The 56210-nt window shown below is 43.6% G+C and carries 64 protein-coding genes (1 of these 64 only partly in view); 14 read left to right on the top strand and 50 right to left on the bottom strand.

Annotation, left to right across the window (positions count from 1 at the left end; all coding sequences use genetic code 11):
* Nucleotides 1–81: 81 nt before the first annotated feature.
* From BA724_RS17385 to BA724_RS17345, 9 genes are all read right to left on the bottom strand, one after another.
* The gene (locus tag BA724_RS17385; RefSeq protein ID WP_050183275.1) at nt 82–282 is read right to left on the bottom strand and encodes a cold-shock protein; all 201 of its coding nucleotides are present in this window, start codon (nt 280–282) and stop codon (nt 82–84) included.
* Nucleotides 283–451: 169 nt separating this feature from the next.
* Nucleotides 452–1324 (bottom strand): DMT family transporter, encoded by an 873-nt coding sequence (locus BA724_RS17380; RefSeq protein ID WP_211272248.1) that lies wholly within the window; start codon nt 1322–1324, stop codon nt 452–454.
* A gap of 195 nt (nt 1325–1519) precedes the next feature.
* Nucleotides 1520–1756, bottom strand: a complete 237-nt coding sequence (locus BA724_RS17375) for a ferredoxin (protein ID WP_069939922.1) — start codon at nt 1754–1756, stop codon at nt 1520–1522.
* A gap of 51 nt (nt 1757–1807) precedes the next feature.
* Nucleotides 1808–3196 carry a UbiD family decarboxylase gene (locus tag BA724_RS17370; RefSeq protein ID WP_069939921.1) on the bottom strand — a complete coding sequence of 463 codons (1389 nt, stop codon included), beginning with the start codon at nt 3194–3196 and terminating at the stop codon, nt 1808–1810.
* Nucleotides 3197–3213: 17 nt separating this feature from the next.
* Nucleotides 3214–4065 (bottom strand): R2-like ligand-binding oxidase, encoded by an 852-nt coding sequence (locus tag BA724_RS17365; RefSeq protein WP_069939920.1) that lies wholly within the window; start codon nt 4063–4065, stop codon nt 3214–3216.
* A 56-nt stretch (nt 4066–4121) separates the two neighbouring features.
* Nucleotides 4122–5273 carry an iron-containing alcohol dehydrogenase gene (locus tag BA724_RS17360; RefSeq protein ID WP_069939919.1) on the bottom strand — a complete coding sequence of 384 codons (1152 nt, stop codon included), beginning with the start codon at nt 5271–5273 and terminating at the stop codon, nt 4122–4124.
* A gap of 20 nt (nt 5274–5293) precedes the next feature.
* Entirely contained in the window at nt 5294–6751 is a 1458-nt protein-coding gene (locus BA724_RS17355; protein WP_141719974.1) for an aldehyde dehydrogenase family protein, read from the bottom strand.
* A 16-nt stretch (nt 6752–6767) separates the two neighbouring features.
* Nucleotides 6768–8117, bottom strand: coding sequence for an MFS transporter (locus tag BA724_RS17350; RefSeq protein WP_083256288.1), 1350 nt, complete (start codon nt 8115–8117; stop codon nt 6768–6770).
* A gap of 106 nt (nt 8118–8223) precedes the next feature.
* Nucleotides 8224–8811 (bottom strand): UbiX family flavin prenyltransferase, encoded by a 588-nt coding sequence (locus BA724_RS17345; protein WP_069939918.1) that lies wholly within the window; start codon nt 8809–8811, stop codon nt 8224–8226.
* Between the two features lie 438 nt (nt 8812–9249).
* On the opposite strand from BA724_RS17345, the gene BA724_RS17340 reads away from it, so the two are divergent.
* The 3 genes from BA724_RS17340 (at nt 9250) to BA724_RS17330 (ending at nt 12652) form a co-directional block, all read left to right on the top strand.
* Complete coding sequence (locus tag BA724_RS17340; protein WP_083256287.1) at nt 9250–10692, top strand: sigma 54-interacting transcriptional regulator; 1443 nt, start codon at nt 9250–9252, stop codon at nt 10690–10692.
* Nucleotides 10693–10769: 77 nt separating this feature from the next.
* The gene (locus BA724_RS17335) at nt 10770–12194 is read left to right on the top strand and encodes a sigma-54 interaction domain-containing protein (protein ID WP_069939916.1); all 1425 of its coding nucleotides are present in this window, start codon (nt 10770–10772) and stop codon (nt 12192–12194) included.
* Nucleotides 12191–12652: a hypothetical protein gene (locus tag BA724_RS17330; RefSeq protein WP_069939915.1), complete on the top strand. Its 462-nt coding sequence runs from the start codon at nt 12191–12193 to the stop codon at nt 12650–12652. Before BA724_RS17335 ends, BA724_RS17330 begins: the two co-directional genes overlap by 4 nt.
* Before the next feature lie 112 nt (nt 12653–12764).
* Here BA724_RS17330 and BA724_RS17325 read toward each other — a convergent pair whose 3' ends face one another.
* The 5 genes from BA724_RS17325 to BA724_RS17305 form a co-directional block, all read right to left on the bottom strand.
* On the bottom strand, nt 12765–13592 hold the full coding sequence (locus tag BA724_RS17325) for an STAS domain-containing protein (RefSeq protein WP_069939914.1): 828 nt from the start codon (nt 13590–13592) through the stop codon (nt 12765–12767).
* A 118-nt stretch (nt 13593–13710) separates the two neighbouring features.
* A complete protein-coding gene (locus tag BA724_RS17320) occupies nt 13711–14337 on the bottom strand; it encodes an FMN-dependent NADH-azoreductase (protein ID WP_069939913.1) in 627 nt (208 codons plus the stop codon).
* Nucleotides 14338–14429: 92 nt separating this feature from the next.
* The gene (locus BA724_RS17315; protein WP_069939912.1) at nt 14430–14855 is read right to left on the bottom strand and encodes a MarR family winged helix-turn-helix transcriptional regulator; all 426 of its coding nucleotides are present in this window, start codon (nt 14853–14855) and stop codon (nt 14430–14432) included.
* A gap of 20 nt (nt 14856–14875) precedes the next feature.
* The gene (locus BA724_RS17310; protein ID WP_069939911.1) at nt 14876–16714 is read right to left on the bottom strand and encodes an adenylate/guanylate cyclase domain-containing protein; all 1839 of its coding nucleotides are present in this window, start codon (nt 16712–16714) and stop codon (nt 14876–14878) included.
* Between the two features lie 26 nt (nt 16715–16740).
* On the bottom strand, nt 16741–17865 hold the full coding sequence (locus BA724_RS17305; protein WP_069939910.1) for an HD domain-containing phosphohydrolase: 1125 nt from the start codon (nt 17863–17865) through the stop codon (nt 16741–16743).
* A 116-nt stretch (nt 17866–17981) separates the two neighbouring features.
* Here BA724_RS17305 and BA724_RS17300 point away from each other — a divergent pair, with 116 nt between their 5' ends.
* Entirely contained in the window at nt 17982–18326 is a 345-nt protein-coding gene (locus BA724_RS17300; protein ID WP_069939909.1) for a DUF3307 domain-containing protein, read from the top strand.
* 14 nt (nt 18327–18340) lie between these two features.
* Here BA724_RS17300 and BA724_RS17295 read toward each other — a convergent pair whose 3' ends face one another.
* The 21 genes from BA724_RS17295 to BA724_RS17205 form a co-directional block, all read right to left on the bottom strand.
* Complete coding sequence (locus BA724_RS17295) at nt 18341–18883, bottom strand: MFS transporter (protein WP_069939908.1); 543 nt, start codon at nt 18881–18883, stop codon at nt 18341–18343.
* Complete coding sequence (locus BA724_RS17290) at nt 18880–20310, bottom strand: FAD-binding oxidoreductase (RefSeq protein WP_069939907.1); 1431 nt, start codon at nt 20308–20310, stop codon at nt 18880–18882. Before BA724_RS17290 ends, BA724_RS17295 begins: the two co-directional genes overlap by 4 nt.
* 101 nt (nt 20311–20411) lie before the next feature.
* On the bottom strand, nt 20412–20732 hold the full coding sequence (locus BA724_RS17285; protein ID WP_069939906.1) for an MGMT family protein: 321 nt from the start codon (nt 20730–20732) through the stop codon (nt 20412–20414).
* Entirely contained in the window at nt 20729–22453 is a 1725-nt protein-coding gene (gene ade, locus BA724_RS17280) for an adenine deaminase (RefSeq protein WP_245676259.1), read from the bottom strand. The genes BA724_RS17285 and ade overlap by 4 nt, the downstream gene beginning before the upstream one ends.
* A gap of 164 nt (nt 22454–22617) precedes the next feature.
* A complete protein-coding gene (locus BA724_RS17275) occupies nt 22618–22920 on the bottom strand; it encodes a DUF2325 domain-containing protein (protein WP_342670014.1) in 303 nt (100 codons plus the stop codon).
* 73 nt (nt 22921–22993) lie between these two features.
* A complete protein-coding gene (locus BA724_RS17270; RefSeq protein ID WP_069939905.1) occupies nt 22994–24040 on the bottom strand; it encodes a sulfate/molybdate ABC transporter ATP-binding protein in 1047 nt (348 codons plus the stop codon).
* A 14-nt stretch (nt 24041–24054) separates the two neighbouring features.
* On the bottom strand, nt 24055–24918 hold the full coding sequence (cysW, locus tag BA724_RS17265) for a sulfate ABC transporter permease subunit CysW (RefSeq protein ID WP_069939904.1): 864 nt from the start codon (nt 24916–24918) through the stop codon (nt 24055–24057).
* Between the two features lie 12 nt (nt 24919–24930).
* On the bottom strand, nt 24931–25761 hold the full coding sequence (gene cysT / locus BA724_RS17260; protein ID WP_069939903.1) for a sulfate ABC transporter permease subunit CysT: 831 nt from the start codon (nt 25759–25761) through the stop codon (nt 24931–24933).
* Between the two features lie 60 nt (nt 25762–25821).
* Nucleotides 25822–26880, bottom strand: a complete 1059-nt coding sequence (locus BA724_RS17255) for a sulfate ABC transporter substrate-binding protein (protein WP_069939902.1) — start codon at nt 26878–26880, stop codon at nt 25822–25824.
* Between the two features lie 104 nt (nt 26881–26984).
* Entirely contained in the window at nt 26985–27176 is a 192-nt protein-coding gene (locus tag BA724_RS17250) for a YezD family protein (RefSeq protein WP_069939901.1), read from the bottom strand.
* A 572-nt stretch (nt 27177–27748) separates the two neighbouring features.
* Nucleotides 27749–28291 carry an NADPH-dependent FMN reductase gene (gene ssuE, locus BA724_RS17245; protein WP_069939900.1) on the bottom strand — a complete coding sequence of 181 codons (543 nt, stop codon included), beginning with the start codon at nt 28289–28291 and terminating at the stop codon, nt 27749–27751.
* Nucleotides 28288–28428: a riboflavin kinase gene (locus BA724_RS19270; RefSeq protein WP_083256285.1), complete on the bottom strand. Its 141-nt coding sequence runs from the start codon at nt 28426–28428 to the stop codon at nt 28288–28290. Before BA724_RS19270 ends, ssuE begins: the two co-directional genes overlap by 4 nt.
* On the bottom strand, nt 28425–28658 hold the full coding sequence (locus BA724_RS18160; RefSeq protein WP_083256284.1) for a riboflavin kinase: 234 nt from the start codon (nt 28656–28658) through the stop codon (nt 28425–28427). The genes BA724_RS19270 and BA724_RS18160 overlap by 4 nt, the downstream gene beginning before the upstream one ends.
* 130 nt (nt 28659–28788) lie before the next feature.
* Complete coding sequence (ssuD, locus tag BA724_RS17240) at nt 28789–29949, bottom strand: FMNH2-dependent alkanesulfonate monooxygenase (protein WP_069939899.1); 1161 nt, start codon at nt 29947–29949, stop codon at nt 28789–28791.
* A gap of 16 nt (nt 29950–29965) precedes the next feature.
* The gene (locus tag BA724_RS17235; RefSeq protein ID WP_069939898.1) at nt 29966–30796 is read right to left on the bottom strand and encodes an ABC transporter permease; all 831 of its coding nucleotides are present in this window, start codon (nt 30794–30796) and stop codon (nt 29966–29968) included.
* Nucleotides 30793–31773, bottom strand: a complete 981-nt coding sequence (locus BA724_RS17230) for an aliphatic sulfonate ABC transporter substrate-binding protein (RefSeq protein WP_069939897.1) — start codon at nt 31771–31773, stop codon at nt 30793–30795. Before BA724_RS17230 ends, BA724_RS17235 begins: the two co-directional genes overlap by 4 nt.
* A gap of 11 nt (nt 31774–31784) precedes the next feature.
* Entirely contained in the window at nt 31785–32540 is a 756-nt protein-coding gene (locus tag BA724_RS17225) for an ABC transporter ATP-binding protein (protein WP_069939896.1), read from the bottom strand.
* 339 nt (nt 32541–32879) lie between these two features.
* A complete protein-coding gene (locus BA724_RS17220; protein ID WP_069939895.1) occupies nt 32880–33419 on the bottom strand; it encodes an SDR family NAD(P)-dependent oxidoreductase in 540 nt (179 codons plus the stop codon).
* Nucleotides 33419–33721, bottom strand: coding sequence for an FAD-dependent oxidoreductase (locus BA724_RS18940; protein WP_245676257.1), 303 nt, complete (start codon nt 33719–33721; stop codon nt 33419–33421). Before BA724_RS18940 ends, BA724_RS17220 begins: the two co-directional genes overlap by 1 nt.
* Before the next feature lie 124 nt (nt 33722–33845).
* Nucleotides 33846–34100 (bottom strand): ribosomal protein L7/L12, encoded by a 255-nt coding sequence (locus BA724_RS17210; protein ID WP_069939893.1) that lies wholly within the window; start codon nt 34098–34100, stop codon nt 33846–33848.
* Nucleotides 34101–34196: 96 nt separating this feature from the next.
* Nucleotides 34197–34586 (bottom strand): tautomerase family protein, encoded by a 390-nt coding sequence (locus BA724_RS17205; protein ID WP_069939892.1) that lies wholly within the window; start codon nt 34584–34586, stop codon nt 34197–34199.
* 212 nt (nt 34587–34798) lie between these two features.
* On the opposite strand from BA724_RS17205, the gene BA724_RS17200 reads away from it, so the two are divergent.
* The 3 genes from BA724_RS17200 to BA724_RS17190 are packed head-to-tail and all read left to right on the top strand — an operon-like array spanning nt 34799 to nt 36232.
* On the top strand, nt 34799–35641 hold the full coding sequence (locus tag BA724_RS17200) for a manganese catalase (protein ID WP_069939891.1): 843 nt from the start codon (nt 34799–34801) through the stop codon (nt 35639–35641).
* Nucleotides 35642–35661: 20 nt separating this feature from the next.
* Entirely contained in the window at nt 35662–35910 is a 249-nt protein-coding gene (locus BA724_RS17195; protein WP_069939890.1) for a spore coat protein, read from the top strand.
* Nucleotides 35888–36232 (top strand): spore coat protein, encoded by a 345-nt coding sequence (locus BA724_RS17190; RefSeq protein ID WP_069939889.1) that lies wholly within the window; start codon nt 35888–35890, stop codon nt 36230–36232. The genes BA724_RS17195 and BA724_RS17190 overlap by 23 nt, the downstream gene beginning before the upstream one ends.
* 414 nt (nt 36233–36646) lie before the next feature.
* Here the strand turns inward: BA724_RS17190 and BA724_RS17180 are convergent, their stop codons facing one another.
* Both BA724_RS17180 and BA724_RS19095 read right to left on the bottom strand, forming a co-directional pair.
* On the bottom strand, nt 36647–37207 hold the full coding sequence (locus BA724_RS17180; RefSeq protein WP_069939887.1) for a maltose acetyltransferase domain-containing protein: 561 nt from the start codon (nt 37205–37207) through the stop codon (nt 36647–36649).
* 46 nt (nt 37208–37253) lie between these two features.
* Nucleotides 37254–37382 (bottom strand): hypothetical protein, encoded by a 129-nt coding sequence (locus tag BA724_RS19095; RefSeq protein WP_281182026.1) that lies wholly within the window; start codon nt 37380–37382, stop codon nt 37254–37256.
* 116 nt (nt 37383–37498) lie between these two features.
* Here BA724_RS19095 and BA724_RS17170 point away from each other — a divergent pair, with 116 nt between their 5' ends.
* Nucleotides 37499–38641, top strand: a complete 1143-nt coding sequence (locus BA724_RS17170; protein WP_069939885.1) for an MFS transporter — start codon at nt 37499–37501, stop codon at nt 38639–38641.
* An 18-nt stretch (nt 38642–38659) separates the two neighbouring features.
* Here the strand turns inward: BA724_RS17170 and BA724_RS17165 are convergent, their stop codons facing one another.
* Nucleotides 38660–39625 (bottom strand): EAL domain-containing protein, encoded by a 966-nt coding sequence (locus BA724_RS17165; protein ID WP_069939950.1) that lies wholly within the window; start codon nt 39623–39625, stop codon nt 38660–38662.
* 217 nt (nt 39626–39842) lie between these two features.
* Here BA724_RS17165 and BA724_RS17160 point away from each other — a divergent pair, with 217 nt between their 5' ends.
* Nucleotides 39843–40235: a thiol-disulfide oxidoreductase DCC family protein gene (locus tag BA724_RS17160; protein ID WP_069939884.1), complete on the top strand. Its 393-nt coding sequence runs from the start codon at nt 39843–39845 to the stop codon at nt 40233–40235.
* 219 nt (nt 40236–40454) lie between these two features.
* Entirely contained in the window at nt 40455–40931 is a 477-nt protein-coding gene (chrS, locus tag BA724_RS17155; RefSeq protein ID WP_069939883.1) for a chromate efflux transcriptional regulator ChrS, read from the top strand.
* A 48-nt stretch (nt 40932–40979) separates the two neighbouring features.
* Here chrS and ggt read toward each other — a convergent pair whose 3' ends face one another.
* Entirely contained in the window at nt 40980–42560 is a 1581-nt protein-coding gene (ggt, locus tag BA724_RS17150; RefSeq protein ID WP_069939882.1) for a gamma-glutamyltransferase, read from the bottom strand.
* Complete coding sequence (locus BA724_RS17145) at nt 42557–43786, bottom strand: MFS transporter (RefSeq protein ID WP_069939881.1); 1230 nt, start codon at nt 43784–43786, stop codon at nt 42557–42559. The genes ggt and BA724_RS17145 overlap by 4 nt, the downstream gene beginning before the upstream one ends.
* A gap of 236 nt (nt 43787–44022) precedes the next feature.
* Here BA724_RS17145 and BA724_RS17140 point away from each other — a divergent pair, with 236 nt between their 5' ends.
* On the top strand, nt 44023–44592 hold the full coding sequence (locus BA724_RS17140) for a chromate transporter (RefSeq protein WP_069939880.1): 570 nt from the start codon (nt 44023–44025) through the stop codon (nt 44590–44592).
* Nucleotides 44589–45119: a chromate transporter gene (locus BA724_RS17135; RefSeq protein WP_069939879.1), complete on the top strand. Its 531-nt coding sequence runs from the start codon at nt 44589–44591 to the stop codon at nt 45117–45119. The genes BA724_RS17140 and BA724_RS17135 overlap by 4 nt, the downstream gene beginning before the upstream one ends.
* A 223-nt stretch (nt 45120–45342) precedes the next feature.
* Here the strand turns inward: BA724_RS17135 and BA724_RS17130 are convergent, their stop codons facing one another.
* From BA724_RS17130 to BA724_RS17085, 10 genes are all read right to left on the bottom strand, one after another.
* Nucleotides 45343–46590: an MFS transporter gene (locus BA724_RS17130; protein ID WP_069939878.1), complete on the bottom strand. Its 1248-nt coding sequence runs from the start codon at nt 46588–46590 to the stop codon at nt 45343–45345.
* A gap of 93 nt (nt 46591–46683) precedes the next feature.
* Entirely contained in the window at nt 46684–47106 is a 423-nt protein-coding gene (locus BA724_RS17125; RefSeq protein ID WP_069939877.1) for a DUF1801 domain-containing protein, read from the bottom strand.
* A gap of 61 nt (nt 47107–47167) precedes the next feature.
* Nucleotides 47168–47704, bottom strand: a complete 537-nt coding sequence (locus BA724_RS17120; RefSeq protein WP_069939876.1) for a methylated-DNA--[protein]-cysteine S-methyltransferase — start codon at nt 47702–47704, stop codon at nt 47168–47170.
* Entirely contained in the window at nt 47701–48276 is a 576-nt protein-coding gene (locus BA724_RS17115) for a bifunctional transcriptional activator/DNA repair enzyme AdaA (RefSeq protein ID WP_069939875.1), read from the bottom strand. The genes BA724_RS17120 and BA724_RS17115 overlap by 4 nt, the downstream gene beginning before the upstream one ends.
* Nucleotides 48277–48423: 147 nt before the next feature.
* Nucleotides 48424–49269, bottom strand: a complete 846-nt coding sequence (locus BA724_RS17110) for an HAD family hydrolase (RefSeq protein ID WP_069939874.1) — start codon at nt 49267–49269, stop codon at nt 48424–48426.
* 171 nt (nt 49270–49440) lie between these two features.
* Complete coding sequence (locus BA724_RS17105; RefSeq protein WP_069939873.1) at nt 49441–50733, bottom strand: ABC transporter substrate-binding protein; 1293 nt, start codon at nt 50731–50733, stop codon at nt 49441–49443.
* Nucleotides 50734–50748: 15 nt separating this feature from the next.
* Nucleotides 50749–52425 carry an alpha-glucosidase gene (locus BA724_RS17100; RefSeq protein WP_069939872.1) on the bottom strand — a complete coding sequence of 559 codons (1677 nt, stop codon included), beginning with the start codon at nt 52423–52425 and terminating at the stop codon, nt 50749–50751.
* Nucleotides 52426–52605: 180 nt separating this feature from the next.
* Nucleotides 52606–53598 carry a LacI family DNA-binding transcriptional regulator gene (locus BA724_RS17095; RefSeq protein WP_069939871.1) on the bottom strand — a complete coding sequence of 331 codons (993 nt, stop codon included), beginning with the start codon at nt 53596–53598 and terminating at the stop codon, nt 52606–52608.
* 125 nt (nt 53599–53723) lie between these two features.
* The gene (locus BA724_RS17090; protein WP_069939870.1) at nt 53724–54095 is read right to left on the bottom strand and encodes a hypothetical protein; all 372 of its coding nucleotides are present in this window, start codon (nt 54093–54095) and stop codon (nt 53724–53726) included.
* Nucleotides 54096–54112: 17 nt separating this feature from the next.
* Nucleotides 54113–54883 carry an alpha/beta hydrolase gene (locus tag BA724_RS17085; protein ID WP_069939869.1) on the bottom strand — a complete coding sequence of 257 codons (771 nt, stop codon included), beginning with the start codon at nt 54881–54883 and terminating at the stop codon, nt 54113–54115.
* A gap of 195 nt (nt 54884–55078) precedes the next feature.
* Between BA724_RS17085 and BA724_RS17080 the strand changes: the two genes are divergently transcribed.
* Both BA724_RS17080 and BA724_RS17075 read left to right on the top strand, forming a co-directional pair.
* Nucleotides 55079–55555 (top strand): DUF2243 domain-containing protein, encoded by a 477-nt coding sequence (locus tag BA724_RS17080; RefSeq protein ID WP_069939868.1) that lies wholly within the window; start codon nt 55079–55081, stop codon nt 55553–55555.
* Nucleotides 55548–56210, top strand: the 5' portion of a protein-coding gene (locus BA724_RS17075; RefSeq protein WP_069939867.1) for a cytochrome c oxidase assembly protein. 108 nt of this gene lie beyond the right edge of the window; only the first 663 of its 771 coding nucleotides appear in the window; it begins with the start codon at nt 55548–55550; the stop codon falls past the right edge of the window. The genes BA724_RS17080 and BA724_RS17075 overlap by 8 nt, the downstream gene beginning before the upstream one ends.

The following is a 56210-nucleotide window of genomic DNA, read 5'->3' as shown; positions in this document are numbered from 1 at the left end:
AAATTACCCACACTCGGCGCTGTATATTCATGCAAAAAAGGCAGTCTCAGTGAGACTGCCTTTTTACGATGTTATATAGGATTATGCTTTTTGTACGTTAGTTGCTTGTGGACCACGTTGGCCTTGTTCAACTTCAAATGTTACTTCTTGACCTTCGTCAAGAGTTTTGTAGCCTTCGCCTTGAATTGCTGAGAAATGAACGAATACGTCGTCTCCAGCTTCGCGCTCGATGAAACCGAAACCTTTTTCTGCGTTAAACCATTTTACTTTACCTTGTTCCATGTTATGTTGCCTCCCGTTGTGCAATTGCACAATATAATACTATTCCTGCTCAAAGCAATATCAAGACAATAAGCTTTTACAGCACTTGTACTTTTCGAACAAAAATAATTCTTTCTTATCATAACAGCTTTTATCAAAATAAGCAAGCTGCTCAAAAAAGAAAATGTTTTCATTTCCTTTTTCCAGGAGAATTACTTCGCCAATTCACCAGAAAGATACCGGTAAAAATAAGGGCACCGCCAGTTAAAACATACAGGTGAAGCTGCTCATCTAATAAAATCCAGCCGCTTAATACCCCAAAAAACGGTGCTAAAAATAAAAACGCACTTGTTTTCCCCGGGTCACCTGTTTGAAGCAAATAAAACCAGCCGGCAAACTGGACGATCGACGCCATGACAGCAAGCCATAATAAGATACCAAGCGAAACTGTATTGACTTCGAAAAAAGGATCTTCGAATAAAAAGCTGGCCGCAAATAAAAACAAACCGCCGAATAACATTTGATATGCGGTTAAGACCCATGTATCAAGCCGGTGCCCCCATGATTTGATCAACAGTGTGGCAATCGCCCACGAGACCGCTGAAATAAATCCTAAAAACGTACCGGTTTCGATATTGAGCTGGCCGCCCATCGTAATAAACACGCCGGCCATTCCAAGCAGCACACCCCCCCATTGAACAATCCGGTATCGAATCCGCAAAAAGATCGTCCCGAACACAACGACAAGAAGCGGATTCGTAAAGGTTAAAATCGCAGACTCCCCCGATGTAATGGTCCGCAAGCTTAAAAAGATGCAGCCCATCACAGCCGCAGTTTGAAAAAAGCCGACGGCCGCCATCTGAAGCCACTGTTTTACTTTTTGCGGGTGCGGGCGTTTCAAGGCTTTCACGATAACCGCCATAACGACACCTGCGATTGTGAAGCGAAGAGCAACGAGCAGCAGCGGGGAAAAATAAGCCAGTCCTATTTTCCCAATAGCAAATGCCGATCCCATTAACCCCGTCGTCAGCACAACAAGCAGACTGAAAACAATTTTATCCATTATGTATTTATCCCCTTATGCCATCATTCTAAAAACATTCATCCCCTTCCTATTATACAAAATAACGCACCAACATCCGTATAAAAAGACAAATTGTGGACTGAGCGGCAAAAAAGTCCCAGTAAAAACAATAACACTGCCTGTTCCTAAGGAATAAAAGGAACAGGCAGTCTATAACACTTATTTATTCACATCCTAATTCAATACATGAAAAGGGGTATCCCCTATTTTAATCGAATCTGTCGGACAGCCGTCACATGCATCGGCCAGGTCATCGTGAAGTTCTTCCGGGATTTGGCTAGTACCTTGATTATTGTCAGATATTACGTATGAAATGCCTTCATCATCATAATCGAATATTTCTGGAGCAGCAGAACCACATGCACCGCAGGCTATACAGGTTTCTTTGTCGACTATCGTGTACTTTGACATTTTCCACCATCCTAACTGTTTGTTTTACGGACTTAGGTAATGCGCAGGCATTTAAAATTTTTCCAGATGAAGAGATTGAATAGACTTATCGGGATTTATATATTCATCCAGGCTGCATTCATCATATCCGGGAATTTGAATTCGCAAGTATTGCATTGGCTCACTATTTAAAGGAACCGTACAATCAAACCCCATTTTAGATCCAACTCCATCACGGGTGGACGGATCAAGCTTTGAACCCTGGGCTTCATGAATGACAACCAAATCTTTATCCGCCTGATAGCGGGTAGCGATCGCCCATTCAACCTCCTCCATATTGAAAATGTCCACATCTTCGTCTGTTACAACAACATGTTTAATATCGAAGCTGTTGGCAAGAGCGGCTAAAATCACATTTTTCGCTTCACCATCATTTCGCTTTTTTATTGAAACAATGGCATGGTAGCGGCAAGTGCCTCCGGGACTCATATGCACCGCTTTAACTGATGGAACCGTCTGCAGAATGCTTTGAAACAGACTTGCTTCACGGGGAATGCCCCCCAATAAAAGGTGCTCATATCCTGCTGCGACAATCGTATAAAAAATGGGGTTGTTCCGGTGATTGACCGCTGTAATCTCAATGACCTCTTTGTCAGTACGCGGTCCATAGTACTTCGGAAACTCGCCGAACGGTCCTTCTGGTTCACGGATATGCGGAAGGATCTTTCCTTCCAACACAATTTCTGCACATGCTGGCACATCAATATCAACGGTTTCACATCGAACCAATTCCAGCGGTTCATCGCGAAGCGCACTGGCGATTTCAAGTTCATCCACCCCAAATGGTGTGCTTGCTTGCGAAGCAAGAAGTGTCACTGGATCAACGCCAATTGCAATGGCACATTCAAGCGGCCTGCCTGCCTCTTCAGCCTGTTTGTATAAATGAAATGTATGACGAGGCAACAGTAAAACCCCGATCTTGTTTTTCCCGGAAATTTGAAGTCGATGAATCGAAACGTTCTGCTTACGGGTGACTGGATCACGAACAATAAATAATCCGGCGGTAATGTAATTGCCTGAGTCTTTGTCATGATGGACCGGAATGGGAAACATCTTCATCAAATCAATATCCTCTAAAATAATATTTTCCTTAACTGGTGCTTCCTGTTTCGTCAGCAGCCGGCAAGGAGCCGGTGCAGCCACAGCCTCGGAAAATTTCGAAATAACCCCATACTGATCCGTGCCCAATGCTTCTGCAAAATCTTCACGCGTCGAGCAAATGCCGGAAACAACCGGCACATCGTATTCTTCCACATTTGTAAAATAGGATGCTTTTTTTCCATCTAATTTTTTTGCCACCATAGCGACTTCATATTGCAAACTAACTTTCCGGTCAATGACTGCGAGACGATCTGTCTTCTGAAGATGCTCAAGCCACGTGCGAAATGTCCTTGCCTTCATCACAAAAATCCTCCCCCTTAAACAGCGGCCGTTGCACCTAATATATCTTTTAGTCTGCGCTCAAACATTTTCGTTACCCGCTCACGTCCCCGCACTTCAGGCGGCGTTGGATATTCCTTGCCATCGACAATAACCGGCTGATCGTAACGAACTAAAATGAGAGGAAGATACTCTTCGTATAGCGCGCGAATTCTTTTCGCGTGTTCAGGATTACGCGCATAAAGCTTAAGCATTCGAAGTCCAAACCCGACATGGCGCCCTTCGTCTTCTTTAATGCGGGCATAACCTTCGCCTAATCCCGGAAACAGCCCTTTACTTCCGTATACCGCTTCAAACACATCATATCCAGTCATCGCCTGAACGCCTTCAATAATTCCCTGGTAATGAGTAAGCCCTTCCACAAGTGCCGATTCACGTTCCTCCTCCGATTGTTCAAGAGCCGCCAGCATTGTTTTCACACGATCATCGAGTTTTTGCTGCACCATATTTTTTACCGAAGGAATTCGCTCTCGTCCAATGACTTCTTTGAAATAGCGCATAAAAAATTCTGTATGTTTAAACTCTTCGAGCAGCTGCGTACTAAGAAATGCTTGCTGCTCTGTAGAAGAGCCCAACATAATCCATGGACAAAACTTTAATGCGACATTTTCTTCAGCGTCGAGAAATCCGGTACAAAAATGAATCAGGTATCCTTTTAGGTCCTCGTCAAGCGCTTCAAAATCTTTTTTATCTTGACTAAGATCGATCGCAGCAGGATCCCATGTTCCAAAGCGAATTGCTTTACGATATAAATCCCAAGCTACTTCGTCAGTCGTCTTATCTACACTCGGCATTAATTCTTCATTCTTGCTTGTATTATTTTCCGTCATCACGATTCCCTCCTAATGGTTAAATGTGTATAATCGTCACACGACTTTTAATCTTATTAAAAAAGGTCCTTGAGCATATTTAAAATCTCCTCTTCTGATGCCTGCCTCGGATTAAATTTCCACATTCCGCTTTTAATAGAATCAGCTGCAATCGCCTTAAGCTGATCTTCTTCCACTCCTACTTGCTGCAATCTTTGCGGCAAACCTACATCGTTACGCAGTCGGGTTACATCTTCGATTAATTGGTCTATGCTTTTCCATTCTGGCATTGACAGGTCAACCTCACGAAAAACCCGGGCCATTTCCACATGCTTATCCAGCTGTGAGATCGAATTGTAACGTATCACCGCCGGCAGCAGAAGACCAATTGCGACACCGTGACTAACATGGGCATGTCCACTTAACGCACTCCCAATCGCATGCGTTAAGCCAAGATAAGACTGATTAAATGCCATCCCCGCCAGTAAGCTGGCTTCCGCCATTTTAACCCGCGCCTCTACATCCCCCCCATTGTAAACGGCACGACGAAGGTATTTATGCACCGTACGCATAGCTGAAAGGGCAAGAGCATCACTGGCAGGCTGAGATGCACGCGAAACAAATGTCTCAGCAGCATGTGCGTAAGCATCAAAGCCGGATGCAGCTGTAATTCTCGGAGGTGCAGTCATCGTCATTTTCGGGTCAACGATACTTATATCCGGCGCAAGAGCCGGGCTTGTTACCGTCACTTTTCGATTTTCTTCCCAATCTGAAAAAACAGCAAAAATGGTTACTTCACTTCCGGTACCCGACGTGGTAGGTATTGCAATAAGCGGGATGCTGGATGATTTTTTGACGAGATTCACCCCTGCATAATCTCGTATACTCCCTCCATTGTCGGCGATAACACGAACACCTTTTGCCGTATCGATCGGACTCCCGCCGCCAATCGCAATTAAAGCGTCTCCTTCCTCCTGCTGAAACACCCCGGCCACTTTGTCAACCGTTTCAACACTCGGGTCTGGTTCCACTTCATCATAAATAACATAGGCTGTCGCATTCTTTTCCAATATCTTTGTCACGTGTTCAACCAGACCGGAATTCAATACTCCTTTATCAGTTACAATAAAGGCACGATTAACGTTTGAAAGCTGCTGGTCAAGCTGCTCAATTTTATTTAAGCCAAAATGTATTTTTGTTGGAAGATGAAATTCAAATGAAGAATACATAATAACCTTCCTCCTTTCCTTTACTCCTCAATCTCAATGTTGATATGTTTTGTCTCGGTATATTCTAGTAATCCTTCGATGCCTCTTGTGCGCCCAATCCCGCTCTCTTTATAACCTCCAAATTCAGTTTGCGGGTAATTTTTGTTATACGTGTTGATCCAAACCGTTCCAGCTTGCACTCTTTTCGCTACACGCATCGCTCTGTTCACATCTTTTGTCCAGACTCCGGCAGCTAATCCAAAAATCGTCCCATTAGCAAGTTCGACTGCCTCTTCTTCATCCTTAAAAACTTGAACAACGAGGACAGGTCCAAAAATTTCTTCCTGTGCAATTTTTGATTCGATGGGAACCTGGTCAAAAATCGTCGGCTCAATAAAAAAGCCATTATCATACATTTCACCGGTCAGCCTATTTCCCCCGGTTACCAGCTTCGCATCCCGCCGGCCGATTTCACAATATTCCAAAATAGTATTAAGCTGGTCTTCTGAAATGACCGGCCCCATATCGGTCGATTCATCCATTCCATTGCCTACTTTCAATTTTTCAGCTTCTTTCCGCAGCTCTTCTACCACCTGTTCGTGTATGGATTCATGAATAAGTACTCTAGAACCCGCAAAACACATCTGCCCGGCCGTAATAAAGGCTGACTTTGCTACTGCTGGAATCGCTTTCTCTAAATTCGCGTCAGGAAATAAGATGTTTGGAGATTTCCCACCAAGTTCCAGAGCCAGCTTCTTCACCTTTTCTGCCGCTTTTTTCATTAAATTTTTTCCAGTACTTGTATCACCAGTAAAACTGATTGCATGAACATCCGGGTTTGTTGTCATTTCATCCCCGATCAATCTGCCGGGACCTGTTACAATATTGACGATTCCGGGCGGAAAATACTCGTTATCTTCTATCAGCTTCACAATAGCGGTGCTTACGATCGGTGTACGGCTTGCTGGTTTTAGCACGACTGCATTTCCAGCAGCTAGTGCAGGGGCAGCTTCCCGAATCATCAGCATCGCCGGCCAGTTCCATGGCGAAATAATGCCTACAACGCCGATGGGTTCTTTATCAATAATTCCGTATGAAGTGGCTGACAGGTTTATCGACCTTCCAAATACACTGCGTGCCATACCACCAAAGTATTTTAGAGTATCTATACAAGCGTTCAATTCGATCCGTGATTCTTTCAGCGGCTTTCCATTTTCAAGTGTAAGAATTTTGGCGATGTCTTCCTTGTTTTCTTCCAGCTTATAGGCCCATTGCATTAAAGCATCGGAACGCCGCGTTGAATTGGAACGCCAGTCGGATTTTTCAAAGGCTGTTTTTGCATGTCCAATAGCCAGTTTGATATCTTCCACACCTGATTTTTGGGATTCTCCTATTGTTTCAGAAGTAGCGGGATTAACAGATTCCATCGTATCTCCCGTTTTCGCTTCTTGCCATTCACCATTAATATAGTTTCCAGTAAGATTCATTTTTGTCACCATTTTTTTACCCTCCTGTTTATTTCAGATTCCCTTTTGTCTCAGGGACGATGAGTGCACCAATGAGATAAACTGCGAAAATGGCAATTGAAAAATACATAAGCGTGTGAGGTATGTTTTCAATTGTGCCGCTCGTCAATGTAACAAACGTTGGCATCATGCCGCCAATGGCAAATCCTATATTCCACGACAGCCCGGTACCTGTAGAGCGGATGGACGTTGGGAAACGCTCATTCAGAAAAATAAGCGCAGGCGCATATGCGGCATTACCAAGAAAGACAAGACCCATCGTGTTCATATAAATGGAAAGGGTTGTAACTGACTCTCCGAGAGCCAGGTAAAAGTATGGAAGCCCAATAATATTTAATGCTCCCACGAGAATAAAAGTTTTCTTTCTCCCGATTACTTCACTAAGATGGCCAAACAATAAAGCTGAAATGATCGTAACAATACTTGATGCAATCAATACACCAGAAACAACTTGCGGAGCAGCTTCATTTACTACTTTTAGGAACGTAGGAATAAAACCAGATGTCAGGTAATAAGCTGAACCGCCTCCTGCAATGATCATGACATTTATCAGCAATACACGCGGATAACTGGTGAAGAGCGTCTTGACAGGGGATTTCTGCACGACGACAGTCTCTTGGTCCGATTCTTTCTTTTCTTCACGCAATTGTGCCCATAGCGGGGACTCGCTAAGAGATCGAAAGACAAAAAGCCCTGCTACAGCACCAAAAATCCCTGTAAAAAACATGACACGCCAGCCCCATTCGTTAAAGGACTCACCGGGAAACAAAGCTGAAACAACAGCAAAGGTGATCGAAGCGAACAGAGCTCCTAAGCCAGCTCCTCCACCGCCAATAAGGCCGGACATTAAACCGCGATATTTAGGCGGGGCTGATTCTGTTCCGATTGTGTGTGTAGACGCCACAACGCCGCCGACAAAAACACCCTGGACAAGTCGCAAAATAAGGAAAATGACCGCGGCCATAAACCCGATTTGTGGCACCGTCGGCAACAGGCCAAAAGCGGCTGTACTCACTCCAACCCCTACGACAGAAACAATCATCGCTTTCTTTCTTCCATTTTTATCTGCATAAGAGCCAAATATGGCAGATCCGAGCGGCCTCATCAGAAGTGTCACGGCAAACGAAGCATATACTGCAGCGAGAGAAAGCGTCGGACTGCTTGTTGGAAAAAACAGCAAGCTAATGGTTGGCGCCACAAAAAGAAGAAGGAAAAGATCATAAAGATCAAACGACCACCCTAATAACGACGCAAGCATTGCAGATCGAAACTGCTTTTTTGTTACTCCCATAGTTCCTTGTTCAACAGGCTCTACATGAGTTATCGCATCATTTGACATTCGATTTCCCCCTATTGTTTATATTTTTATATTGATTTGCTTCAATGAAATAAAACAAAAGATGATTACTGAAAACCAGCTTTAAGAAACATATTTAACGAATCATTTATGAATGCTTTACCGCTTCATTTGCAGGAAGCCCTTCCCAGCGATCAAAGAGCTGCGCATCAATTCCAAATTGATCAAGCGCCTTTCCAACACTTTGATTGACAATATCATCGATAGAAGCTGGTTTATGATAAAAGCTGGGCACCGGCGGCAGGATCACAGCCCCCATTTCAGCGGCAGACTGCATAAGCCGTAAATGCCCCAAATGAAAAGGGGTTTCTCGAACCATTACTACCAACTTCCTTCTTTCCTTTAACGTGACATCAGCCGCTCTGCTGATTAAATTATCATTAAAGCTATTAGCAATGGACGACAGTGTTTTAATCGAACAAGGGGCTACGATCATTCCATCTACTCGGAAGGACCCACTTGCAATGCTTGCCCCGATGTCTTTCAAGTCATATAGGTACGTACATAAAGATTTAACTTGTTCCAGAGTGTAATCTGTTTCATATTCGATCGTTTTTTCCGCCGCAGTACTGATAGCTACGTGACTCTCAATTCCCAGCTTATTTAATGTTTCAAGACAACGGATTCCATAAATCGCTCCACTGGCACCTGATATACCGACCACAATTTTTTTCATTTCTACCTCCTTTTTTGAAAGCGTTATCAATTGTAAGTGGTTTTGCAAAATTTTAAGGAAGCAGCCTTCTTCCTCTACGCTTAGAACAACTGAATTTTGGCTGTTTTTACTCCTCCTCTCATGCCCGCAAACCTCAATGGCTGTCCTCACATTAGTTATTGCAAAATTCGTGCCAATTAAAAATTCCTTTTAAATTCAATCATTTCCGGTATATCACGTATTAAAATGGAACGACTGGCGTTACAGCTGGAACGCATGCAGTTCCAAAAAAATTTTTAAAAACAAATAGATCAGCTTCTATATATATTAAAAAACCTATAAAATTTTATTGGATAAATAATATTTTAAATATATACTTTTGCTTCGTATGGTATATTTCATTAATGATAGCGCTTACTTTTATGTCACTTTGTTTTTGTTTATTTCACTGATTTGGACATGAAAATTAATAAAGAAGGTGACGCGTTTATGAAATGGCTCGATCATGTAGAAAAAACAGTGCCTGTTATTCAGATAACCGAGCTTGTATGGAAAGCCGTTAACTGTATGAAATCAGCCAGTTTGAATGAACTCCCTGTTTTGTCTGGACAGACATTTTCAGGCATTCTTCACGCAAAGGATTTACTGAATAGCGATCCGAATAATAGCATTAAAGAGTACATCGACAAAGATTGCTGTACGATCAATGGCACAGAAGAACTTTACTTTCTGCCATTCTACAATCATCAGCTGCTTCCCGTTATAAATGACGGAATTTATCACGGCTGTATCAGTCGGAATACACTCCACAGGCTTTTTTATAATGAGTTAAGCCAGGTGATACTTTCCGGCGGTTCTTCCCGAGATGGATTGACTGCCCCCCAAAAAACGAACAACACAAAAAGAAGCAGCAAAGTCATTGGTCATAGCCAGAAAATGAAGGAAATATTTGACATCGTCCACTATGTGGCACCGTCAGACTCGACTGTGCTTTTATTAGGGGCATCCGGTGTTGGAAAAGAAGTCATTGCCAAAATGCTTCACGAAAACAGCTGCCGAAAAAAAGAATTGTTCATGAAAGTCAATTGTGGAGCAATTCCCCCTCACCTTTTGGAATCTGAATTATTCGGATATGAACAGGGCGCATTTACAGGTGCGAAAAGAGGCGGAAAACTAGGTATATTTGAAATGGCCAGCGGCGGCACCCTGTTCTTGGATGAAATTGGGGATCTGCCCTTAGATATGCAGGTAAAATTGCTGCGTGTCCTGCAAGAACAGGAAATTATGCGTGTAGGCGGGCTGCAAATTATTAATGTCAACGTACGTATTATCGCTGCCACCAACCGGAATTTAGAGAGAATGGTTGAAGAAGGAACATTCCGGACAGACCTTTATTATCGCTTAAATATAGTGCCTATTAAGATTCCTTTATTAAGAGAAAGAAAGGACGATATTCTTCCGCTGCTGAACTACTTTTTAATGGAGTTCAACGCGAAGTATAACTGTATGAAACGGTTCTCAAAACAAGCGGTTCAACAACTGATGTCATATCCTTTCCCAGGAAATGTTCGGGAATTATCAAACATCGTAGAGAGGCTTGTACTGACCTCACGAAGCGATGTAATCGAATCCTGCCAACTGCCCAAACAGGTACTTACTTATTTAAAAAGGGAAAGCGGACCGCCAGATCAGGAGAATAAATCAATGGATACCCTCGCCCTGCACTGGAACACGTTCGGGCAAGGAGACAACCTGTTTGACTATCTTGAAAAGGAAGCGCTGATTCGAACGCTGAAAAAGTACGGATCGGTTCGAAAAGCAGGAACAGCCATAGGTGTGCCTCATACGACCGTTTTTCAAAAAATGAAAAAGTACGGTGTTACCCTCAAGGCAATACGTTAGAATCGGCATATGTATCTAGTCTCCTGAAAATTTTTTCAATGTTCTTCATACTATTTAATTACAGGAGGAGCATACGGATGATCCCTGACTTAGAGTTATACCGAATGATTGTAGAAAATTTTCAAGACGGAATTTTAGTAATAGATAATAATGGCCGCATTATATTGGCCAATCAGGCTATGGTTAAATTAAGCAGCCTGCCTATAGAGGCTTATACGGGGAAAACAATGCAGGATATTGTTGAAAGAGGACTATTCCAAAAACCCTCGGTTACGTTAAAAGCATTAAAGGAAAAGCGGACCATCACTGATTTTCAACAGTACGAAAACGGTGTGGATGTTCTCGTTACAGCCATCCCGATGTTTGATGAAAATAAACAATTAGTACGGATGCTGTCTATCACACACGATATATCTGAATTGATTACGATGAAAAAGAAAGTAGAAGAGATTGAAAAGCTTTCAGCCAAATATTACACAGAACTCCTCACACTCCGCCAGCATCATGCTAAGCGGGGCATTATCACAGCAAATCGGAAAATGAAGGAAATTATTGAGCTGATTCATCATATCGGACAAACGGACTCAATTGTCCTTTTGCTCGGTGAATCCGGTGTAGGAAAGGATGTACTTGCCAGAGAAATTCATGAAACGAGCAGGCGTAAAGATTCCGGCGCCTTTATTAAAGTGAACTGCGGCGCGATCCCGAAGGACCTTCTGGAATCCGAATTTTTCGGCTATGATACTGGTGCTTTTACCGGTGCGAAAAAACAAGGAAAACCCGGTTTGTTTGAATTGGCAGATCAAGGAACCCTATTTTTGGATGAAATCGGTGAACTCCCTCTTCACCTTCAAGCAAAACTATTAAGAGTGCTTCAAGACCAGCAGTTTACCCGGGTAGGCGGTACAAAGCTGATACAGGTAGATGCAAGAATTATCACAGCTACTAATCGGGATTTAGAATCCATGGTGGTTCGAGGGGAGTTTCGTGAAGATCTTTATTATCGGTTGAATGTTATTCCGATTCATATCCCGCCATTGAGGAAGAGAAAAGATGATATTCCCTTATTAATAGGCCATTTCCTTCAACATTTTAATGAGGAATATACAAAAAACAAATCACTTTCCACAGCCGCTTCTGACATTCTTTATGACTATCACTGGCCGGGCAATATTAGAGAACTGTCTAATATTATTGAGCGGCTCGTTCTTACCATCAAAAACGATGTTATAGAACCTCAAGAACTCCCCGTTTCTAAGCAGCATTCGGATGTACGATTGTCTGAACTATTAAAAAATAAGCATAATGGGATAAATTTATTCGATTCGGTGGAAAAGAATTTGATCGAGAGTATAATCGAGCGTGAAGGAACCATCCGGAAAGCTGCGAAGATATTGGGTGTTTCACATACAACTTTAATCCGTAAAATGAAAAAGCACGATCTGAAAGTCAGTGAAATCTGTAAAATAAATAAGGTATTGAAAGGAAGTGAAGCCAGATGATTCAACCCGGCATGCCAGAAGATATAGTAAATCTGCTGAACGGGAAAGACTTAGAGACAAAGCAGACAGAAGCAATGATGCTGCTTTCAGTAGGTGAAGACATGTGGCCCCATACTGCCATGATTAGTGTCGGTGAAATCATCTCGCTTAATCATAAAGAAGTGAGGCTTGCGCTATGGCCCGGCACCGCCACAATATCTAATATTTTACGTACCGGCAAAGCAACACTCGTCGTTGTTTTAGCAGAACAAGTTCATTATTTACGTCTTTCACTTCAAAAATTGCCGTTAATTGAGCACGCAAAACATGTACGGGAACGGTTTTCCGGAACCATTCTTTTTGTTAAAACAGATAAAGCCAAATATGCTGACATCACATCCGGCATCAAAATTCAATTAAAGGATTCACATCATGTGATCCAGCGCTGGAATGAAGTTCTGGATGAATTAGTCAAGTAAGCTTATCGTATTGAAGAATGAAACAAACAAAAAAAACACCCGTTTATCGTTAATACGATTCTTAACTAAGATGATACGCGAGGTGTTTTTCTTTATTTTTTACCGGTTCTTTTTATTCTTTTAATGCCTGCGCAAGATTTCCGGTAATATCAAGCTTATTAAAGTCTAATCCAAGCTGAATCGATGTCATAGCCACCTCTGGGCGAATGCCGGACAGCGTTGTTTTTACACCAATCAATTTTAGCGCGTCAATGAGACGAAAAATCTGCAAGGCGACCATTGTATCAATAACAATTACACCGGACAGATCAATAAACAAGTGGTTAATGCCTTTTTCGGCACATTGCGAAATGGTTTTTTCAAGTAAATGCCGGGCACGCCCTGTATCCACTGCACCGATAATAGGCAAGAGCCCTTTTTTATTTTGCAGGGCAATAACAGGTGTACTTAATTCGTAGATGACTTCCTGCTGGCTTTTTAACTTTAATTGTGCGAATTTATGATTTTCTTCCATAAATTTGCGCATTACGTGTCCAAATGTTTTAATGAGCATCCGTTTCCAGCGGTTACTTTCCTCATATGTATATTTATGTTGATGCTTATGTAAAAATTGGTCAATGTAATCGAGATACTGCTCCTGAACATTTAGAAATTCCCCTAAAATAATATGAACCGGCGTGTTTAAATGCTCACTGTCAGTTGCCACTCCCATAATCCAGTCGATAAAATCTTCAAAAAAGGCTGTTTCTTCTTTTATATATACTTCACATAAATGTTCATGAAAGGAAAAATTTTGCTGCTTCAACTTTCGAATCACATCCGGATCGGTTGATGCATACACGCCCTCTGTCTCTGATTTATCCAGCGCAGCATACCATTCTTCCGTTAAATTTCTGGCCTTACTTAATAGAAATTGATGCAATTCTGGATTTCTATGCATTTATCTACCGCCTCAGCTTTCAAATTGGTCTTATCTTTTTATTTTATCTGAGGGGTTATGTCCTGTCGATTTTTACGTATAAAAAAGCTGCCCCAATATGCGGGACAGCTTTGAATAATTAAAATGTAAGAGCTGCTTCTTTCGCTGTATCAAGACCTGCTTGAACAATTTCAGCTGAACGATCTGGAAATTGATTGTGCCCTTCGATAACAATTGTCTGAACATCTTCCACGCCCCAGAACGCCAGAACCGCCTGCACATATTTTACAGACATTTCAAGCGCCTCCATTGGGCCTTCTGAATAAACGCCGCCGCGTGCATTTAACAATGTTACTTTTTTGTCTTTCAACAAGCCAACCGGGCCCTCAGGCGTGTAGCTGAATGTTTTTCCGGCTTGGTTTAAGTAGTCAAGGTATGTGTGAAGCGCTGCTGGAATCGTGAAGTTCCAAAGCGGGAAAGCAAAAACTACTTTGTCTGCTTCTAAAAATTGGTTCAAGTATTTTGTAACAAGGTCCGTTGCCGCTTTTTCATCTGCTGTCAACTCCATGCCACGTGCCAGCTTGAACATACCGTTAATTTTATCAGTATCATAGTACGGAAGGTTTTCTGCGAAAAGATCCAGTTCTGTAATGTTGTCTGATGGATTTTCGGCGCGATATGCTTCCAAGAATGCATTATATAATTGGACACTGACCGCTTGATCGGCAGGACGTGAGTTTGCTTTTACAAATAAAACGTTTGTCATTTTTGTTTCCTCCAGTTAGTTAGTTACTTTTTATCACTGAAAGAATTGTACCATATATTTAGTTGCCATAGCAACTATTAAACCTAACTTTTTTAATTTACATTTTCGCGCATTTTCGACAAAACTCTCCGCACAATCGCCAGCTCTTCTTCGGTCACCCCTGACGTAATGATACGATGAAACTCATCTGTCAACGGAATAACATGGCATTCAAGCGCCTTTCCTTCCTCCGTTAAAAAAATACGGGTTGAACGTCGGTCGCATGTTTCGATTATGCGTTTGATGAACCCCTTTTGTTCCAGGCTTGAAAGCATTCGAGTAATATTCGTTTTGTCCTTTTCCAATTGTTCTGACAGCTCTTGCTGGGTCCGCCCATCTCGTTCCCAGAGCAGCATCATAATTAAATTTTGTTCAGGCGCAAGATTAAAGCGGGCCAGCCTTTCTTTTACACAACTCGTTATTTTCAAATCTGTTTGATGAATAAAAATACTAATATATTCCTTTAACGAAATGTTCATATTTTTCTCCTTTTGAAGCATCAGACAGCGGGTTCGTCTGATGCCGAAATATGAGCGACCCTCACTAACTCGGCTTCCTCCTGAATACCGGACAGCTTTTGATAGGAGCGGCTCAGTTCAAAATTGAAGCCTGCTGCCGCTGCCGCAAAGGATTCTCTTTCCCATTCTTCGGCACTCACTATAATATCTCCACCTTTGCTTTGCTGTTGAATGCGCGCTGCCCTGTTAACAGTATGTCCAAAATAATCAAGCAGTTCATTAGCATTTACCGCAATGGTCGGTCCGCTGCACAAGCCCAGTTTAATCACAAGATCTGTATTTTGCTCCTGATTAAATGAGGGGCTTTCTGACTGAATAGCGAGTGCGGCTCGCAGCGCATTCTCCGGTTTATAAAAAGCGGCCATAACAGAGTCGCCAATCGTTTTTACAATGGCGCCATCGTGCTTTGCAATGTGGCGGCTGAGAAAATCAAAATGAGCACGAACACGCTGGTATGCTTTAGCATCGCCAATTTGCTCATACATAGCTGTTGAGCCACGCAAATCGCTGAATAAGATCGTTAACGACTCAACGCCAATTTGCTGGTCAGGAGCGATGACTTCTTTGGAAAATAAGTCCCGGAACAATTGAGTAGATGTGGCGTCTGCTGCGGTCAAGGCTTCTGCATCCCATAAAGTGGTTTCAAATACGACCACTTGCTCTTTATCACTTTCATTGTGAAGCTCGATCATTCCACCGCTTGCCGAAAGAGCTGCATTCGGCTTCGTCCACCCTTTTGATGAATAAGTAAAAGCCTGGTTCCCGCCCGAGGTAATTGCCATTATGTGATTGGTTTTCAGCGTTCGAACGCGTGATTCCGGGGGAAGCGACGGATAGTACACTTTCTGGGACCTGGACGGCTTGAGCCGATATTGGGCAAAAATATGCGGTGACCTCATCGGCCCAGCTACACAATACGTCTGATCTGCTGCCTTGCGTATCGAAGGATGCACAGAAAAGCACATTTCTACGTATCGATCAAAATTAAGATCATAGCCGACTCCGCATAAATCACAATGTATCTGCCCGGCTACTTCAGATAATGATGAAACGGTTTCTTTCGGCACACGGCAATTTGGACACATTAAATTCCAGCTTTGCGTAAGAATCCCTATTTTTGTTGCATACAGAAAAAGATGCAGCACGTCTTGACGTCCACACCCCCACCTGGCAGCGAGTCGATATGGCTTCATATGAAGCACTTCATCATCGCCCGTTTCTGTTAAATGGGCCTCAAGACAGCCAATCATTTTCTCATTCGGATATGCGGTCCGTAATTGTTCAAGCAGGCGGTCGAAACGCTGGCGGTCCACTGTATAGAAGTTTTTTTCCTGCGGCAGCTTTTTGGCTGCTTGATTTTTATTCTCTTTTATATACTGGTCTAAATAATCCATAACAATTCTTTTTAAAGATGGCAGTGCAACTACCGAGATGGCGATTTGTCCAAGTACATTGCGTTTTGTAAAATGGGCGGTTCCTGTTACTTCCGTACACTGCTTCCCATCCAAGAAAACATCTTTACATTCTACTGTCCATAATACCCGTTTAAGCGGGCCATCCTCGTATAAACGTTCAACAGAGTACCGCTGCTCTTTTAGCCATTCAAATGGATATTCACGCCATTTAAGCGATATAAAGCCAAGCACCTTTGCTTCTGCATATTTAAACATGGTCCGATCTGCAAACTGTGCTTCCGTAAAATGAACTGGAAAAAGGCCAGTTATGCGGTTTAAATGATCTGTGTCGGCTAAAAGTGTCCATACTTCAGCTCTCGGCAACGGAAATATTTTTTGAAATTGGTATGTTTTTTCTTTCGGCATCGCTATTCCGCCTTTTATAAAATGAATTAAAAAGAATCTTCGTACTGCTTCCGGATTGCCATAAAAATCTCAAGATTGTCCAAAAATAAATTTGCAAGGTTCGGGTCAAAGTGACGGCCCCGTCCTTCATCAATAAACTGGACAATTTGATGAAGCGGCCATGCCTTTTTATACACGCGGCTGCTTCCCAAAGCATCAAAAACATCTGCAATAGCTGTAATTCGCGCATACAGATGGATCTCTTCTCCTTTTAACCCGCGCGGATAGCCGGTGCCGTCCCACTTTTCATGGTGTTCGTATGCGATGACCGCAGCTGCTTTAAAAATACGGCGGGTTGAACTTTTAAAAATATTATAGCCCTCTGTTGTATGTGTCTGCATAATGGAATATTCTTCCACCGTCAGCTTGCCCGGTTTTTTTAAAATGTGATCCGGAATCGCCACTTTGCCGATGTCATGCATAGGTGATGCCAGCTCGAGGATTTGGGCCTCTGATTCCGGCAATCCAGCCAGCTTAGCCAGCGCACGTGAATATTTGGCTACCCTTTTAACATGCTGGCCTGTTTCCCGTGAACGGCTTTCGCTCACTTCCCCAATTTTAAAAATAATTTCTCGCTGCGTTTCCACAAGCTCCGAATGCAAAATAGCGGCTTGAATCGATTTCCCTGTGTAGGAGGCCGCCAGTGACAATTTTTTTGCATCCTTTTCCGAAAACCAGTCGGGCCCTTTATGGATGGTCTGATAGACCCCGATCGTCTCCTGATCAAAACTGCGGATCGGTATACAGAGCACCGACCTTGTCCGATAATTTGTTTTTTTATCGATAGCCGGGTTGAAACGCTTATCTTTATAGGCATCTTTTACAAGCACGTTTTTACCCGTTTGAATAGAATACCCTGCGAGGCCACTGTCAGCAGGCATATCAATACGATCAATCCCATGTGCCACTTTTGTCCATAGGCGGTTTTTTTCATGATCAACAAGCCAGAGGGTACACCGGTCGGCTCTTACAAGCTCGCGGCCCATCTCAGCCATTAAAATGAGCAGCGTATCCAGGTCATTTTCCCCCGAAATTTTCGCCGCATAGTCTAGTATAATTTCAAGCATTTCTTCTGCCGAAAGCTCATGCTGGATAGACCGGCTGACCTCCATACTGTTCACCTCATTCGCAAAAAAGTTCCTATGACCTAAAACGATAGTATGATATTTTTAATATATCATAATTTTATCAAGACATAGATGCCTATTTTGGAAAGTGAGGTGAATCAATGGAGCCATTTAGCTTTTTGCTGTTAGCACATTTAGTAGGAGATTACTTGTTTCAAACAAGCTGGATGGCACAATATAAAGCATCTAGATGGAGGCCTCTTCTTACGCACTGTCTCGTTTATACACTGATTGTATCTTTATTTGCCCAGCTCACTTTTGGAGGCCTTTCTCCGTTGGCTGTCGCCTTTGTGTTTATCACACATATTATCATCGACCGGCGCATATTTGTCGCCTGGTGGGTTCGTACTATTATGACTGCACGCGGACCGGAAGCGGGCTGGCTCGGTATTATCGTCGATCAAATTTTCCACTTGCTTGTTCTTGCCGCCGCGCTATACATATGAAAAAAGCTTCCTCATCAAGAGAAGGCTTTTTTCTTTTTCCAAATAACAATTCCACTCCAGGCGTACAGGAGAGAAGCTATATAAAAAATAGTGGCGATCGTCAAGAAATCAACCAGATAACCGGTAATAATGATTGCTGCCGCTGCCGCAATCGACGTCCAAAAGTGGTAACGGCCCATGTCGGCGCCGACCTGCTTTTTGTCAGCACGCCGGGCCAAAACTGCTTTTTCTGTATTTTTCTGTACAGCCCCCAACACTCCCATAACAATTTGCAGGACGTATACTTGCCATACATTCGTGACGAGCGGAAACAGTAAAAGAATGAACGCCATTGCCAGCGAATAAAAAAGCAGCAGCGTCCGGTCTCCTGACTGATCTGCCCATTTTCCAATAACAGGATATGAAAGAGCCGAGGTTAACGCAAAAAGGCCATATGCCCAGCCAAACTGTGAATAACTGTCTCCAACATTTCGAAGCAGCAGGACATAAAATGGAAAAACCATGCTGCTTGCCATAAAAATGATGCTCTGAGATAAAACAAACTGCCGATAATTCATTTGCTATACTCCTCGTAGAAATGGTTTGTAAATCGGTCATCTGGATCAACCTGCTGCTTTTTTCTAAAAAATTCATCGATACGTGGATAAGCCGTTTTCAGCTGCTCTTTTGAAGGAAAGGCGTAATAAGGCAAGTAATAGCTGCCGCGATGCTTCAAGGTGACATCAATCATTTTTCGGATGACCCTCTCGGATTTTTTCACTCCCTCTTTCGATTTGCCTTGATTGATTAGCAGAACAAGCGCAAACATATCTTCCTTTGCATAGGAAAGAACGGCCTGATCGCTTTTTTCCACATAGCGGATCGTAATATTGAGAAGATTAAAGTCATTCTCTTTTTGGAGAACAAGCCGCAGATCATCAATATAGCCGACAAATTCATCGACTGGCACAAAGTATTCCTGCAATACTTCTGTTTTTGTGCTGCTTTCATATGTCATAAAATCGGTTTCAGAGCGCATCACATTGTTCCTCGATTCATAAGCACCATTGTCTTCAAGCATGTACTGCTTTTGAATATCCCAAAAAATGTCTTTCCCCCATCCGCTGTAGCGGGAAAAGCCAAGGAAAAGCTTCGGCAGTGCAACAATCCGTTCTTTTTTTAATGTTTCATAGTCTTTTAGCAGCTGCTGGTCCTTTGCTGTTGTATAATCCGTCACGTACATTTCACGTAAAAACGAAGATGGCGCTACCGAAATACGGGCAAGGTGCATTTTAAAATCTCGATTCTCTTTGACTTCTTCCTGGAAATAGCGGCTGTACTCTCTATAGTCAAGCTCCTTCGTTTTCTTTTCGTACAATTCATTGTCCGTTAAAGAAAGCGTCACATCTAAAATAATGCCGAATAAGCCGTAGCCGCCAATCACATATGGAAAAAGATCTGCATTTTCTGTGCGGCTGACACGAATAACGGTGCCGTCCGGCTTTAACAACCGGAACGACTGGACCGTATCGATTAGCGATTCATGGCGGATATCCCGGCCGTGCACATTCACACTTAACGAGCCGCCAATCGTAAAAATATTTTGCGACTGCATGACTTTCACAGCAAGACCGTATGGGTTAATGTGCTGCTGGATATCATCCCACGTTGCTCCGCTTTGAACAGTAATTTCTTTTTTCTCCGGCTGAAAATCAATGATTTTATTAAACGGCTTCATATCAATCATGACCGCCCCCGGGTAATACGTCTGGCCGCCCTGGCTGTGCTGCATCCCGGCAATGGTGAGGTAGCTCCCGATTTGATTCGCTTGTTTTACGAGCTCCTTTAAGGTTTCTTCGCCGTCCGCCTGTTCGATTTCTTTTACCCGGGCAGGCAGAAGGTGTCCGGCATCTTCTACTGTAGAGCTGGCATAATACTGATTGTATATATAGAAGGAAGCCGCAAATAAAGCGGCATACACACAAATGAACAATCCTGCTTTCATCTCATGATCCACCTTTATGAAAAAACCATCTTTTCATAATTTTTACACATACTATATCAACAATGATCAAAACTGTCGAATAGCTAACAAAAAAGCACAAATCAGTTTTCGTGCTGATTTGTGCTTTTTATTTCGTTCGTTAGTTTAACGCGTCCATCCTCAGCAAACAAAACCCCTTCTTCCATTAAAAGACGGCGCTGCTTTACTCTGGACGCTTCATCCGGCACATTGATTTCTCCTTTGGCATTGACAACCCGATGCCATGGCAAATTGTGTTTTTCACTCATCGAATGTAAAATGCGGACAACCTGCCGGGCAGCCCGCGGACTGCCCGCAAGCCGCGCCACCTGGCCGTACGTAACCACAACACCCGGCGGTATGTCTTTTAAGACCCGGATGACGTCTTCCGTAAAAGGTGTCACTCCCGAATCCCTACTTCGATATGACGGAATGAATCAACGTCAAACAAGCCTTTGTCCGTCAGCTTCAAGCTTGGAATGACCGGCAGGCACAGAAACGATAAAATCATAAAAATGTTTTGTGATTTTTCCGCCACAAAAGCCAGCTGCTCATGCAAGTGATGCAGTTCCTGAATGACTTCTTCATACGGCTTTTCCGACATAATGCCTCCAACACGGAGTGGAACTGATGCCAAAACGCGCCCGTCTTCCACAATTGCAAGCCCGCCCTGCATGTCTTCCACTGCTTCAATCGCCACTAAAATGTCTTCATCATTCGTTCCGGCGACCACTAAATTATGCGAGTCATGGGCGACCGTTGATGCGATGGCGCCTCGTTTTAAGCCCAGCCCGTTTACAATACCCGCTCCGATACTGCCTGTCGCATGATGACGCTCGCAAACAACGATTTTCAGCTGATCCCGCTCAACATCGGGCACAAAAAATCCACCCTTTGTTTTCACATTAGCCGCAATTTTATTCGTAATAATTCGTCCCGGCACAACACCGATCACCATCGCTTTTTGGCCATCTTCAAGCGGGATTTGGAGCGCTTCTTTCGTGAGTTTCTTTATATTAATGGAGGATTTTACGGACTCCGGCACGAGCGCCGGCCGGCTTTTCACATTGTTTAGATCCACGATTTGGCCGTTTTTAATAATCGTCTCCGGCTGCAGTGTTTCTATGTTTTCCACGATTAACAAATCGGCCTGGTAACCGGGGGCTACGGCTCCTTTGTCTTGCAGACCATGGCAAACCGCGTTATTGATCGTCGCCATTTGAATCGCGATAAGCGGATCAAGACCGTGCTCCATCGCTAAACGTGCAGCGTAATTTACCGTTCCTTCTTCCGCCAATTCATCCAAATGCTTGTCATCGGTACAAAACGAAAACCGGCTGCTGTTCCGCTCATGGATGGCTGGCAAAATCGCCAGCAAATCTTTAGCCGCCGAGCCTTCCCGTACTAAAACATGAATGCCCCGCCGAACACGCGCTTCTGCTTCCTCCGCCGTTACCGCTTCATGATCATTACGGATGCCTGCTGTACTGTACACATTCAGTGCTGTATCCGAAAGCCCCGCCGCATGGCCGTCTACTGTTAATCCGGCAGCTGTTGTCATTCCTATTTTCGCCAGCATCCCATCGTCTGCATGTAAAACCGATGGATAATCCATTACTTCCGCCAGTCCAATCACTTTTTCATCGTGCAGGTAAGGGTGAAGATCATCAGCGGTTAATGTTGCCCCGTTTTGTTCAAATGGCGTGGCCGGCACACAGGAAGGCAGCTTCATTAAAATATCAATGTCTGTATGAGACGCGTCTTCAAGCATATAGTCAATACCCGTTGTACCCGCCACATTAGCGATTTCATGCGGATCGGTAACAACGGTTGTGACCCCGTGCTTGATCAGCGCCCGCGAAAATTCGGATGGTGTGACCATGGTGGATTCAATATGAATATGGCCGTCAATAAAACCGGGCATCACATATTTCCCCGAAGCATCCAATACCTTTTTCCCTTCTGGATACGTGCCAATGCCGATAATGCAGCCATCCTTAATTGCGACATCTCCCACGAACGTTTGGAGCGAAAAGACATCGACAATCATCCCATTTTGAATGATCAAATCCGCTTCTTCCGGGTGCTGCGCTGTATGAATCAATTTTTTCATAGCATCTGTCATGCCACTTCCCCCTTTATCTTTTTTGTAAGCCGTCGGCGCTTGTGAACTGTCTCACTAGTTTTTCCTATTTTACTCGAAAAGATTTGAGGTGAAAACTATTTTTGTTTCAAAATAAAAAGGCCTGTCCGCATTTTAATAAAAACGGAACAGGCCTTACCTAACATTTACACTGATTTTACGAATTGCTTTTCCACCTCCCTATAAATAGAGCTCCAGGAGCGCTTGGCAAAACAGATCGGAACGGACTGCTCATTTGCCCTTTTCTTTACGATTGCTGATAAATTATGATTCACAAAATCCGTCAGAACTAAAACGAGATCAATATGAACAGGTATACCTGTACGTACCATGTTTGTTTTTCGCCCGCTTACATGAAGCACTTCGTCAAAGCCATGAGCTGATAACTTTTCTTTTAGGCTTTCAATATTATCTCCGCCCACAATGAGCAATGAAGTCATGTCTGTCATCTCCTCCCTCTTTTATCAAAAAAAGCTGCTTATCTGTAAAAGATAAGCAGCTTTCAGTCGCCTGATCAGCTCGTTATATCGAATAGTCTTCCGGGATAAACACCTTTAACTGATTTGGACGAACAAACACGTTTTCACCTACTTTAATGTTTAATTCCCGGTATCTCTCTTTTGTTAGTTCCGCTTCGAGAAATTGGTCCGTTCTCTCCTGCTTTAGCTCAATATGCACGGTACGGCCGACTACATGTACATGAACCACTTTCGCTTGCACTGCATCATCTGCTGGCTTTTTCCGTTCGATCAAAATATCATGCGGACGCACGTACGCCAACGATCCATGATTTTCGCCGCCTGCACCATTTCTCCATTGTCCATTCTCTAATCGCCCATGAAAAACGTTGACATTTCCCAGGAAATCATACACAAACGGGCTGTTCGGATGCTCGTAAACTTCTTCCGGGCTGCCGATTTGCTCGATTTTCCCTTCGTTCATGACGACGATCCGGTCTGCCACATCCAACGCTTCTTCCTGGTCATGTGTCACAAAAATGCTCGTAATATGAAAATCATCATGCAGCCTTCTTAGCCAGCGACGCAGTTCTTTTCGTACCTTTGCATCCAATGCACCGAACGGTTCATCCAGCAGGAGTACTTTCGGTTCCACAGCAAGCGCCCGCGCTAACGCCACACGCTGCCGCTGCCCACCGGAAAGCTGTGCTGGATACCGGTCCGCGAATGCATCAAGCTTTACAAGGGAAAGAAGCTCCCTTACTTTTTCCGTGATGTCTTTTTTAGAAGGGCGTTCTTTTTTCGGGCGAACCTTTAACCCGTACGCTACATTGTCAAAGACTGTCATATGTTTAAACAGCGCATAATGCTGGAACACAAAGCCAACTTTCCGTTCGGTTGCTCGAATATGCGTTATTTCCTCATTTCCAAATAAAATAGCGCCATTATCAGATTCCTCCAGTCCGGCAATAATACGGAGAAGCGATGTTTTCCCTGAACCGGACGGTCCCAGCAGTGCCACGAGCTCGCCCGTTTGAATGTCCAGGTTAATATCACTAAGCGCTTGAAACGAGCCGAACGTCTTCGAAACTTCTTTTATTTGAATACTCATATTATGCCCTCCCGTTAACCGTGCTGTCCGGCTTTCCATTCCACTATATTTTTCAATACCAGTGTGACAATCGCCAAAATAGACATAAGCGACGCCACCGCAAAAGCAGCGGCAAATTGGTACTCGTTATATAAAATCTCGATATGAAGCGGCATTGTGTTTGTCAATCCTCGAATATGGCCGGATACGACCGATACGGCGCCAAATTCTCCGACTGCCCGCGCATTACATAAAATGATGCCATATAATAAGCCCCATTTAATATTGGGCAGTGTCACAAACCAAAACGTTTTCCAGCCATTCGCTCCAAGGGTTAAAGAAGCTTCCTCCTCCGCTGACCCCTGCGACTGCATAAGCGGAATCAATTCCCGCGCCACAAAAGGGAAGGTGACGAAAAGAGTCGCGAGTACAATACCTGGCACCGCAAACAATATTTTAATATCATGCTCGAATAAAAAATCACCGAATAAACCATGCGCACTAAATAGAAGGGCAAATACAAGTCCCGCAATTACCGGTGAAATCGCGAACGGCAGATCAATGATGGTGATTAAAATACTTTTACCTTTAAAATCAAATTTTGTGATCGCCCATGCCGCTGCGACACCGAACAAAGCATTCAGCGGCACCGTCAAAACAACAACCAGCAGAGTGAGCTTAATCGCTGACAATGCGTCCGGATCGGTGATGGAGGCTGCATAAACCCCTATTCCCTGTTCAAATGCCGTAATAAATATAGCCAGAAGCGGCAATAATAGAAATAAAAATAAAAAAGCAAGTGCTGCCGTAATTAACAAGAAGCGCACGATCAATGGTTCCTGTGCCGAGCGCTTTCCAGCTTTTGTACTACTGTATTGAAGCGGGATATGTCCAGCCATACAATCAACTCCTTAAGAATGGGCGAACTTGCGGTTAGTCCACCATTGCAGCCCATTAATGAACAGCAATAAAAAAAATGAAATAACAAGCATGACTGCTGCAATCGCTGTTGCACCCGCATAGTCGTACTGTTCAAGCTTCGTCATAATGAGAAGCGGGGTAATCTCTGTTTTCATCGGCATATTGCCGGCAATAAAAACAACCGATCCATATTCACCGAGTGCCCGCGCAAATGCAAGTGCAAAGCCAGTTAATGCTGCCGGCAAAATCTCCGGCACGATCACTTTAATAAACGTCTGAAACCGGTTTGCGCCTAAAATAGCCGAAGCCTCTTCCATTTCTTGATCAAAGTTTTGCAAAACTGGCTGCACCATGCGGACGACAAATGGAAGCCCGATAAATGTTAACGCAATCGTGATGCCGATTGGCGTAAACGCGACCTTAAACGATAAGAACTGCCCAATCCATCCTGTTTCCGCATACAGCGTCGTTAATGCGATACCCGCAACGGCGGTTGGCAGCGCAAAGGGTAAATCTACCAATCCGTCAATTACGCGCTTACCCGGGAACGAATACCGAACAAGAACCCAAGCGATCAGCACGCCGAATATCACATTAATACAGGCCGCCGCAAATGCCGCTCCAAAGCTTAATTGATAAGAGGCGACAACACGTGGCTCGGTCACGGTTGCCCTAAAGTCAGCCCAGCTCATTGAGGCTGTATTAACAAAAATCATCGCCAGCGGTAAAAGAACGAGCAGACTTACATATAAAGTTGTAAAACCGAGCGATAAGCCAAAGCCCGGTAAAATACTATGCTTTTTCCATTTCTTTTTGGCCATCTGGTCACCTGCATTTCTATTGATTATTGAAAGCGGCGAGGGGCACCCACCGCTTTTTCATTATTGAGGCTGGTAAATTTCATCAAACGTTCCACCATCGTTAAAGTGCTTCTCCTGTGCTTCTTTCCAGCCGCCAAAATCTTTATCGATCGTCACGAGGTTGATATCCGGGAACTGATCCTCATGTTTTGCCAGCACCTCTTCATTGCGAGGACGGTAGTAATTTTCCGCTGCAATTTCCTGACCCTTTTCTGTATACAGATATTCGAGATACGCCTGCGCCACTTCGGCTGTTCCTTTTTTCTCCGCGATTTTATCAACAACCGCTACCGGCGGCTCTGCCAAAATACTGATCGATGGCGCCACAATTTCAAACTCATCCTTGCCTAGTTCATTCAATGATAAAAACGCTTCGTTTTCCCACGCAATGAGTACGTCGCCGATTCCACGCTCCACAAATGTTGTTGTTGAACCACGGGCTCCGGAATCAAGTACTTCCACATTTTTATAAATGTCTCCAACAAACTGCTTGATCTTTTCTTCATCACCATTAAATTTTTTGTCCGCAAATGCCCATGCCGCCAAGTAGTTCCAACGCGCCCCGCCCGATGTTTTCGGGTTTGGCGTAATGACAGATACACCTTTATCAGCCAAATCATCCCAGTCTTTAATCTGTTTCGGATTATCTTTGCGGACAAGAAATACAATCGTAGAGGTGTATGGCGTTGAATTATCTTCAAAACGCGTCTGCCAGTCTTCTGCAGTTAACCCTGCTTTTGCCACTTCATCAATATCACCGGCAAGTGCCAGCGTGACAACATCTGCTTCAAGCCCGTCAATCACCGCGCGGCCCTGTTTGCCCGATCCACCATGGGACTGCTGAATCGTCACCTCCTGGCCCGTTTCTTCTTTCCAATGGGCCGCAAATTCCTTATTAAATTCTTCATATAATTCACGTGTCGGATCATAAGAAACATTCAGCAGCTCAACTGGTTTTTTTGAAGCAGATGATGCCTCACCGCCGCTTTCTTCTTCCGCACTGCTTCCGCAGCCCGCTAAAATGGCGGCTGTTGCCGTAATGCCCGCTAAAAATTTCAATGCAAATAGTTTGTTTTTCATCTCGAAAACCTCTCTCTCGTTAATATATATCCATATAAAAAAGGCAGACTGCTTTTAACAATGTATCGTTAAAAGAGTCTGCCTTCAGTTGGTCTGATCGGCATTTATTGAATTTTCAATTGCTTTGGCTTTTGAAATACTTGGTTTTTTTTTAATGGAAAACGCTGCTTTTCTAAACGGTCAATCTGTGTAATTTGTGAATCATGAATCACAATTTCCACCGAACCGTATTCAATTCCCTCCAGCGACTTAACGATTCGTTCGATCCATTGTTCGTCAATTTGTTTTTCTGACATCTTCAATCCCTCCATCTTTTTAAATCTCGACTAATTAAGTCGACTTTTGAATAAAAAAGGCTCCTTTTCATCTACATGCCAAAAAGCTGGATTAAGATTACAAGGAGCCTTCAGTTGTCTGATCGGCGTCTTTTTGTATGTAGTTTTTTAAACCTGAGTATTTCGGTTTGTTTTATTTGAATAATTGGATTATAGCGCATTGCTAAAATGGTGTCTACCCGTTTTTTTTAAAAAATACAACTTTTCTGATTTGTTAAGAAATCACAGGCCGCAGCTTTCCTTTTAACAGATCATCAAGTGTTGTTTGTTTGAGGATACATTAAACGGTTTATTTTACCAGTATAAAAAGCGGTTTTAATAACCCATACCCTTCAATTTGCCGGATTACTTCCTCCGGCTGTTTACTCAAAGAGCTGCCACCGTACATATTCTCCCTGGCCCGATACTTCTATAATTTATGCACTCTTATACACAACTACTCCGATACGAATTATTAAAATTATATTCGGCTTACTAAAAAATATCCACAAAAAAGCTGTCTAATTTTTTTAGACAGCTTTTAGGATATATTGTTAAACAAAAGAATACCGAATAGCTTCTTCTTTCGACAGATGCAGCACCCGGTCCAACCGTTCGCTGATTTCAGGAGCCAGCACGTAGCCCCGGTCTTCCGTTTTTTCTACCTGTGTATCCAGCACATATGCCCCGCTTAAAATGTTGTTGGCGCCCAGTGCAGACAGGACTGGCTTTAGGGCATAATCGATGGCTAGCAGATGGCCAAATGAGCCTCCAAGGACAAGTGGAAGAACCGTTTTCCCCTCAAGCCCTTTTTGCGGCAGCAAATCGAGGTATGTTTTCAAAATACCAGTGTAAGCCGCTTTATAAACAGGCGTTAAAACAACGACAATATCGGCATTAGCCACTTGTTCATTTGCTTTTAAAATCAGTTCACTGTTGAAGTTGGCAAAGATTAAATCGTCTGCCGGCAAATCGCGGACAAAAATCGTGTCAGAATCAATTCCTTCATTATTAAAGTAAGACTCCGCTTTGTCCAAAATTCCTTTCAGGCGGGACTGCTTGCTGTTTCCTCCATAAATAATCACTGCATTTATCATAGCTTGATCATCCTTTCCTTCTTAAATACTGTAAAGGAAGAAAATTTTTGTTCGTCTCGAATATAAAAAAGCGGAGTGCATTCAATCGAACGTCCGTATAAATCGCCTTCGAAGTCAAACAAATGAATTTCTGTCATTCTTTCAAACGGGAACTGAATGTTGGCTTTACCCCTACATTCATTCCCCCTTCAAATAATTGATTTTCCACGCGAATTTGCACGCCATAAACGCCATTTTCAATCCAGTGAGGTGACTGGCTCAGGTTTTCTATTGGAAATCCAAGCTTTCTTCCCATTTTCATCCCATGAACCACCTCCCCTCTAATGACCGGCTTGCTGATCCACTGTACATCTTGTACATTTACCATAGTTATCACCCTTTCGATTAAAATAGAAGAGGCCGTTTATGTGCACAATATCTGCTTCACATAAACGGCCTCTAGTTGTCCAGACGGCAAAATATCGTTTTTTTATTTTAACGGCTTAATTTGACGATGATTACTCCGGCTTATGGAACACCACCCGCTTTTTAACTTCTCCAGCCAAAATACTGTTCCCGATTGTTTCTCCAATATTTCCTCTTGAACGCCCCAAGTCTTCTCCCTGACCAAATGAAAGAAGCGGGAACACAAGCTCTGCAAACCGGTATGATTCCTCCAAATGCGGATAACCTGAGAAAATAAAGCTTTCAATGCCAATGTCCTGGTATTCCTTAATACGGGCCGCAACCGTTTCCGGATCACCAACAAGTGCCGTTCCAGCACCACCGCGCACGAGCCCGATGCCCGCCCATAAATTCGGGCTGATTTCCAGGTCTGCCTCTTTTCCCTGTCTGTGAAGAGCTGCCATCCGGCTTTGGCCGGCTGAATCGTAGCGGCTTAGTGTTTGCTGGGCTTTATCAATCACTTCATCATCCAAATGAGAAATCAGCCGGTCGGCCGCCGCCCACGCTTCCGCGTTCGTTTCACGCACAATCACATGCAGGCGGATGCCAAACCGGACCTTACGCCCTTCTTTTTCAGCCTGCTGGCGTACACTCTCCACTTTCTCCCGCACTTGTGCCGGTGGCTCGCCCCATGTTAAATACACATCGGAATGTTTCGCTGCTACTTGCTGGCCAGCTGGCGAGGAGCCTCCGAAATAAACGGGCGGTGTCGGCTGCTGAACAGGTGGAAACAGCAATTCTCCTCCTTCCGATTTAACATACTTTCCGTCAAAATCCACTTTTTCACCCGCCAGGAGGCCGTGCCAAATGGTTAAAAATTCATCCACTGCCCCGTATCGTTCATCGTGCTTGAGGAAAAGACCATCTCCTGCAAGTTCAACCGGGTCACCGCCGGCCACGACGTTAATGAGCACACGGCCGTTAGACAAGCGATCCAAAGTAGAAGTCATACGTGCGGCAACGGATGGCTGCATCAATCCAGGACGCAGAGCCACTAAAAACTTTAGTCTTGTTGTCTCCGCGGCAAGTGCCGCCGCTGTCAGCCAAGGGTCTTCGCACGATTTTCCCGTAGGAAGCAATACACCTGTGTAGCCGAGCCGATCCGCCGCTTGTGCTACCTGCTTAAAATAGGTGTGATCCGCTTCTCTTCCGCCAATATCCGTTCCTAAATAACGTCCGTCACCGTGTGTTGGAATAAACCACAAAATCTCCATTTATCTCTCTCCCTTATTAGTTAGTTCCTTGAAAACTGCTCCGCCATTTCAATAACTTGCGCTCAAGCAGCCGCACGAATGAATCCGTTAATTTTCCGACAACCGCAAAAATGATGATCCCAACAAAGACTTTTTCTGTCTGGGAAAACTGACGGGCATCCATAATCATGTAACCAACACCTGCACTGGATCCCATTAATTCCGCTACGACAAGGCCAAGCCAGGCAATGCCGAGTGAAAGTCTTACACCCAGTAAAATGCTCGGCAGCGCCGCGGGCAAAATAAGCCGGGTAATTTGATGGCGCCAGCTGAATTCGAGCACGCGCGCCACATCAAATAACTTGGCATCTACGCCCCGAATTCCGAGAAACGTATTAATATAAATAGGAAAGAACGCGCCCAGCGCAATTAACAGTACCTTGGACAATTCATCAAACCCGAACCATAAAATGAAAAGCGGTGTGACTGCCAAATGTGGAACGGTCCGAAGCATTTGCAGCGACGGGTCTAAATAGGACTCTGTTTTTTTGGAGAACCCGACCAAAATACCGAATAAAAGGCCAAGCCCGCCGCCAAGTAAAAATCCGCCTGCCGCCCGTGCAATACTAATCTGCATATTGGCGGCCAGCTCACCAGATACCGCGAGCTCGTAAAATGACAAGAGAATAGCAAGAGGTGTCGGAAGAACCGTGGCGGAGATCAATTCGGCGCTTCCCGCATACTGCCATACGGCCAAAATAATGATCGGCACGAAAAATCCTTTCAGCCATCCCGGAACCTTCCGGGCTTTTCTCACTTTTGCTGTTTTTTCTCGTCCATTCAATTCTGCGAAGGCTGCTGTTTTCATTTGTTCTCCTCCTTCTTCACCTTTTCAATAAATTGATTATCGACGACTTCTGATACATCGATTTCTTTATCAATAACGCCTAGCTTGAACTGAAAATCTGCCGTTTCCTGCTGCGCTTGAATAATTTCATCTGTGATCGGTTCGTTTAATGCTTCTGTATTGTTCAGCACACTTTCAACCACTTTTTCATCAAGTTCCTTGATGTTAGCGTAAATAGAGATCGCTTCTTCTTTATTTGCTTTTTGCCATTCAACGGTTTTATTGTACACTTCAAGGAATAGCTCCACTTCTTCCGGATTCTTCTCGGCAAACCCGCTGCGGGCAAGTGTAAATCCTGGAGAGTATGATTCGATCGTTTCCCCGTTCGCTAAAATAGAGGCATTGTTTTCAATTGTCTGCAGCGAGATAAACGGCTCCCAAATGGACCATGCGTCCACCGATCCATTTTCAAAGGCCGGCATTGCTTCATCCGGTTGCAGCTGGATAATTTCTACATCATCCGGCGATACACCAGCATCCTTCAACGCTTTATGAAGAAAGTCGAATCCGCTGCTGCCTTTGGCGACCGCTACTTTTTTTCCTTTTAAATCCTCGATTGATTCAATATCGCTGTTCTCTTTCACCAGAACAGCATTTGCTTTTAAGCCGTCCTGTGAAAGGGCAATTTCTTTAAAGGGAACGTCTGCCGCCTGCCCGCCGATAACCGGCGAGTTACCCACTTGTGAAAAATCCAGCTTGCCCGCTGCCAGCCCTTCAAATTGAGGCGGCCCGCTTTGGAACTCTGTCCATTTTACTTCGATGCCTTCTTTTTCGAATGCTCCTTCAAACCAGCCCTTCTCCTTCGCGATCCAAAGTGGGCTCAAGCTTTGCTGAATACCAATGTTAATTTCTTTTACTTCTTTTTTCTCACCGGAAGTTTGTGCGGAGCACGCTGCTAAAAGCAGTGATGCCGCGATTAAAAATAGCCATTTTTTCACGATTATCCCTCCTAAATTCCTGCACCTTCCGCATAAACAGAGTGCTCCGTTTTTTCAAATTCCTCTAATACTTTCTGGCGTAAATACTGAAACGAGGTATCTGTCCGATTTCGTGGAAACAAAAGCTCGATCGGCAGCCATTTTTGCAGGCGGCCCGGATTAGCCCGTAAAATTGCGAGCTGTGTTCCCAAGTAAATTGATTCATCAATATCGTGCGTGACCAATATCATCGTGATCTTTTTCTTTTGCCAAATATCGATTAATACGTCTTGTAAATGCTTGCGGGTGAATGCATCTAATGCACCGAACGGCTCATCCAAAAGCAGCACTTCAGGCTCTCGAAGCAATGCCCTCGCAATAGCAACACGCTGTGACATGCCGCCTGACAGCTCTGCCGGATAGGCTTTTTCATTGCCTGTCAGCCGGACAATGTCGATTAATTCCTGCACAGTTTTTTTTACATTCGGATCACGCAAATTTAAGTCTGCCGCGATGTTTTGCTCAACTGTCAGCCACGGGAACAGCCGGTGCTCCTGGAAAATAAATCCTTGACTGATACCTGGCCTTGTTACTTCACGGCCATTAATCTCCACGCTTCCGCTGTACTCTGTATCCAGTCCTGCAGCAATTTTTAATAATGTGCTTTTTCCGCAGCCGCTCGGGCCAATGATAGTGAGAAATTCTCCTTTTTGAATATCAAAGTGAATATCATCGAGCACCACTGCCCGCCCAAATGCTTTTTCGTTTACGTGAATTGAAACAGTCATGTTGCTTCTCCTCCTTAAAAGAAAACGGCCCCCTGCCTACAAGAACAGGGAGCCTTCGGTTGTCCGATCAGCGTTTATTCAAATGTCCACTTCACCATGTCACAATCACTTTTCATAGCCATCATTCCCTTCAGGTCCCAACAAAAAAAGCACACGCCTGTTTTAAAATAGGCGTGTGCTTTCGGCCGTCCGATCAGCACATTAGTTGATAAATCCTTTTCGGAATTTATATCCGATTATTTCTATACGAATTATCATAAATGTTTAAGATCGATTCGTCAACCACTTTTTTTGAAAAGAATATATACAACTGTTTTTTAAGAAAAGATAATTCCGCCATCAATCAAAACAGATTATCCTATCATATAATTTGAGTCCTCCGAAGCGAGGTAAGAAACAAAGCTGGCGACATCTTCCAGCGTTGGAAATCATGATGTCCAGCTGTCCTAAATGATCAACAACCTGCTTTACCATTGAAAAAACGTCTTCTCTATTGCTGACATCTGCTTTTTCCGCCATACTTTTTCTCCTAATTGATTCAATTTCTTTTGCAGTTTCCTGAGCGGCCTCTTCATTTATATCGTTAATGACAATATTAATACCATCATGAGCTAATCGAAGCGCAATCGCTTTTCCAATTCCTCTTCCCGATCCTGTAACAATTGCTATTTTTCCGTCATGACATTTCATTCCTTTTGTTATTACAACCCATTCGCCATCAAACGGTGCAAAAGGAAGCTGAACAGGCTCTGACCCGGAAGCGATAATAAACTTGTCTGCCTGGATGGTTTCTTTCTCGCTGCCATTTTGAACGACAATCATATGGGAGTTTAAAAAGGAAGCGCTCCCTTTTTTAACGGTAATTTTGTTCTTTTTCATTAAGTAACCAATTCCGCCCACGAGCTGCTTGACGATTTGTCCTTTTCTTTCCTGTATTCCCCCCCCCAGTTAATCACTGTTTTTCCGTCCGGCAGCTCAATCCCAAACGTTAGCGCATTCTTTACTTTTTCAACAATTTCAGCGCTCTGAAGCAGCGCTTTTGTCGGAATACAGCTGACATTTAAACACGTACCGCCCAAATATTTCTCCTCAACTAACGTGACCTGACTGCCATTTTGAATTGCTGCGATTGCCGCAATATACCCGGCTGGCCCGCCGCCAATAACCACAATATGTGTCATTCCCATGCACCGCCTTTTTTCTTTTTCAATTATGGAATGCAAGGGACGTGCCAAAGAAAAAAAGCGGCAGGATTGCAGTTTTGCATCCGGCCGCTTCAAAAAATGAGACAGTGTCCCATTTTGTCTAACAGTGTAAATTCGATTGAACCCGGTCCACATACTGCTTCGCTTCTAAAAGTCCCAATCCGGTTTGATCCCGTACATATTTTATTGCGCGTACCGTTTTTTTCCCTCGCTGAAGCATAGCTGCTACTTCCTGATCCAGCTTTTTATCCGGCTGAACGGCCATCTTTTGATTTGCGCGTGCCAGCCGTCTTTTTAAGACAATAATGTAGAGAATTAGTGCAATAATGATGAAAAAAGAGGTGAATTGTGTCATCGTCTCTTTCTTTCTCACTTTACAAGCATGATACTGGTTAAACAAAGATAAATCCAGAAAAAGCCATTTCAGAACATCTCTGAAATGGCTTTTTGATTAAAGATCCCCTGTTAAAAACTGCGCTTTGCCGAAACCAAAGCTCCAGTCCGCATCTCCATTGATCACAATGGAGATCATTACATCTTTCGGATCGATTCCGCAGCTTTCTTGCAGTTCCTCGACAATGTACTGATATAACTTTTGTTTTTGTTCTTCTGTTCTTTGTTTGCTTGTAATGCTGATCAGCACAACATCTTTTGAGCGTTCAAAGCCAAGGCCTGTGTCTTCAATAATCATTTCGTGCGCCGGGTGCTGGTGAACAATTTGGTAGCGGTCACGTTCCGGCACCTCAAACGCCTTAAGCATTCCGCGATGTGCCGCATCCAGCAGCTGTTTTAATTCTTCCTCTGTTCTTCCTTCAATGATATCAAAACGCAATAATGGCATAAATAAGTTCCCCCAGTCCTATGTATGCCTTTACTGTATCACGATTGTTATTTTATCACAATATTCTTTCAATTCATCTTTGTGGTAACCACCCACTCTCTTTTATCTCTTAACACCAGTGATTTTTTACCTATTTTAATGAATAAGAGATTTTTTTTATTGAAGACGGGTACGAGAATTATAGACATATTCTATTGGAGGAGGATTTTTTTATGTTCCGTCATCAGAAAGAATTACAGTTTGAGGTAAAGGTTGAACGTCCGGATCCACTACTGGCCCGACAAATTCAAGAAGTGCTAGGCGGACAGTTTGGCGAGATGACCGTTATGATGCAATATTTGTTTCAAGGCTTTAATTGCCGCGGAGATGAAAAGTACAAGGATATGCTTATGGATATTGGAACAGAAGAAATCGGCCACGTGGAAATGCTTTGTTCATTAATCAGCCAACTGCTGGACGGGGCCTCACCAGAAGCGCAGGCTGAAGCGGCAGAAGACCCGGCTATCGCGGCTGTTATGGGCGGTATTAACCCTCAGCACCTTCTTGTAAGCGGACTGGGCGGCCTGCCGACAAATTCAAATGGCGTGCCATGGAACGGTGCTTACATTGTCGCGAGTGGGAATTTGCTTGCGGACATGCGTTCCAACCTGCACGCGGAATCTCAAGGACGCCTTCAAGTTGCGCGTTTGTACCATATGACTAAGGATGAAGGTGTACGTGCAACATTCCGTAAAATGCTGGCTCGCGACCGTTATCATCAATATCAATGGATGGAGGCGATCGCAGAGCTTGAAGAGAAAAATGGTGTAGTCGTGCCCGCTTCTTTTCCACCGGAAGCAGAACAAGAATCACAGCCTCAAGCATATGAATTCTGGGACCTTTCAGAAGGGAATGAGTCTGCGGATGGGCCTTGGGCGAAAGGTACTTCACCTGATGGAACCGGTGAGTATGTATACTTACAGAACCCAGCACCACAGGGTCAGGTACCGAACCCAGAAGTTCCACCGACAGCGCTCCACCATGATCTAGATGAAAAAAAGATACTGAACAAGTGACAATAAAAGGAGGGAATATGATGGTAAAGCAATTAGCGATGCATGAAAAGTTAGAAGTCCATGAAGTGCTGTTGTTTAAAACGGCTTGTCTCACTAAAAGCACAACCATGCTTGAGCTCGTTCAAGATTCAAAATTAAAAAAGCTGTTAAAAGAAGATATCACGCTTTCTACTAAAGCGATAAAGGATTTACGGTCCATTCTAGCAGATGACCAAAAACCAAATGACAAAAGGACGGTGAAAAGCGATGGCTCAAAAAAACAAAAATGAAGCTGTACTAGATGATCTGGCGATTGCCACGGACTTTTTGATTACAGCGAAAGCCGGCGTTCGAAATTTAGCCGTAGCGATTACGGAAACCGCAACGCCAGAAGTTAAAAAGATTTTAAGACGAGAACTTGATAATGCCATTGATACACATGATAAAATTGCTCAGTATATGATCGAAAATGAAATGTACCATGCCTATGATTTAGATGAACAGGTGACGCATGATCTTGAAAAAGCGGACAAGGCATTAGCCATTGCTCCATCAGCTTCATCTTCAACTGGTAAAAGAAAAAGCAACAATAAGAAAAAGAACGGCAGCTAAAAGAGCTAAAAAAAAGCCAAAAGAATCTAAGAATAATTCTTAGATTCTTTTGGCTTTTTATAAAATCAAAGTGATTGCTCTTCTCAGAAGTTTAATGTCTTTCGCTATTTCTCTTTTAATAGCACCATCATTACATCGCGTATAATCCATATATAACAATTTGAGTTCCTGCCTGAAAATACATCGATCTGCTGCCTGTCCCATGATGGCCACTTCCTTTATAAAACTTTTTCTTTCTAGCGCCAATAGTAATATATACCCAATAAAAAGAAATGTACGCCTGTTTTTGGAAAGTTTTTAAACTCTTTCTTTTCCGAAAAATCATAGAAAAAAAGTCCGGTTTCCCGGACGCTTTTCTATTAAACGGTAAAAGAAAAATTGTGACCGATAAATCGACTTTACCGGTCAAACCATTTAAATATCAATATTTTTGATCACTCTTGCCGGATTGCCGCCTATCACAACATTATCGGGAACATCCTTCGTGACGACCGCCCCCGATGCGACAACAACATTGCTGCCAATCGTTACACCGGGATTCACAATTGAACCGCCGCCAAACCAAACGCTATCGCCAATTGTTACCGGCTTGGCAAATTCACGTCCTGAATTGCGCTCGTTCGGGTGGAGAGGGTGTGTTGCCGTGTAAATGTGCACGCCCGGTGCCATCATGCAGTTTCTGCCGATTTTCACTTCACACACATCCAAAATAACGCAGTCAAAATTGGCGAAAAAGTGATCTCCGACGTGAATATTGTACCCATAGTCACAGCGGAAAGTCGGCTCAATGTATACATGCTCTCCTGTTGAACCAAACCATTCCTTCAGCATCGTGACCCGAAGACCGCCTTCTTCTTCAGTTGTTGCGTTGTATAACCTTGTTCTTTTGCGGGCTTCGATGCGATCCTTCATCAATTCGGCATCCGCCGGGTCATACATTTCGCCCGCCAGCATTTTTTCTTTTTCTGTTTTCATCTATCGGCTCCTTTGTAAACGATTTCTTTTATTCTATCATTTTTAATTAATTCCACCATTTTATAAGAGCTCGGACTCCATACAAAATGGCTTCCCCACCGTACGAAATAAAGTCAATTAACACATCAGCCACATACCATCTGTCCTCCTGTTTCTTTTTTCTTATTCGGCCCATTGTGTCCGCTCCTTTTTTCTTTTTTTCATACGAACGAATAGCAGAATTTGTTTCATTTTCTTTTCCTTCCTGCTGCATGCTATAGTAAAAGTAATTATTGAACGGAGGCGGCCAGAATGCGGGCGTTTGTTTATATTATCGTCTTTTTTTCTTTTTTTGATTTGTTTACACAGCTGCCGATTATGAGCCTGTTTGCGGAATCGCTGGGGGCGACGCCTTTTTTAACCGGACTTGTTGTTGGCATGTATTCCTTTTCAAATACAATCGGTAATGTGTTGTCGGGGTTTTGGACGGACAGAAAAGGGCCGTTTCGTATTTTGGTGATGGGACTTTTTGCCACAGGAGCGGCCCTATTTATGTATCAGGCGGCAGCAGACGCCTGGTCCTTGCTGCTGATCCGGTTTGTTCACGGCTTACTGGCCGGCTTGATTACACCTGCCGCTTTTACCTATTTAGCGAATCATACGTCGAATGAGAAAAAAGGCAAAGGCGCCGCCATTTCGGGAGCATTTGTTGGCATGGCGGCGATTATTGGACCAGCCTTCAGCGGGATAATGGCGAGCCGGACAAGTGAAGCGGCCGTTCTTGGCGTAACAGCGGCGGCGATGCTGGTCCTTGCAGTGATGGCATTGATTTTGTTAAAAAAACAACCTGCCCATATTCATTCTACGCAGAAAGAAACTGGATCGCCACATGATTTTTTTCGGAACACCGGGGTGCTTAAAGCATTTATCGGCGCTTTTCTGCTCATGTTTTCACAAGGAGTTCTTGCTTATATGCTTCCTTTGAAAGTTACACGACTCGGATTTGATGCACAAACGAGCGGCCTTTTGCTAAGCACATTTGGTGTTGTCGCGATTTTTGTTTTTCTCTCACCTTTAAACCGTCTGTTTGATCGGCTTAAGCCGGAAGTGACGTTTTCATTCGGCATTGTGACGATGGGCTCAAGCCTTGTGCTGATCAGCCAGGCAGAAGCCTCTGCTTTTCTTTACTTGATTATGGGGCTTTATGGAGTTGGTTTTGCTTTCTTGTTTCCTTCTATTAATTCGTTGCTCGTCAGCACTGTTTCTTCGGAAAGCCGAGGTAAAGCGTACGGCTATTTTTATGCTTTTTTTTCGCTTGGCGTCGTAACGGGATCAACGGTTACCGGCGGACTGTCTTTAACACCACCGCAAGGACTGCTCTTCACCGGAGTCCTGCTTTGCAGTGCCGGCTTGTTTGTTATCATTCGCCATATGAAAAAAGCATCCGGCCAATAACAGCCGATGCTTTTTTCTTTATACGAGTTGGCTATTGTTAACCGGTTTTGCTGATGGCTTTCCAAAATAGTAGCCTTGCGCGAGCGGAATTCCGGCTTCCCGGCAATACTCGTATTCTTCTTTTCGCTCAATGCCTTCTGCAAGGGTTTTAATTCCGAGGTTAGAAGCAGTGTGGAGTGCCGTTTGAATAAATGATTGCTTTGTTTTATCCTGATCGCAGAATGAGACGTACGACCGATCAATTTTAATGTAGTCCGGTTTTAGCTGCTCCAGCATTTCGATTGTGGAAAAGCCCGCCCCGACATCGTCCAGCGCTACTTTAATGCCTTCTCGTTTGTATACGTTCAGTACTTTTTTCAAATGATCCACATCTTCAATTTTTTCTGTTTCCACCACTTCAAAAACAAGGTCATCCGGATTCACGTTATATTTTTCAATAATATTAAATGTATGCTTTAAGCAAAATTCCGGATTATAGATAGTAGAAGGCAAAAAGTTAATAAAACTCTTTTGGCCATCTTGAATATGTTTCTTTCGCGCCATAATAGCGCTTTCTCTTGCCTGCTTATCAAGGTACGAATGCATACCCAGTTTTTGAGCAGTACTAAATAGTCTTCCAGGCGGGATCGCCGCTTCTTCATTTGTTCTAAGCAATGACTCGTAACCGTAGACACCGCCGGAAGCTGTCTCCACAATCGGCTGCAGGAAACTGACAAATTGCCCTTTTTCGATCACACGGATGACCTCCTGATGTGAAAACCACTCTGCTACATCACGAAGCGGCGCGGTCCGAGCAGGCTTCTGGTCTCCAGGCTTGCCAATCCCCCCGATCAATCCATTGTCTTGAACCAGTTCAAGCTTCCCCTCGGCTTCTTTTATCGTTTGAAAATCAATAAAAGACCAGTTGTCTTCATTTGAAATAAATAAACGTCCCGGCTCGTAAAACCGGATCGGAATCCGGCATTCAATACAGCTTTCCGCCATATGCTCATACCCCTTTTTATAAAATAAATACACAAAAGCAGCCAATATTACTTTAGTCCCCTTCGAGGAGACAAATAAACTTTTTTTATTATAATATATAAGTATTTTTAACTAGTTTACCATATCGAAAAGAAGGCGTTCAAGCTGGAGTGTTTTAAATGGATTAAAGTTGGTTAAATTAATAAGACATGACTCTTATTCAAGGAGGAATTTGACTATGACTGCTATTGTTTTGTTTGATGGTGATTGCAATTTTTGTGATGCCAGTGTCCAGTTTATTATACAGCGCGATACCAATGGATATTTTAATTATGCTTCCCTGCAAAGTGACGTCGGACAAAAGCTTTTAAAGGAACATAATATGCCGGAGGATTTAGACAGCTTTATGCTCGTGGAAGATGGACAGGCTTATACTAAATCAGCTGCCGCCCTCCGTATTACCCGCCATTTAGACGGTGCGTGGAAGCTGTTGTACGCACTTATTGTCCTTCCAGCGCCGCTTCGTAATTTTGTGTACGACTATATCGCCGCCAACCGGTACAAATGGTTCGGCAAAAAAGATGATCACTGTATGCTTCCATCACCGGAAGTACGCCAGCGGTTTTTATAAGATAAAGGCCTGTCGAAATGCGGCAGGTCTTTTTTTTTGGTTAGAAAACCTGCCAAGCGGGTTTCCTCCTTTTCACTGTTCCATTATGATAATGCTAGTATAGTGAGTATAGTGTCGCATGATCTTTTGTTTAAAGTTTATCTGTAAAGACAGATCATGATACACTAGACCCACATCATTTTTTTTACTACGGAAAATTAGTAATGGAGCTGACACGTTATGTTATCGAAATATAGCATTCCCGATCTTGGAATTGACGAAATTGATAAGCAGATTTTATCCCTTTTGCATGAGAACAGCCGCATTTCTTATACAGATATCGCCAAGCAGGTGGACCTTTCCCGTGTCGCTGTGCAGGCAAGGATCAATAATTTAACCGAGCAGGGCGTAATCGAAAAATTCACCACGGTGATCAACCCCGCCAAAATTGGCATTCATGTGTCCGCTTTTTTTAACGTGGAAGTCGAGCCGCAATATTTAGAGCAGGTTGCCACCCACCTTGAAACGGAGCCTGCTGTCACCAGCCTTTATCATATGACCGGCCCCAGCAAGCTCCATATGCACGGGATTTTCACCGACAATCAGGAAATGGAACGCTTTTTAGCGGAAAAATTGTACCCACTTCAAGGTGTCGTCAGTGTTGACTGCCAAATTTTAATTAAGCGGTATAAAAGCCGGATGGGGATGAAGTTATAAAAAAGTATCTCTGAAGTCTATGTTCCTGACTTCGGAGATACTTTTTTGTTATCGGCCGATTGCCGCTCCATCCCCACGCGGATCAACGCCGCCATGCAGGAATCCTTGTTCATCACGCACAATCGCATTGGCGTGGCCCATGATTTTGTCTACTTCTTCTACACGATTTACGATATGGCCGGCAGCTGCGAGCTTCTCTGTTGTTTGTTCCGGTACTCTGCTTTCAATCTTCAGCTCCTGCGTGTCCTCTCCCCATGTTCTCCCCCAAACAAAACGGGGTTCACTGATCGCCTGCTGAGGGTTCATTCCATAATCAATCATTCTTGTAATAATAGCAGTTTGGGTCTGCGGCTGTCCTTCGCCTCCCTGCGTTCCGTATAAAATTGCCGGTTTACCGTCTTTCATCGCCATCGCCGGCATAAGTGTATGGAATGATCTCTTCTTTGGCTCCAGGCAATTAACATGATCAGAATCCAGTGAAAAAAATGATCCCCTGTTTTGCATCGTAATGCCTGTGTCACCTGCCACAATCCCTGAGCCAAATTCAAAATAAAGACTTTGAATAAATGATACCGCATTTCCTTCCGCATCCACGACCGCCGCGTGCGCCGTATCGCTGCCAACCGGCTGCGTCAGTGTATCGTTTGCTTGATCCAGTCGAATTTCCTTTGCCATTTCTTTTGCATAAGACTTGCTCAACAATTTTTCCAGCGGAATATCATGAAAATCAGGATCTGTCAGAAAGGCATTACGGTCTTGAAAACTTCTTTTTAATGCCTCAACAAGCAAATGGTAATATTCATAAGATCCATGTTGAATGTCTGCTAAATCAAAATTTTCTAAAATATTAAGGGCCATCAAGCCAACAAATCCTTGTGAATTGGGCGGTACCTGGTGCATCGTGTAGCCGCGGTATGTTGTTTCCAAAGGCTTCTCCCAGCTGCCTTTGTGAGCGGAAAAGTCTTCAAGCGTCAGCAACCCGCCTTTTTCTTTTAAAGAGGAAACTATTTTTCGGGCCAGTGCTCCTTTGTAAAAGTCATCCCGTCCTTTTTCAGCAAGCTGCTGAAGTGTTTGCGCTAAGTGAAGCTGGATAAATCGCTCATTTATTGCCGGTACGCGGTTTTCCGGCAGAAAAACAGCAGCCATATCTTTATCTTGTTTTAGTACGTCCACATTTTTTGCCGTGTTCACATGATGATCTTCTGAGAGCGGAAATCCGCCGGATGCATATTCAATTGCCGGTGCAAGAACGTCTGCCAGAGACATTTTTCCATACTTTTTCAATACCGCGCCCCAGCTGTCTACCATTCCTGGAACGGTAATCACACTTTGAATGCCGCGAAACGGGATCGACTTGTATCCTTCGTATTGATCTCTTGTAACACCGGCGCCTGTGCGGCCGCTGCCATTATAGGAGTTGATCTCGTCATTTTCCGCGCTGTATGCAAGCCAGAATGAATCACCTCCAAGACCTGTCATATGCGGATACACAACCGCCAGGCAGGCACTGACCGCTACAGCCGCATCAAAGGCATTTCCTCCTTTTTCAAGAATCGCATTACCCGCCTTTGACGCTAAATAATGAGGACTCACGACCATCGTTTTTGTGCCAACAACTGCTTTGTTCATACCACTTTCTCCCCCTCTAAATAATCATTATCTGTTTCCTCCACATAGCCTTTATTATCTGTGAACATAAACATAATTGCTCCAAAAATCAGCAACGCGCCCGATAAATAAAAGCCAAATTCCAATTTCCCAGTCGTATCCGCAAAAAATCCGGTAATGTACGGTGCAAAGATAGAAGACAGCATCCCGCTGAAGTTAAAAAAGCCATACACTTTAGAATACATAGACGGCGGTGTAATGTCTGCCAGGTAAGAAATTAAGACAGGATCAAGTGCCAATTTTCCAAGGAGCCCGTATAGAGCTAAACCAACAAGCAAAAGTGAATAATTTTCCGTATAAGGAATAGCAAACTGACATATTGCTCCTGCGAGTGCCAGTGAAATGATTAAAGGTTTTCTGTTTTTAATTCTATCAGATAAAAAACCAAAAAGAATAGCGCCTGGGATTGAAGCCCATGGTACAAGCGATGCAATGATACCTGTTTGAGAAGCTTCCACTCCTCTAACCGTCTGTAAATAATACGGAAGCCACGTCAGCATGCCGAAGAAGCCGTAAAGGGAACAGAAAATCAGCACATACACAAGAATATGATTTTTCGTAAACAATTTTTTCATATCAAGCTTTTCTGTATTCCCTGCAGCAGCTGCTTTCTTCTTATGTGTATCGTCCCTTACAAAGATCGCGATTAAGATTGCCACGATAATAGTCGGGATCGCAAACACATAAAAAGGGTACTGCCACCCTTTATTTAATGTGTACGTAAAATAACTGGAAGCCATAAACCCTAATGAAATACCGAATGCCATCCCGCTATTAATGAGAGCAGATACGAGGCCGCGATACTTTTGAGGAGTAATTGTAGACGAAATTCCGTATTGAGAGCCGTAATATGTACCTTCCCCAAGCCCTGTCAGTGCACGCATCATTAAAAACATAAGAAAGGTTGTTGCCGTGCCGCTCAAATAAGTCGCAATGCCAAATACTAAATAACCGATGACAAGCACTTTAACACGGCCGAACTTATCAGCTAAAAAACCTGTGGGAATTTGCATGGCCGCATAAGCCGCAAAGAATACCGTTGACATTAACCCAAGCTGAGATTTATCAAGACTCCATTCTTCCCCAATGCTCCCCATAACAGGCGAGAGAATATTCCGATCTGCATACATAAATACCCAGCCAAGGAAAAAGAGAAAAATAACAAAAGCAGGATGTGTTTTTTTCATATGATGAGCTCCTTTTCATAGTTGATAGGAACATCATAAATAAAAAATTTGAATAAATATTCTTTTTCGGCAGATAATCTAACATATATTTTTTCAAAACGTAATCATTTGAACTTTTTTTATTACTATTCGAATGTTAATATGTAATTAACAATACAATTAGCATGAAAGTACTGAGTGCATTCTCATTTTCATTCTAGTTTAGTGAAAACATTTATTATAGAAAGGATGGTTTTATGAAGCAGCGGGACATTTTCATTGCGTTTTTTCGCAGCAGCATGCTTGGCTACGGCGGCGGTCCGACAACGATTCCACTCGTTCAAAAAGAAGTGGTCGAGCGGTTTAAATGGATGGACAATGAAGAATTCGGAGACATTTTAGCAATTGGCAACACGCTGCCCGGTCCTATTAACACAAAAATGGCTGGTTACATCGGATATCGGATTGGCGGCATTCCTGGCACGATCAATGCAATTTTGGCTACCATTTTACCGACGATTATTTTGATGATTGTCCTCTTAACAACTTTAACAGCGTTTAAAGATTTAGCGTGGGTACAGGGAATGACACGCGGTGTACTGCCGGTGGTTGGGGTAATGCTCGTGGTTTTAACAAAAGATTTTTTGCAAAGCTCGGTCAAAGGATTGAGATGGGCCACCGTCGCGCTGCATGTCATAATGGCTCTTTTTCTTATTGAATTTCTTCATGTTCACCCTGCTATTATTATTGCGTCTCTTCTATTATTTGCTTTCTTCAAACCGGTCAAAAAAGACACGACAATTAAAAAGAAAGGACGGTCCGCATGATTTATTTACACATTTTCTGGGTGTTTTTCATGACAAACCTGCTCGGCTACGGCGGCGGCCCGGCGACCATTCCGCTTATTCAAAAAGAAGTGGTGGACCGTTATGGATGGATGACGGTACAGGAATTCAATGAAGCGTTTGCTATGGGGAATGCGCTGCCCGGTCCGATTGCGACCAAAATGGGCGGCTATATCGGATTTCAGGAAGGCGGCTGGCTCGGTGCAGTTCTTGCTGTTCTTGCAACCGTTACACCGTCTCTTATTTTAATGATCACGCTTATGGGCATTTTATACAAAAATCGGACATCTCCGCGCGTCAAGCGGATGACAGCTTACGTAAAGCCGACGATCGCTGTACTGCTCGGCGTCATGGCATTTCAGGCGTTTTTCGATTCATATGTTCAAATCAGTGTCGTTCACATTATTATTTTGGCAGCAGGGAGCTACTGGCTGATGGAAAAAAGAAAAGTTCATCCCGGCCTGGTCGTCCTCTCTTCTCTTTTATATGGAGCAGTCCTGCTTTCGTAAATAAATAAGCGTGAATGTAAGTGACTTTTTCAAGACACATTTTAATAAAAAACAGCTCTCTTTTTTCAATCAAAATAAAATTAGGATTATTCCATATAGAATGTGATGCTTTTTAAAAAGCATTCAGGCTGTCGGCAAATCAGCCTGAGCCTAAAGGGTTCCAGTCCTTTAGGCTTTTTCGTTGTTTATTCTTTCACTTTTTTAACAGCAGTACTCTATTACGCTAAGAAATTACCTTTTCTTTTTTAATCAAAAGAACAAATAAACTCGCCACCGCACAAAAGACCCCCGCTAAAAAGAACGCCCATGTATAGGAGTTAAATATGTTAAAAATAAGTCCGCCTCCATATGCGGCGACCGCAGCACCTGCCTGATGCGACGCAAAAATCCAGCCATACACGATTCCGCTTTTTTCCACACCAAAAATTTGCCGTGAAATGCTGATGGTCGGCGGTACGGTGGCAATCCAATCCAAGCCGTAAAAAACCGAAAAAAGCACAAGCAGCCCAATCGATCCTTCCGCTAACGCATACGGAAGCAGCAATAAAGATGCGCCGCGCAAGCTATAATACCAAAACAGCAGCCAGCGGTTATCAAACCGGTCCGAGAGCCAGCCGGAAACAGTTGTGCCAATCAAATCAAAAATACCCATAAATGAAAGCATGGATGCCGCTGTCACAACCGGAATGCCGTAGCTGATGCAATAGGAAATAAAATGAGTACCAATCAGGCCGCTCGTCGACAGGCCGCAAATGAAAAAGCTGCCGGCCAGCAGCCAAAACGCTTTCACTTTTACCGCTTCTCCCAATGCTTGAAACGCCATCACAATCGGGTTTTGCTTTTGATTTGCCGCCAATGCGGGACGCTCTTCTTCCAGCCCATATGGGAGCAGACCCATTTCATCCGGCGTATTTTTCATAAAAAATAAAATAATACCAAACATGATCAAGCTGAGCACCATAATAAGGCCAATTGCCCAGCGCCATGAAGAGTGTTCAATGATGATAGCCAGGACCGGAAGCAGAACCAGCTGCCCAGTCGCTGTACTCGCTGTTAAAATTCCGACCGCAAGTCCTCTTCTTTTTTCAAACCAACGATTCGCTATGTACGGACTTAAAACAGTTAAAAACAATCCCGAACCAAGGCCGATAATGATCCCCCATATGACGATAAGCTGCCATGACTGTTCCATAAAAAAAGTCAGCACGACACCCGACAGCAGCGTCGCCATCGCATACAGCATCATCTTCTTAAGTCCAACCACTTCAATGAGGGCCGCCATAAATGGGCCCGACAGACCATATAAAAAAAGACTGACGGCAAACGCCAGTGAAATAACGGATCGGTCCCATCCAAACTCCCGCTCAAATGGCACAATAAATACGCCAGATGACGAGCGGACGATGCCCGCCGTAATAATCGAGAAAAAAGCAATAAGTAAGATAATCCAGCTGTAATGAATTTGCTTCAAACCTTCACCTTCAATCTACATCGTTATTACATTGTAAAATAGCAGCTTTACATTTTACAACAACCGGTTTGAAGAAGAAACCTGACTTTATATTTAATGATCCGGGTATGTTTCCTGCAAAAATGAGATAGACTGATGAATTAATTCTTTTAAAACATCCACCTCAATATCCGCCACTTTATTAATATACACACATGCTTTTCCGGTTGTATGTTTCCCGAAATTCTTTAATAGTTCCTGACGCTTCGTATCACCGGTCGCGAAATACAAACTGATTTTTGCTTTGCGAGGCGAAAAGCCGGCTAGCGGCGCATCTCCTTCATGCCCAGATTCATATTTATAATGATATGAACCAAATCCAATAATGCTGGGACCCCACATCTTTGCTTCATACCCTGTTGTTTCTGTGAAAATATCCAGCAGTTTATAAGCATCCTCACGTTTCTTGAGGCTCTCAACCTGTTCAATAAACTCAATGACACTCTTATCCGTTTCTTTTGTCTTTAGCTCATACATGATAGCCGCCTCCTTTTGTAGGAACAAAATGATCCAGTCCTCCCGCATAACAGAGGCCGGATTAATTAATATCATTGTATGGTAATTGGCCTTCTTTATCCAACGACTCCAGCCTTAGCAAATAACGCTTTAGCTCCAGTCCACCCCGAAAGCCGGTCAGTTTGCCATTTTTGCCAATCACTCGATGGCACGGAACAACAATCATCGCCGGATTCGCGCCAATGGCGGCACCAACTGCCCGCACAGCTGATGGCTTATTGATTACTGTGGCAATGTCTGAATATGACCATGTTTCTCCGTATGGAATTTGTTTGAGCGCTTGCCAAATTTGCTCTTGAAAAACGGTTCCTTTTATATCGACTGGCAGCCCAAAATCACGGCTTCTTCCGTCAAAATAAGCTTGTAATTCTTCGCGGTACGGCCGCAATGCTTCATCATTCTGACTTAACACTGCACCTGGATATCGTTTGTTGATCCATTTTTCCAATTCCCCCACCGTCTCACCCGGCGAGCCGACATAACAAAGTCCTTTTTCCGTTTTGGCGATGTAAAGCTGCCATTGATCGTATTTTATCATGGAATATTCAATCTTTTTCATGAGAATTCACCCGCTTTTTGTTGTTTTCGAAACTGTGAAGGTGTACAACCGGTTGTACGTTTAAAAAGGGTGATAAAATAAGGTGTGCTTGAAAACCCTACTTCCAGACTGATGTCCGCCACCATTTGATCGGTCGATTGAAGCAAGTAACGGGCGTTTTTCAACCGCACTTTTTGAACATATTCTGTCGGTGACAGCCCGGTTGTCCGCTTAAAAAGCCGCTGCAGGTAGTATGGACTTCCGTGCCACTCATCCGCCAGCGACTGAAGTGTGATTGGCTCTGCATAATGAGTATCAATCCAGCTGGATATCTGGCCGATCCATTCTTCCGCCGGCAGCTTTAAGCCATCCGGCCTGCACCGCTTGCACGGGCGAAAATGTTCCTCCACTGCCACATATGCATTTTTGAAAATACGGACATTTCCTTTATTTGGAATACGTGATTTGCACGAAGGCCGGCAAAAAATCCCCGTTGTTTTCACCCCATAAAAAAACGTGTCGTCATAGTTTCTATCACACTGTTCAATTGCCCGCCAGTATTCATCCCGAATCGTCTGTTTTGTCGTCCCCATAACGTTCACCTCTTCGTTTACTATACAACGAAATCTTTAAAATAAAGCAGCGAAAGAATGAAAAAGCAAGATACCGTAATTCCTTCACACGAAAAAAACCAGTCTTCACGTAGAGACCGGTATTAAGCACTTAAACAATATATATCTTCAGCCAAACGTTTTCTTTAAAAAATGATACAACCCATCCTCTTTATACGAGTACTCGGTTACTTCATCTGCTTGCTCTTTCACAAAGCCAGTCGCGTTTTTCATGGCGACACAGTGGCCGACGAGCTTAAATAAAGGCAGGTCGTTTTCCCCGTCTCCAATTGCCATGATCTCTTCTTTTTTCAAGCCGAAACGATCCAGCAATTGAATGATTCCGGTCGCTTTTGACACCCCATCTACCGTTACTTCCACGTTATGATGCGTAGAAGAAGCAGTCGTGAAGGCAATGCGTTCTTTTACCTGTTCCAACTCCGCTTTCCATTGCTCCATCGCCTGTTGATCACGGCTGAAAAAATAAATTTTTGCCACGTTTTCTGTTTGCAGCTCGTCTGTCCAATGAATTTTTGACTGAACGGCTTCTTGACGTGACAGCCATTCATTTTCATGCACCGTCTCCGGCTTTGGTTCTGTCGCGACTTTCGTCATAAATGGACGATCGGTTTTCAATGCAATCCGACCTCCATCATTCGGGTGAATTTCGTAATAAATACCCCACTCGCCTGCTTTTACCGCGAGCTTCTCGACCAAATCAGAAGGAAGCGCGTGACCGGAAATTTGATCTTCTCCTAAAAATGCGGACATGCCGTTTGCCGTTACCGTTCCATCAACGTGAAAGTCTGACGGCAGTACATCTCTTGCTTCTTTTAACGTCCGGCCGGTCGCAATAAAAACGAGCAGCCCCCGCTTCCGCAGTTCTTTCACATACTCGTTCAATGTGTTGTTTACCGTATTAAATTCCGTCAGTGTTGTTCCGTCTAAATCAAGGACAATTGCTTTGTACGTCATCGAATCACCTCGAGGTTATATATTGTCTCCCCATTATGCACATTTCATCTATAAAAATGTCCACTACTTTGATTGAAAAAGATTACTCTCTTGATCAGCGGGAAATTGCGCCGCATCCTCAAAAAAATGCCCCGGCAGTCAAAAGACTCCGGGGATACTTCTCTCTTCCTATTACTGACGTGCTTTTGCCCACTCATTCTGCATGTTTTTCACGACTTCATCCCATTTGGTTTCTTCCGCGAAATATTTCTGAATTTCAGCGCCAAGCTGATCACTCCAGCCGACAGGGTAGTTCGGGAATACCCAGGCAGAGGTATTTCCATCTTGTGAGTATTGATAAATTTCTTTTGAAAGTGGATCGGCAATGCCTTCTGCGTCATAGCCTTCATAAGCCGGAATAAATTTAAACTCAGACAAAACCGCTTCTTTCCCTTCATCTGACGTGTACATCCAGTCAATGAAGTCTTTCGCAGCTTGCTGCTGTTCTTCTTCTGCTTTTTTATTCACAACATAGTAACTTGGTACGCCGACCGGCATTTTCGTTTCTCCATTCACCGGAATCGGCATAATGCCCATACCTGATTCCGCAAGTTCAGGGTCCATACCTTCAACAGTTGGATAAATCCAGTTGCCCTGCTGAATGATCGCCACGCGGCCAGTTGAAAATAGTTCTTCTACCTGCTGGGAGTAATCCAGGTTATTAACCGGCTGAACCGAATATTGATTTTGCAGGTCTAAATATTCCTTGAACTCATTGCCATGTCCGAATGGTAATTTTTTTGCTTCGTATGCCGCAAACGGGTCATTGTTAAAATCTGGTGAGAGGAATACATTGGAACCATGGTTGCCCGGTACCCATTTTTCTTTCGCCGCTAACGCAAACACTGCATCAAGACCTAGATCCTCTTTTTTACCGTCAATTTTTTTTGCTGCTTTCGCTAAATCGTCCATCGTTTTAATAGAAGCTGCATCTACGCCGGCTTCTTTAAATACATTTTTATTGTAAATAAGCCCGTAGCCTTCCAAGTTGACCGGCATCCCAAGTACTTCCTCATCACGCGTAACGCCATCAAGTGTTCCTTCAAGTGCCAATCCGGCTGCTTCTGTATCGCTCAAGTCCATTAAACGGTCGCGGTATTGGTCAATGTCCACTTGTCCTGCTATGGTGTAAATCGTCGGCTCATCCCCTGAAGCAAATTTGGCTTTCAGCGTCCCTGCGTAGTCACTTCCGCCTCCGACCGTTTCTACCTGAATGTTTACATCCGGATTTTCCTCTTCGTATTTTGCTGCTAATTCTTCAAACTGTGTTTTAAACTCTACTTTTCCCTGATAGACGTTTACTGTGACCTGGTCACCGCTCGCTGCCTCGTTTGACGAGTTTTTTTGATCTGTATTGCTCGTTGAACAGCCGGCCAAGCTTAAAAGTAAAGCAGATGATAGCATCAATGTTTTTTTATTCAACATATCAATTTCCCCTTTTTAATAAAGTAGTTCGAGCACCGCACACTCATACGGCTGCAATGTATCGAGATTTTCTGCAAGCGAGCCATTGGTTAAAAGAACATTTTTCACTTCAAACGGAAGATCGATTTGCACATTCTTATTTTTGAAGTTGGCGATAACTGCTATTGATTTTGTATCATCCCGTCGGATGTAGGCCATCACGTCCGGGTGGTTTTCGATCACTTCTTCGTACCGTCCATACGTAATGACATTCGTGAATTCACTGTTTTTCCGAAGCCGGATGAGCTGCTGGTAATAATAAAAAATAGATTCTGGATCATGCCGATTTTCTGTATTTACTGATTGATAATTGCTATTTACAGCAAGCCATGGTGTTCCTTCAGAAAACCCCGCATTTTTAGCGCCGTTCCACTGCATCGGTGTCCGTGCGTTGTCACGGCTTCTGTTTCCGACGGCTGTCAGCGCATCTGCTTTTGACAGCCCGTCTTTCAAGGCAGAATAGTACTGATCAATGGATGCCAGATCATTAAACTCTTCAACTGACCTAAAAGTCGTATTCGTCATCCCGAGCTCCTGTCCTTGATAAATAAACGGTGTTCCTTTTAATAAGAAATAAACGGTTGCCAGCATTTTTGCCGACATTGGCCCAATCCCAGCCGGTTCGATAAACTTGCTGAGGGAACGTGGCTGATCATGGTTTTCCAAATAAAGAGCTCCCCAGCCTTTTTCATTAAAAACCGCTTGACTGCTAGAAATGGCTTTTTTGAAATCGAGCAATTCCCACTTTTTCGGCTTGTACCAGCACCCGTCTTTTTCTAAATCCAGATCCACATGATCAAATTCAAACAACATGCTGAAATATCCACCCTCCCCAACATACGAGGACAACTGCTCAAGCGTCACGCCGGGCGCTTCCGCGACTGTCAACAAATCATGAGGAAGAAAAGACTTCCTGCTTAGCTCTGTCAGAAATGTTTCAACTCCTTCCTGGTTTGCTTTCACGACACCTGGTTCATGTCCGCTCGAGTCAAATGCTTTTTTAATGAATGTAATGGCGTCTACTCTAAATCCGGCAATTCCTTTTTCAATCCACCAATCAATCATGTGATAAACAGCCTGGCGAAGCGCGGGGTTCTCCCAATTCAAGTCCGGCTGTTTTTTCGAGAATGTATGCATATAATATTGATTCGTTATCGGCTCATATTCCCAGCAGGAGCCACCGAAAACCGATTGCCATTGATTCGGCGGTCCACCGCTTTCATTGCCATCCTGCCATATATACCAGTCACGATGAGGATGGAGCTTGTTTGCTTTTGACTGCGCAAACCACGGATGCTCATCGGATGTATGATTCACAACGAGGTCCATAATCAGTTTCATGCCCCGCCTTTCCGCCTCTGCAATCAGCCGCTCCATATCTTCCATTGTCCCGAATTCCTTCGCAATCCCTTGGTAGTCAGAAATATCATAGCCGTTATCGTCCATTGGCGATTTATAAACCGGACTTAGCCAGATAACATCAACACCTAGCTCATGCAAATAATCCAGTTTTTGAATAACGCCCTGCAAATCCCCGATTCCATCCTGGTTAGAATCGTAAAAACTTTTTGGATAAACTTGATATACAATTGATTTTTCCCACCACATTCTTTTTGCGGCCGTAAAGGCTTCTGCCAGCGGTTGTTGAGCCATTTTAACCCTCCTACTTTCTGCGTGTGGTATCGGTTTCATAAATGGTTAAAAAAATAAATCAAGAACTTTTTCTATAAAATGTAAAAAATTAATATTTAAGATTTAACTTATTATAATCCATATGTGGTATCGGTTTCAATACTATTTTTAAAAAAATTGCGAGAAATATTTCTCACAATTTTAAGTGGATTGCCTTACAATTACTTCTATTGGTAATTCATAGTGGTATGTTTGGGCGTTTTCATCGTGCAGCCTATTAATAATAACCTCCGCTGCTTTTTCTCCCATTTGATCAACCGGCTGCCTAACGGTTGTCAGCTTTGGACTGATTAACTCGGCAAGCGGCTGGTCATCAAATCCCATGACAGCCAGATCATTCGGGATGGCAATTCCCTGTTCTTCAGCATAGGCAATCATGCCAGCAGCAATTTCATCGCTGCCGGTAAATACAGCTGTCGGCCGGTCGTCCATTTCAAGCAGACTTTTCAGCACACTTTTTCCATCTTCGATCGTATGCCGATCAACGAAAATCCAATTTGGATTTATTGAAGCACCTGCTTCTTCCATCGCTTTTTGGTAGCCCCGGTTGCGGTCCTTGTCTTTTCCTTCCTCCGCAAAAAGCCCGCCTGTACAATACGCGATTTTTTGGTGCCCTTTTTCAATCAAATGCTTTATGCCCATATATGTTCCTTTGAATTGATCCAGTTTAATAATCGGCACAGAGGGCTCATTGATATACTCATTGCATAACACAATCGGGCCGTATTTTGTAAAGGGCTCTACTGCTTTCCAATCGTTTTCAATGGCTGTCATAATAATGCCATCCACTTGTTTCGTTTTTAGTAAATTTAAAAAAGACAACTCTTTTTCTCGGTCTTCATTGCTTTGAAAAATCATGACCTGATAACCATTTTTATAAGCGGCCTGCTCAATCGCGTCCACTAAATAAGCAAAAAAGGGATTGGTTATTTTTGGAACGACGACCCCAATCGTTGTCGTCACTTGTCCTCTCAGTCTCCTGGCAGCCGGATTTGGATAATAATCAAGCTCCTTCATTGCCTTTAACACAAGCGCCCGCTTTTCTTCAGATACGTATGCGTGATTGTTAATGACGCGTGATACAGTTGTTTTTGATAACCCCGATAATCTGGCTACATCTATGATCGTCGCCATTTTTTTCAACCCTTTTCTGCAGGAAATATGAAACTGATTTCATATATTGTAGCGCCTAATCAAATTTGAACGCAAGCTTATTGCAAAAAAATAGCCAGAATGGTTCCTGGCTGTTTATCATATAGTTATTCCGGCTCAGCTTCCGTCCGCAGCGCCTTAAAAAATTCAAGAATATAGCGGTAGCTGTTGCCAAAGTCACCCAGTGTCCCATCTTTTGAGCAGTATACGTCAATCGCAGAGCGCATAGGTGTCAGCTTATAAATGGTCACAACCATTCCATACGTTCCTTTTGTGAGCATGACCTCACCACGTGCCACATCTTCATTCCCTACAATCCACCCGTTAAGCTTGCCGTCCTGTACCACTTTTTTAATATCATTAATCAGTGCTTCTCTGCTTTTTCGGTAATAGCGGGTTTTTAGTTCAGGTTCTTTCGGGTTCTCTTTCGTTTCTTCATGCTTTCTCCAAATTCCAGTTATAACTCGTAACGTAGACATATTGCCTCCCAATAGATTTATTTTTTTAACGGCAGCCAGTTAAGCACATCTTGAATTTTCCGGTCCCAATAGCCCCATTCGTGTTCTCCTGCTTCAAATTGAGCTGTTAATTCATATGATGTCTTTTCGACTGCCTTCTTGAAACGGATGTTATCTTCATAGAGAAAGTCCTCTATACCGCAGCATTGATACAACATCGGTTTTTGTTCAGCTTGCTGCGATTTTTCTATTAGCTTAAACAGATCATGTTCTGTTCCGGAAATGTCCTCATCGCCGAATACAAGCTGAAAAACACGATCGCGGTCCCCTGCTTTTACTCTGCTTTCAATATCAACCACGCCGGATAAGCTCGCTGCCGCGCTAAATTGCTCCGGCCGGGACAGCGCCCATTTAAACGCACCGTATCCACCCATTGAAAGCCCCGCCACAAAATTATCCTCGCGTTCGTCAGACAATGGAAAAAAGGATCTCGCCACCGCCGGTAATTCTTCTGTTAAAAAAGCCCAATATTGATTTCCATACTTCATGTCGGCATAAAAGCTATGGTGCATTTGCGGCATAACGACAGCCAGCCCGAGCGGCGCCACATAACGTTCGATCGACGTCCGCCGCGTCCAAATCGTATCATCATCACTTAATCCATGAAGCAAATAGAGCGTTTGATGCTTATCACCAGCCTTTTTATTTTGCATTCCAATTTGTGAGTTGGTTTGCTGGGGAAGAATAACAGTCATGGATGTGCTTAAATTTAATACTTCAGAATAAAATTGACATTGAATAAGGGCCATTTTCTCCATCCTTTTATTATCAGATAATATTTCAGAATATTTCCATTATACCATTCTCTGTTTATCATCCGAAGAAATACATTCATTTACAGAGAAAAAGAATTTTTTTCTTCATATGGGAATGCACCTTCCTGCTTCTGGGTAAAACAGAAGCATGTTTATTTAACTAATTGACGGTAAAAAGGGGCTTTTACAATGAATGACCAAAGAAAATATGGCAAAAATCAAATTCATTATTCGGCTCGTAATTTATGGTCCGGCTTTTTATTCGGTATCGGTTTTATTGCTTTTTTTGATGAAATGGTCTTTCATCAATTGCTTCATTGGCATCATTTCTATGATAAATCCACCACTGGTATTGGGCTCGTTTCAGATGGATTTTTCCATGCGTTTAGCTGGCTGGCAACTGTTGGCGGATTGTTCTTATTTGCGGATCTTCGACGCCGACATGCGCTTTGGCTGAAAAGATGGTTTGGCGGGGTTCTGCTTGGGGCCGGTGTGTTTCAACTGTATGATGGAACCATTCAGCATAAGTTAATGGGTATCCATCAAATTCGCTACGTGGAAAATATTTTGCCGTATGATCTCACTTGGAATATTAGTGCCGCTCTCTTCATCATTGTTGGGGCCGTGATCGTGCTACAAACAAAAAAGGAAATCTCCTATGAATGATCACTCTCATACCCATTCAGCTGCAGGAGAGGTGTCCTCTTTTTTACTGACTGTTCCTTTTCTGATTGCCTTGATCGTCTACATCTGGGCCGCCGCTTATTCTAAACGATGGCCTTTTTATCGTTCGGTTTTTTGGACAGGTGGAATTTTGTGTGCACTAGGAGCCTTGATCGGGCCTTTAGCTGAGAAAGCGCATACTGATTTTACCGCTCATATGGCCGGCCACCTGCTGCTCGGTATGGCGGCACCCCTTTTCCTTGCCCTGGCGGCGCCAATGACCTTGCTTCTGCGAACACTTCACGTGAATCACGCCCGGCTGCTTGCCAAAGCTTTGAAAAGCAAGCTTGTTCGTTTTATAAGTGATCCAACAACCACTCTTTTTTTAAATATTGGAGGACTTTGGCTTCTCTATACAACCAGTTTGTATGCAGCAATGCATGAACACACTTTTTTGCATGTCCTTATTCACCTGCATGTGTTTTGGGCTGGTTATCTGTTTACCGTTTCAATCGTTTATATTGATCCGGTCTCCCATCGTAGAAGCTTCCTCTATCGGGCTGTTGCACTTGTTTTTGCCCTGGCTGGACATGGTATTTTATCAAAATACCTTTATGCCCACCCGCCTGACGGTGTACCTGCCGCACAGGCCGAAGCA

The organism is Domibacillus iocasae (assembly GCF_001750285.1).
GTDB classification, from domain to species: Bacteria; Bacillota; Bacilli; order Bacillales; family Domibacillaceae; genus Domibacillus; species Domibacillus iocasae.
The sequence above is the reverse complement of the archived record's forward strand: the minus strand, read 5'-3'. Positions and strand labels throughout refer to the sequence as shown.

Excerpts from the sequence above, each read along its gene's own strand:
- BA724_RS17300 (WP_069939909.1), top strand. The coding sequence starts at position 17,982 with ATGGAGCCATTTAGCTTTTTGCTGTTAGCACATTTAGTAGGAGATTAC.
- BA724_RS17135 (WP_069939879.1), top strand. The coding sequence starts at position 44,589 with ATGATTTATTTACACATTTTCTGGGTGTTTTTCATGACAAACCTGCTC.
- BA724_RS17110 (WP_069939874.1), bottom strand. The coding sequence starts at position 49,269 with ATGACGTACAAAGCAATTGTCCTTGATTTAGACGGAACAACACTGACG.
- BA724_RS17225 (WP_069939896.1), bottom strand. The coding sequence starts at position 32,540 with ATGACTGTTTCAATTCACGTAAACGAAAAAGCATTTGGGCGGGCAGTG.
- ade (WP_245676259.1), bottom strand. The coding sequence starts at position 22,453 with ATGACAGATGCTATGAAAAAATTGATTCATACAGCGCAGCACCCGGAA.
- BA724_RS17310 (WP_069939911.1), bottom strand. The coding sequence starts at position 16,714 with ATGCCGAAAGAAAAAACATACCAATTTCAAAAAATATTTCCGTTGCCG.
- BA724_RS17330 (WP_069939915.1), top strand. The coding sequence starts at position 12,191 with ATGATTCAACCCGGCATGCCAGAAGATATAGTAAATCTGCTGAACGGG.
- BA724_RS17365 (WP_069939920.1), bottom strand. The coding sequence starts at position 4,065 with ATGACGGAAAATAATACAAGCAAGAATGAAGAATTAATGCCGAGTGTA.
- BA724_RS17275 (WP_342670014.1), bottom strand. The coding sequence starts at position 22,920 with ATGACAGACATGACTTCATTGCTCATTGTGGGCGGAGATAATATTGAA.
- BA724_RS17090 (WP_069939870.1), bottom strand. The coding sequence starts at position 54,095 with ATGTCTACGTTACGAGTTATAACTGGAATTTGGAGAAAGCATGAAGAA.
- BA724_RS17140 (WP_069939880.1), top strand. The coding sequence starts at position 44,023 with ATGAAGCAGCGGGACATTTTCATTGCGTTTTTTCGCAGCAGCATGCTT.
- BA724_RS17385 (WP_050183275.1), bottom strand. The coding sequence starts at position 282 with ATGGAACAAGGTAAAGTAAAATGGTTTAACGCAGAAAAAGGTTTCGGT.
- BA724_RS17145 (WP_069939881.1), bottom strand. The coding sequence starts at position 43,786 with ATGAAAAAAACACATCCTGCTTTTGTTATTTTTCTCTTTTTCCTTGGC.
- BA724_RS17305 (WP_069939910.1), bottom strand. The coding sequence starts at position 17,865 with ATGGAGGTCAGCCGGTCTATCCAGCATGAGCTTTCGGCAGAAGAAATG.
- BA724_RS17345 (WP_069939918.1), bottom strand. The coding sequence starts at position 8,811 with ATGAAAAAAATTGTGGTCGGTATATCAGGTGCCAGTGGAGCGATTTAT.
- ssuE (WP_069939900.1), bottom strand. The coding sequence starts at position 28,291 with ATGATAAATGCAGTGATTATTTATGGAGGAAACAGCAAGCAGTCCCGC.
- BA724_RS19095 (WP_281182026.1), bottom strand. The coding sequence starts at position 37,382 with ATGGGCCGAATAAGAAAAAAGAAACAGGAGGACAGATGGTATGTGGCT.
- BA724_RS17370 (WP_069939921.1), bottom strand. The coding sequence starts at position 3,196 with ATGAAGGCAAGGACATTTCGCACGTGGCTTGAGCATCTTCAGAAGACA.
- cysW (WP_069939904.1), bottom strand. The coding sequence starts at position 24,918 with ATGGCTGGACATATCCCGCTTCAATACAGTAGTACAAAAGCTGGAAAG.
- BA724_RS17320 (WP_069939913.1), bottom strand. The coding sequence starts at position 14,337 with ATGACAAACGTTTTATTTGTAAAAGCAAACTCACGTCCTGCCGATCAA.
- BA724_RS17200 (WP_069939891.1), top strand. The coding sequence starts at position 34,799 with ATGTTCCGTCATCAGAAAGAATTACAGTTTGAGGTAAAGGTTGAACGT.
- BA724_RS17165 (WP_069939950.1), bottom strand. The coding sequence starts at position 39,625 with ATGGCGGAAAGCTGTATTGAATGCCGGATTCCGATCCGGTTTTACGAG.
- BA724_RS17340 (WP_083256287.1), top strand. The coding sequence starts at position 9,250 with ATGAAAATTAATAAAGAAGGTGACGCGTTTATGAAATGGCTCGATCAT.
- ssuD (WP_069939899.1), bottom strand. The coding sequence starts at position 29,949 with ATGGAGATTTTGTGGTTTATTCCAACACACGGTGACGGACGTTATTTA.
- BA724_RS17255 (WP_069939902.1), bottom strand. The coding sequence starts at position 26,880 with ATGAAAAACAAACTATTTGCATTGAAATTTTTAGCGGGCATTACGGCA.
- BA724_RS17170 (WP_069939885.1), top strand. The coding sequence starts at position 37,499 with ATGCGGGCGTTTGTTTATATTATCGTCTTTTTTTCTTTTTTTGATTTG.
- BA724_RS17210 (WP_069939893.1), bottom strand. The coding sequence starts at position 34,100 with ATGACACAATTCACCTCTTTTTTCATCATTATTGCACTAATTCTCTAC.
- BA724_RS17325 (WP_069939914.1), bottom strand. The coding sequence starts at position 13,592 with ATGCATAGAAATCCAGAATTGCATCAATTTCTATTAAGTAAGGCCAGA.
- cysT (WP_069939903.1), bottom strand. The coding sequence starts at position 25,761 with ATGGCCAAAAAGAAATGGAAAAAGCATAGTATTTTACCGGGCTTTGGC.
- BA724_RS17295 (WP_069939908.1), bottom strand. The coding sequence starts at position 18,883 with ATGAATTATCGGCAGTTTGTTTTATCTCAGAGCATCATTTTTATGGCA.
- BA724_RS17100 (WP_069939872.1), bottom strand. The coding sequence starts at position 52,425 with ATGGCTCAACAACCGCTGGCAGAAGCCTTTACGGCCGCAAAAAGAATG.
- chrS (WP_069939883.1), top strand. The coding sequence starts at position 40,455 with ATGTTATCGAAATATAGCATTCCCGATCTTGGAATTGACGAAATTGAT.
- BA724_RS17220 (WP_069939895.1), bottom strand. The coding sequence starts at position 33,419 with ATGAAAAAGAACAAAATTACCGTTAAAAAAGGGAGCGCTTCCTTTTTA.
- BA724_RS17195 (WP_069939890.1), top strand. The coding sequence starts at position 35,662 with ATGGTAAAGCAATTAGCGATGCATGAAAAGTTAGAAGTCCATGAAGTG.
- BA724_RS17160 (WP_069939884.1), top strand. The coding sequence starts at position 39,843 with ATGACTGCTATTGTTTTGTTTGATGGTGATTGCAATTTTTGTGATGCC.
- BA724_RS17080 (WP_069939868.1), top strand. The coding sequence starts at position 55,079 with ATGAATGACCAAAGAAAATATGGCAAAAATCAAATTCATTATTCGGCT.
- BA724_RS17350 (WP_083256288.1), bottom strand. The coding sequence starts at position 8,117 with ATGTCAAATGATGCGATAACTCATGTAGAGCCTGTTGAACAAGGAACT.
- BA724_RS17355 (WP_141719974.1), bottom strand. The coding sequence starts at position 6,751 with ATGGTGACAAAAATGAATCTTACTGGAAACTATATTAATGGTGAATGG.
- BA724_RS17120 (WP_069939876.1), bottom strand. The coding sequence starts at position 47,704 with ATGAAAAAGATTGAATATTCCATGATAAAATACGATCAATGGCAGCTT.
- BA724_RS17235 (WP_069939898.1), bottom strand. The coding sequence starts at position 30,796 with ATGAAAACAGCAGCCTTCGCAGAATTGAATGGACGAGAAAAAACAGCA.
- BA724_RS17270 (WP_069939905.1), bottom strand. The coding sequence starts at position 24,040 with ATGAGTATTCAAATAAAAGAAGTTTCGAAGACGTTCGGCTCGTTTCAA.
- BA724_RS17085 (WP_069939869.1), bottom strand. The coding sequence starts at position 54,883 with ATGGCCCTTATTCAATGTCAATTTTATTCTGAAGTATTAAATTTAAGC.
- BA724_RS17335 (WP_069939916.1), top strand. The coding sequence starts at position 10,770 with ATGATCCCTGACTTAGAGTTATACCGAATGATTGTAGAAAATTTTCAA.
- BA724_RS17360 (WP_069939919.1), bottom strand. The coding sequence starts at position 5,273 with ATGTATTCTTCATTTGAATTTCATCTTCCAACAAAAATACATTTTGGC.
- BA724_RS17125 (WP_069939877.1), bottom strand. The coding sequence starts at position 47,106 with ATGTATGAGCTAAAGACAAAAGAAACGGATAAGAGTGTCATTGAGTTT.
- BA724_RS18160 (WP_083256284.1), bottom strand. The coding sequence starts at position 28,658 with ATGGTAAATGTACAAGATGTACAGTGGATCAGCAAGCCGGTCATTAGA.
- BA724_RS19270 (WP_083256285.1), bottom strand. The coding sequence starts at position 28,428 with ATGACAGAAATTCATTTGTTTGACTTCGAAGGCGATTTATACGGACGT.
- BA724_RS17315 (WP_069939912.1), bottom strand. The coding sequence starts at position 14,855 with ATGAACATTTCGTTAAAGGAATATATTAGTATTTTTATTCATCAAACA.
- BA724_RS17105 (WP_069939873.1), bottom strand. The coding sequence starts at position 50,733 with ATGTTGAATAAAAAAACATTGATGCTATCATCTGCTTTACTTTTAAGC.
- BA724_RS17190 (WP_069939889.1), top strand. The coding sequence starts at position 35,888 with ATGGCTCAAAAAAACAAAAATGAAGCTGTACTAGATGATCTGGCGATT.
- ggt (WP_069939882.1), bottom strand. The coding sequence starts at position 42,560 with ATGAACAAAGCAGTTGTTGGCACAAAAACGATGGTCGTGAGTCCTCAT.
- BA724_RS17180 (WP_069939887.1), bottom strand. The coding sequence starts at position 37,207 with ATGAAAACAGAAAAAGAAAAAATGCTGGCGGGCGAAATGTATGACCCG.
- BA724_RS18940 (WP_245676257.1), bottom strand. The coding sequence starts at position 33,721 with ATGACACATATTGTGGTTATTGGCGGCGGGCCAGCCGGGTATATTGCG.
- BA724_RS17115 (WP_069939875.1), bottom strand. The coding sequence starts at position 48,276 with ATGGGGACGACAAAACAGACGATTCGGGATGAATACTGGCGGGCAATT.
- BA724_RS17290 (WP_069939907.1), bottom strand. The coding sequence starts at position 20,310 with ATGAAAGCAGGATTGTTCATTTGTGTGTATGCCGCTTTATTTGCGGCT.
- BA724_RS17380 (WP_211272248.1), bottom strand. The coding sequence starts at position 1,324 with ATGGATAAAATTGTTTTCAGTCTGCTTGTTGTGCTGACGACGGGGTTA.
- BA724_RS17250 (WP_069939901.1), bottom strand. The coding sequence starts at position 27,176 with ATGTCAGAAAAACAAATTGACGAACAATGGATCGAACGAATCGTTAAG.
- BA724_RS17095 (WP_069939871.1), bottom strand. The coding sequence starts at position 53,598 with ATGGCGACGATCATAGATGTAGCCAGATTATCGGGGTTATCAAAAACA.
- BA724_RS17205 (WP_069939892.1), bottom strand. The coding sequence starts at position 34,586 with ATGCCATTATTGCGTTTTGATATCATTGAAGGAAGAACAGAGGAAGAA.
- BA724_RS17375 (WP_069939922.1), bottom strand. The coding sequence starts at position 1,756 with ATGTCAAAGTACACGATAGTCGACAAAGAAACCTGTATAGCCTGCGGT.